Here is a 57,671-nt window from a genome sequence, read left to right as displayed (position 1 = left end):
GCGAAATGGCACTTCTGCTACAAGACGAATTGGATGCCTGCGAAAAAAATCCAGAAGTTCGCGCAATCGTACTCACCGGAAGCGGAAAGGCTTTCTGTGCCGGTCAGGATTTAAAGGAAGTCACTTCACCGGAATTAAACCCCGGTTTCAAAAAAATTCTTGAGGAACACTACAATCCTATTATTTCACGGATTCGAAATATTGAAAAACCAATCATCGGCGCAATCAATGGAGTCGCCGCAGGTGCAGGCGCTAATATTGCTTTGGCTTGTGATGTAGTTGTCGCTTCCGAAAATGCCAGTTTTATACAGGCTTTCAGTAAAATTGGGTTGGTGCCCGATAGCGCCGGGACCTTCTTTTTGCCGCGATTGATTGGGTTCCAAAAAGCTTCGGCGTTGATGATGTTGGGCGATAAGGTTTCTGCCGTGGAAGCTGAAAAACTGGGAATGGTTTACAAAGTAGTTACGCCGGAAAATTTTAAGGAAGAGGTGAACAACATTGCTTCCATTTTGGCAAATATGCCCACCAAAGCATTGGGACTTACAAAACGTTTGCTGAACAATTCAATGCAGAATTCGTTGGAAGAACAACTGAATTTTGAAAGCAAACTTCAAATAGAATCGGCCCAAAGCGAAGATTATGCCGAGGGTGTTGATGCTTTTATAAACAAACGGAAACCGAACTTTAAAGGGAAGTAAATTGTCACCCTGAGCGCTCCCGATAGTTATCGGGACGAGGGGTTTTATATATGAAATAAATAAAATGATCAAAAAAGTTGGAATAATTGGCGGAGGAACTATGGGAAGCGGCATAGCACAAGTAGCCGCCACGGCTGGATGTTCGGTAAAATTGTACGATACCAAAACAGAAGCCTTGGAAAAAGCCAAAGCAGATTTGGAAAAAATAATGGACCGTTTGTTGGAAAAAGGAAAAATCAATTCCGAAGAAAAACAGCGCATCCAAAACAATATAAAATATGTCAATTCTCTAAAAGAACTGAAAGATTCAGATTTGACCATTGAAGCGATAGTTGAAAATCTCGAAATTAAAAAGAATGTGTTTTCGACCCTCGAAAAATTTGTGGGCGACGATTGCATCATTGCCTCAAATACTTCTTCTTTATCGATAGCATCAATCGCTTCCTCCCTTCAGAAACCGGAACGTTGCATCGGGATTCATTTTTTCAATCCAGCGCCTTTAATGAAATTGGTTGAGGTTATTCCCGCAATCCAAACTTCAGAAGAAACCTTGAAGAATTCCGTCGAAATAATTAAAAATTGGAATAAAACTGTCGCAGTTGCAAAGGATACTCCGGGATTCATTGTGAACCGCGTAGCCCGTCCATTTTACGGGGAAGCACTTCGCATTTATGAAGAAGGATTTGCATCATTCGCAGAAATAGATTCTGCAATGAAAGAAATTGGCGGTTTCAGAATGGGTCCCTTTGAACTGATGGATTTTATTGGAAACGACGTAAATTACACCGTAACCGAAACGGTTTTTGAAGCCTTCTATTACGATCCGCGCTACAAACCTTCTTTCACCCAAAAGCGTTTTGCCGAAGCTGGTTATTTGGGAAGAAAGAGCGGAAAGGGGTATTATAATTATTCAGACGGTGTCAGCCTGAGCGCAGGGGAAGGCGATTTTGATTCCGAAAAGGCAGAGCAAATTTTTAATCGAATACTCGTAATGCTAATAAACGAAGCCGCAGACGCCCTGTTTTGGAACATCGCTTCCGCAGAAGATATCGACAACGCAATGACCAAAGGTGTGAACTATCCGAAAGGCTTATTGGCTTGGGCCGATGAAAAGGGAATGGATTGGTGTGTAAAAAAAATGGACGAACTTTACGATGAATATCACGAGGACAGGTATCGTTGTTCGCCGTTGTTAAGAAGGATGAACAAAGGAGGTTTGAGGTTTGGGGTATGAGGTATGAGGCTCCAAAAAAGAATTAGATTTATGAAATCGGAATATCATTTTAGATTTGAGGAATTACAGGTTTACCAAAAAGCGATTGCTTTTGGGGAAATTGTAAATTCCTTGGTCAAGAAATTTCCCAGGGATGAACGATTTGAATTAAAATCCCAATTCAAAAGAGCTTCAGATTCTAATGCACTGAATATTGCGGAAGGGTCATCAGGTACCGATAGACAGTTTTATAATTATTTGGGAAATTCTTGGCACAGTGCGGAAGAATGCGTGGCCTGCGGTACAAAAGCAAGATTGCGTAATTATATTAATTTTGAAGATGATGAAGAAGTGCGAAAAAATATTACCGAGCTTTCCAAAATGATTACAAGTCTAAGGAATACAATTTCAAAAAGAATAAAAAAATAGTCACTATGCCCTCCTCAAACCTCATACCACACCACCTCATACCTGCAAAGATGCTCTCCCTGGATGCTTTCAGCCAATGGCTCGGCATCGAAATATTGGAAGTTGAAAAAGGTAGATGCAAGGTGGCGATGACCGTCCGTAAAGAGATGCTCAACAGTATGAACAAAGCCCACGGCGGCATAAGTTATAGTTTGGCGGATACCGCATTCGGATTTGCAGCGAATACCCACGGAAAATATGCGGTTTCTATTGAAACTTCAATCAATCACATTGAAGCGTTGAACGAGGGCGATTATTTAACAGCAGAATCTGTGATTGAAAAAGTAGGAAACAAATTGGGGTTCAATATTGTTGAAGTAAAGCGTGGCGATGAGCTAGTAGCTCTTTTCAAAGGCGTAGTGTATCGAACCAGTAAAGACTGGGAATAATTTCAACTTCAAAATCAATTAACTAAAACATAGAAATTATGAAATGGCAAGGTAGAAGAAAAAGCGGTAATCTGGACGACCGACGGGGAATGAGCAAAGGCAAACTGGCCGCAGGTGGCGGAATTGTAGTAACAATAATCGTTCTTGCTCTAAATTTTTTCGGTGGCGAAACCGGGCAACAACTTGCCCCTATCGTTGAACAATTAGGAAACAGCCAAACTGTCCAGCAAACCGAACAACGGGAACTTACCGCCCAGGAAAAAGAAATGGGCAATTTTATGGCCACCGTTTTGGCCGATACAGAAGATGTTTGGAACCAGATTTTTACCCAAAATAATATTGGCGATTATAAAGAACCCACAATGGTTTTATTTACAGATGCTGTAAGTACTGCCTGTGGAAATGCAAGCTCAGCTTCAGGCCCGTTTTACTGCCCTGCCGATCAAAAAGTATATATGGACTTGGCATTTTTTGACGAATTGAAAACTCGATTTGGCGCTAAGGGCGGAGATTTCGCCATAGCCTACGTTACCGCCCACGAGATAGGGCATCACGTGCAGACGTTATTAGGAACATCGCAAAAAGTAACCCAATTGCAACGCCAAAACAGAAGTGAAGCCAACAGATTATCGGTGGCTTTGGAACTGCAGGCCGATTTTTACGCGGGGCTTTGGGCACATTACAACCAAGAATATTTGGAAGAAGGTGATATTGAAGAGGCTTTGAGCGCAGCCAACGCGGTGGGTGATGACGCTATTCAAAAAAGAACACGAGGCGATGTGGTGCCCGATAGTTTTACCCACGGAAGCTCAGAACAACGTATGAAATGGTTTATGAAAGGCTATAAAACTGGTGATATAAAGCAAGGCGATACCTTTTCGGAAATTTTAAATTAGAATAAAACTTAGAATGAAAGACGCATATATAATTGACGGAATACGAACACCAATTGGCAGCTACCAAGGCATGCTAAGCACTATAAGAACTGATGATTTGGCGGCATTGGTAATAGCTGAAATAGTAAAAAGAAACCCAAATATTCCAAAAGAAGCATATGATGATGTAATCCTTGGTTGCGCAAACCAAGCTGGGGAAGACAATCGGAATGTAGCACGAATGGCATCTCTTTTAGCGGGATTGCCAGTTACGGTGCCAGGGGAAACCGTAAACCGACTTTGCAGCAGCGGACTTTCGGCAATAATCCACGCTAATCGGGCGATTAAAGCTGGCGACGGCGATCTGTTTATTTCTGGCGGAGTTGAAAATATGACGCGTGGACCATACGTAATTGCAAAACCATCTTCCGCTTTTGGAACTGATGCTAAAATGTACGATTCCAGTTTCGGATGGCGCTTCGTAAACCCAAAAATGGCCGAAATGTACGGCACAGACGGAATGGGAAATACCGCCGAAAATTTGGTTGAAAAACATAACATTTCCCGTGAAGACCAAGATGCATTCGCGTATCATTCACAAATGAAGGCTGCAAAAGCAAAAGAAAATGGTCGTTTGGCAAAAGAAATTGTTTTCGTGGAAATTCCGCAGCGAAAAAAGGACCCGATTATTTTTAAGGATGATGAATTCATCCGACCCGGTACTACTAAAGAAGTATTGGCAAAACTCCGCCCAGCTTTCAAAAAAGATGGAAGTGTTACGGCGGGAAATTCCTCGGGATTGAATGACGGCGCGGCAGCAACCATAATTGCTTCCGAAGATGCCGTAAAAAAATATAACTTGAAACCAATTGCTCGAATAGTAAGTTCAGCAGTAGTAGGAGTTGAACCAAGAATTATGGGTATCGGTCCCGTTGCGGCTTCAAATAAAGCTTTGGAAAAAGCAGGTTTGAAAATGGAAGATATGGACGTGATTGAATTAAACGAAGCCTTCGCATCACAAGCATTGGCGTGCATCCGCGAATGGGGATTGAAAGATGACGACCCACGCATCAACCCAAATGGGGGTTCAATCGCAATTGGCCATCCGCTCGGGGTTACTGGGACGCGAATCGCTTATTCCGCAGCTTTGGAACTTCAACTTCAAAATAAAAAATACGCTTTAATCACCATGTGTGTGGGCGTTGGCCAAGGATATGCGGCTGTCATTGAGCGAGTTTAAAAAATTGTTTTCCGCTTCATTGCGGATTGCTAAAAAATTTAAAAATGAAAAAATTACATAATTACGTCACGGGACAATGGCTTGAAGGAAACGGCGAAGGCGTGCCAATGCACGACGCCATTACTGGTGAAATCATTGCCCTTTCAGATACAGAAGGACTAGATTTTGCTGAAATCCTGCAATACGGAAGAACCACAGGAGGCGAAGTACTTAGAAAGATGACCTTTCAGGAACGCGGAAATATGTTAAAATCCCTGGCCCTCCATTTGGTTAAAAAGAAAGCCGATTTTTATGAAATAAGTTACCGCACTGGCGCAACAAAAGTGGATAGCTGGATTGATATTGAAGGTGGTTTCGGAAATCTTTTTGCCAATGCTTCCCTCAGAAAATTATTTCCAAACCAATCTTATCACGTTGAAGGCGAACCCATCGATTTGTCGCGCGGTGGCCGTTTTATGGCACATCACATTATGGTTCCAAAACGTGGCGTTGCAATTCATATAAACGCGTTCAACTTCCCCGTTTGGGGAATGCTTGAAAAATGTGCTGTCAATTGGATGGCAGGTGTCCCTGCCGTTGTTAAACCAGCCACAAACACTTCTTTTTTAACTGAAGCCGTAGTTCGTGAAATTATTGCTTCAAAAATTTTGCCCGAAGGGGCTTTGCAACTTATTACAGGTTCGGCCAGAACTATTCTCGATAGCGTGGAATCCCAAGATGTGGTTACATTCACCGGGTCTGCAACTACAGGAAGAATGCTGAAAGCGCATAAAAGAATTATAGAGGAGGCGGTGCCATTTACGATGGAAGCAGATAGTTTAAATGCTTCCGTTTTGGGGGAAGATGCCGCTCCGGGAACACCTGAATTCGACCTTTTTATTAAAGAAGTGCGAAATGAAATGACAGTGAAGTGCGGACAAAAATGTACCGCGATCCGTCGGGTGATTGTTCCTGAAAAATTAGTTGAAGATGTGCAAATTGCACTTGGAAATGCTCTTTCAAAAGTAACCATTGGCGATCCGCGTTTGAAGGAAGTCCGAATGGGCTCTTTGGTGAGTTTGGATCAAGTACAGGAGGTGCGGGAACGCGTTCAAGAATTATCCAAAACCGCAAGTATTGTTTACGGCGATTTGGATAAAATAGAAGTGATTGGCGCTGATGCTAAAAAAGGTGCTTTCTTGGCTCCAATTTTACTTCGCGAAGACAATCCGTTTAAAAATTTATCCGTTCACGAAACCGAAGCTTTCGGTCCAGTGAGTACAATCATGCCTTATAAAAATTTAGACGAAGCTATCACGTTGGTACAAATGGGGAAAGGTTCGTTGGTATCTTCCATTGCTACAAACGATGATAAAATTGCCAAAGAATACGTAATAAATGCAGCTTCTCACCACGGAAGGATTTTAGTTCTAAACCGTGAAAGCGCTAAAGAAAGTACAGGTCACGGTTCACCTTTACCAAGTTTGGTCCACGGAGGTCCAGGACGTGCTGGTGGTGGTGAGGAAATGGGCGGTGTGCGTGGTATTAAACATTATATGCAGCGAACAGCAATTCAAGGTTCACCGACAACTTTAACGGAAATCACAGGAATTTATCAAGCAAACGCAAAATATAAAGAGGCGGAACAGCATCCATTTAAATACCATTGGGAAGACATCGAGGCGGGAATGTCATTAAAAACGCATAATCGCACGCTTACCGATACCGATATAATCAATTTCGCCAATTTAACGTGGGATCATTTTTACGCGCATACCGATATTACTTCGCTCGACGGAAGTATTTTCGAAAAGCGTACCGCCCACGGCTACTTTATAATTTCCGCAGCGGCCGGGCTTTTCGTTTATCCAAATAAAGGTCCAGTAGCTGCAAATTACGGTTTGGAGGATTGTCGTTTTCTACGTCCATTATATCATAATGACACCATTTACGTACGATTAACCTGCAAACAAAAGGTAGATAGAGATGTCGCTTCCGCAGAACATCCTAGCGGAATTGTAAAATGGTTTGTCGAGGTTTTTGATACCGAAGATGAATTGGTAGCCGTTGCAACAATTCTCACCATGGTTCAAAAGAAACAGGAAACTTTTGTTGAAATAACCGATGAAAAAATCGAGGAATGCTTGAACAAACTAACCGAAGATACCAAGCCAAAATGGGGCATCATGACGCCCCAGCATATGTTGGAGCACTTGGAGTACACCTATAAAATAGCTTCGGGAAAAATTCAGGATTTTGAGGTTGCAACGCCTGAAAAGATTTTGGAAAAAGTCCATGCGAGTCTTTATAATTATGAAAAATTTCCTCGAAATACAAATTTTCCCCAATTGGAAAAAGATACTTTGGACACATTGAAACATCCCGATTTAGCAACGGCTAAGGAGAAATTTTTAGAGGAAAGGGAAGCATATAAAACCTATTTCAAAGAAAATCCAGACGCTAAATTGAAGAACCTGGTTTTTGGTGAAATGAACCGATACGAATGGTATTTATTGGAACGAAAACATTTAAACCACCATTTCGAGCAATTCGGATTAATTTAAATTTAAAAAATTTTGGAACAACCATACGTAAACATAACAACTGAAAAAGGAATCGCCACCATAGAATTCTTCCATCCGGCACACAATAGCCTGCCGGGAGATTTGTTGGCAAAACTCGCAAATACAATCACCGAAGCTGGAAATAACGATGAGGTGAAAGTAATTATTCTGAAAAGTGGCGGCGACAGAACGTTCTGTGCGGGTGCGAGTTTTAACGAATTGATAAACATAAACGACCCAGAAACGGGAAAGGTTTTTTTCAGTGGGTTTGCAAACGTTATTAACGCAATGCGAAAATGCCCAAAGTTTATAATTGGTAGAATTCAGGGAAAAACTGTTGGCGGTGGCGTGGGCGTTGCTTCGGCGACCGATTTTTGTATGGCTACAAAATTTGCAGCAATTAAGTTAAGTGAATTAAATGTGGGAATCGGCCCCTTTGTAGTGGGTCCAGCAGTTGAGAGAAAATTAGGCTTAAGCGCAATGAGCCAAATAGCTATTGATGCAAATTCATTCTACGAAGCCGAATGGGCGCGTCAAAAAGGTTTGTACAATCAGGTTTTTGATACTTTGGAAGAATTGGATGAAGCCGTTCAAAAATTTGCAGAAAATCTTTGCAATTACAATCCCGAAGCAATGAAAGAAATGAAAAAAGTATTTTGGAGCGGCACGGAGGATTGGGATGAACTTTTGGCCGAAAGAGCAGTGATTTCAGGGAGATTGGTGCTAAGTGATTTTACGAAGGAAATGTTGAAGCGGTTTGAGTGATGAGTGATTAGTGGTGAGTGGTGAGAGCAAAATGCTAGTTTTACTTTGGGTGATGAACGCCATAATTATTATTTTTAAGAATATGAAAAGTAATTATCATTTTAAATTCGAAGATTTACAAGTCTATCAAAAGGCATTGGACTTTGGAGAATTTGTAAATAAACAAGTAGAAAAATTTCCTAACCACGAAATTTATAAATTATCATCTCAATTTATTCGTGCGGCCGATTCTATTGCTTTTAATATTGCAGAAGGTTCAGGCAGCACGGATGCTAACTTTATTCGTTATTTAAAAATGGCCTGGGACAGTTCTCACGAATGTGTGGCTGCTTCTACTAAAGCAAGATTAAGAGAATATATTACTTTTGAAACAGATGAAGAAAATAGAAGAAGGCTAACGGAACTTGGTAAAATGATTTCCTCGTTAAGAAATCATTTAAAAAATAAGTAGATGTCCACTCACAGCGAAGCGCTCTCACCACTCATCGCTCACCACTATAATTATGATTTATTCCTTTAAAGGCCATATCCCAGTAATCCACGAATCCAGTTTCGTCCACCCTTTGGCGGCCGTTACTGGCAATGTGATTATTGGAAAAAATTGTTATATCGGTCCAGGTGCGGCAATTCGTGGCGATTGGGGCGAGATTATTTTGGAAGATGGCGTAAATGTGCAGGAAAACTGTACGGTGCATATGTTTCCGGGGAAAAGTATTGTTTTGAAAGAAAGCGCCCACGTTGGCCACGGAGCAATAATTCACGGTGCTAATTTGGGCAAAAATTGTTTGATAGGAATGAACAGCGTAATTATGGACGATGCCGAAATTGGCGATGAATGTATTGTTGGCGCAATGAGTTTTGTAAAAGCCGAAGAGAAATTTCCAAAACGAAAATTAATTGTGGGCCATCCCGCAAAAGCAATAAAAGATATTTCCGATGAAATGATCGCGTGGAAAACCGCCGGAACCCGATTGTACCAGCAATTACCAACAGATTGCCACGAAAGTTTAAGAGAAGTGGAGCCACTTCGAGAAATTCCGGCAAATCGTCCAAAACAAGAAGATTTTTATAAAACTTTGGAAGAATATAGGAAAAATAAATAAAACTCTGCGTTCTCTGCGCCTCTGCGGTAATTTATACACCGCAAAGCCGCAAAGTTCGCAAGGGAATAAGACAGGATGAATAAAACAGAATTCAAAATGCCCAAAATGGGCGAGAGCATAACCGAAGGAACGATTATCAATTGGTTGGTAAACGAAGGCGATTCTTTTGAAGAAGGCGATATATTGCTGGAAGTTGCGACTGATAAAGTAGATAATGAAGTCCCCGCACCAGCTTCGGGAAAAATGCTTGAGCATATATTTAAGGCAAAAGATGTTGTTCCCGTGGGGGAAGTAATCGCAATTTTGGAGTTTTCTGAAGAGAAAGGAGCTCCAAAATCTACTAGCAAAACTTCAGAAAAAACGGTTTCTAAAACCGAAATTTCCGAAAAACCGAAAGCACAAAAACAAATTTCAAAATCAGCTTCCTTTAAAGTAAACGAAAACGTTTTCATTTCGCCATTGGTTGATAGTATTGCTCGCAAAAATCATATCAGTTACGATGAATTGGCTAGAATTTCCGGAACTGGAAAAGAGGGTCGGCTGCGTAAAAGCGATGTTACGAATTATCTTGAAAATGGGCGTCCGTTCCAGTTTGCGCAAGCCATTCCAGAAGTTTCGGGATTTCAGGTTCCCGATTTGAAATTCGATAAAGGAAAAGGCAAGATCGTGGAAATGGACCGTATGCGCCAAATGATAGCCGACCATATGGTTTTCAGCAAGCACACTTCGCCACATGTAACGGCTTATGTAGAGGCAGATTTGACCGAAATGGTAAATTGGCGCAATAATAATAAAGTCGCTTTTCAGAAAAAATACAACGAAAAACTCACGTTTACTCCATTGTTTATTGAATGTGTGGCGAAAGCGATTACAGATTTTCCCATGATCAATTCCACACTTGATGGAAAAAATATTATTGTAAAAGATGAAATAAATATCGGGATGGCAACCGCACTACCTTCGGGAAATTTGATAGTTCCCGTGGTGAAAAATGCCGATAAAAAGAACTTAAAAGAATTGGCCGAAACCACAAACGAGCTCGTCGGAAAAGCGCGCGACAACAAATTAAAAGCGGACGAAACAAAGGGCAGTACTTTTACAATAAGCAATGTGGGTACTTTTGGAAGTTTGATGGGAACGCCAATAATCAACCAACCCGAAGCCGCAATTCTCGCAACCGGAATCATTAAAAAACGCGCTGAAGTAATAGAGCGAGAAGAAGGTGATGCAATCGAAATACGACAAATGATGTATTTGTCACTTTCCTTTGATCATAGAATTGTAGATGGATATTTGGCGGGATCTTTCCTTAGAAGAATTGCCGATTATATGGAACAGTTTGATACTAACAGAAAAATTTAATAATGTCAGGTCGAGCGCAGTCGAGACCTCGTTAAGAATAAAAAAGTGAATATTTCAAAAGATATATTAAAGAAGGCTTTTAAAAACCTCAGTACCGCAAAGGCGATGACCGAGATATATGAAGAAAACTTCAAGATTGTTTCAAAATACGTACACGCAACTTCGCGTGGGCATGAAGTAATCCAAACCGCCGTGGGAATGCAACTTTTGCCGCAGGATTATGCCTTTCCATATTATCGAGATGATTCTATGCTATTGGCAATCGGGATGAAGCCGTATGAATTGATGCTACAGGTTTTGGCGAAAAAGGACGATCCATTTTCTGGGGGAAGAACCTATTATTCACACCCTAGTTTAAAGGATTATGACAAACCGAAAATCCCACACCAAAGTTCCGCTACTGGAATGCAGGCGATACCCGCAACGGGAGTGGCAATGGGGTTTTGGTATAAAGAATCGTTTAAGGTAGAATTTAAAAATGAAACTTCTGAATCTCCAATTGTAGTTTGCAGTTTAGGAGATGCTTCCGTAACCGAGGGCGAAGTAGCCGAAGCCTTTCAAATGGCGGCTTTAAAGCAATTGCCAATTCTATATTTGGTGCAGGATAATGGTTGGGATATTTCAGCAAATGCGGCGGAAACCCGTGCGCAGAATGCTTTTGAATACGCTGCAGGTTTTCACGGTTTGGAAGCGGTTTCAATAGACGGAACCGATTTTGAGGAAAGTTACAATACAATTCAAGATGTAATTTCAAAAATTAGGGAAGAACGCAGACCGTTTTTGGTGCACGCCAAAGTACCGCTTTTGAACCATCATACTTCTGGAGTCAGAATGGAGTTTTATCGCGATGATCTTGATGAAGCCAGAAGTCGCGATCCCTATCCAAAGTTGAAAAAACTGCTTTTGAAGAATGGTTTTTCTGAAAAGGAGCTTCAAGAAATCGAAATCGAAATCAAAACCGAAATCGAAAAATCACTTGAAAAAGCTTTGAAAGCCGAAGACCCAAAACCGGGAGATTTATTTACCCACGATTTTGCGCCTACAACAATTACCGAGGAAGTAGGCGAACGTTCCCCAAAAGGTGGCGAAAAAGTTGTGATGGTAGATTGCGCGCTTTTCGCAATTGAGGAGTTGATGGCTAAACATCCCGAATGTTTATTGTACGGGCAAGACGTTGGCGGCCGTTTGGGTGGTGTTTTTCGCGAAGCGGCGACGCTAGCTCAGAAGTTTGGCGACAACCGTGTTTTTAATACGCCCATTCAAGAAGCATTTATCGTCGGTTCCACAGTTGGAATGAGCGCCGTGGGATTGAAACCAATTGTTGAGGTTCAGTTTGCAGATTATATTTGGCCGGGACTCAATCAACTTTTTACAGAAGTTTCCCGAAGCTGTTATCTTTCAAATGGAAAATGGCCCGTTTCAATGATTCTTCGAGTCCCCATTGGCGCTTACGGAAGCGGCGGTCCGTACCATTCCTCTTCCGTCGAAAGTGTCGTTACAAATATTCGCGGGTTGAAAATAGCATACCCCAGCAACGGAGCCGATTTAAAAGGTTTGATGAAAGCTGCATATTACGACCCAAACCCCGTTGTAATTTTTGAACACAAAGGGTTGTACTGGAGTAAGGTGAAAGGCACAAAAGGTGCAACCTCGTTAATGCCCGATGCAGATTATATTTTGCCTTTCGGAAAAGCTTGGGTTTTACAGGAAATCTGGAAGCAGGAAGAAGAGGAAACACTTTCGATTGTCACTTACGGAATGGGCGTGCATTGGGCGATGAACGCTTCCGAAGAACTCGGAATGCAGGATAAAATTGAGATTGTCGATCTACGAACACTGCATCCGTTGGATTATGATACCGTTTTCAAAAGCGTAAAAAAATGCGGAAAATGTTTGGTGGTAACCGAAGAACCTTCAGAAAATGGCTTCTCACGCGGTTTGCAAGGAAAAATCCAAGAAGAATGTTTTCAACAATTGGATGCGCCGGTCATGCTCATTGGTTCTGAAAATATGCCCGCGATTCCGCTGAATTCCACATTGGAGGAAACGATGATTCCTTCCACCGAAAAAGTAAAGAAGAAGATTTTGGAAGTTTTGAATTACTGATTTAAATTTACTTATTGTTCTTTTTCTGAATCATTGTTGTCATCGTGAAAAACAAGGGGATGGTCTTTTTCCTCCAATCCCACAATTTTAATCATATTGATTACTGTGTTATAAAGCATCAATATTACAGAAACCATTCCGCCACTAAGCAACGATGAGAGAAATAGTGTAGCCCAATAAATGTTGGAATACCAGGTAGTAGGCAACTCTTCCGATTCGGTGATAGGAATGTTGAATATTTGAAATAGGATAATGGCAATTACAAAAAGAATGGTATCCAGTTTTGCAATTGCCATTACTTGGGTGTAATGTCCTTTTTTCAATTTAGATTTGGATCCAGAACTTATTCCCAGCAGTGTTAGCAAAAGGGCAAGAATAGTGGCCGAAGCCAGCACAATAGTATTACAGAGCATATTTATTCCAGGGAGGGAAGAAGTTATCAATTTTTTTGCCTCATAGCCAGAAATATTTCCCAAAAGAAAAACTCCGGTTCCTGTAATAATAGCTGCAATCAGGCCTCCGTATAATGATCGCTGATTGTATTTTGAAAGTTTTATCATATCCTTCTACTTTTTGAGACTTTATAGGAAGTATTAAATTGTAATACTTCCCATCAAGTTAAAAGTAAAGATACAAACCTGCATTTATATAATGAGTGTCAATTATTAAAGGAACGATTTCTTCGCCATTCCAAATGGTTAAATTATTCTCGTATTCCGGAATGTAGCTAAATATAATTCCCAGAGATTTTTTATCATCCAACGAAAATAAAATACCTGCCTTTGGTACAAAATAAGCGCTTCCTTCCGAACCTTTTACGTTATAATCATCATACGTGCCCTTATAGCGGTCTTGTACAAGGCCTACACCAATTCCGACAAGGGGCTTTATTGAGCCATTTTTGTTGAAATGATATTCAGTGCCCAAACTTGCTCTGTAAGAATTCTTTTTGAAACTTGTGGTAAATGGCGAATTGCTAAAATCTTTATCGCCCGAAAATGCAGCACTTGCTTCCAAAGTGAAGTAAAGGCTTCCTTGTAACGAACCAATAAATCCCGGAGTTGCGGCAACGCCAAAACTCAGTTGGCCCTGTGTTAAATTTTCATAATCATCAAAATTGAAGAAACTAATTCGGTTCAATGAACCACCAATACTTGCAAAGAGTTTATATTCGTCACCCTGAAAATTTGCAGCCTGCTCAATTTCTTTTTCAGTAGGTTCAAAAGTGGTGTAATTACATTTATTATAACTCTCCACGGCCTGTATAAGTTGCCCCTCTGTAACAATTCGTGATTCAAAAACCGATTGTCTCAATTCCTCACAATCCTTAAACAGAACGGCAAGTGTTCCTTGCACGTGCTTATCTTCATTGGGCCGAATGTTAATTTTTTTTAAAGTGCCATCTGTTTTCTTGATTTCATAGATGCCTTCTGAAGTGCGGGTTAGAGTAGCTTTTCCCGTAACCAACTCCTGTGCCTGTATTCCAAAACTGACAAAAAATACTAGCAATAATAATTTAATAGATTTCATACCTTTTCTTTTTTTAAATTTTTAAATCGGATGAGGTCGATTTTTTTACGATAGCTTTAAGTAATAATCTCTTAAAACTATTTTTTCAGAAAAAGGCTTTGTTAATTGAAGGTTTTCTAAAGTTATTTCTTCATCGCTCCGGGCGGATATTCCGCTAAAATTTTAGAAACAATTTCACGGATGCGCTCTTCTTTTCGTTCCATATCACTGGTAACCAAATCTGCGCTACCCATTCCCTGCCAAACCAGATTGTTGGTTTTGGCATCAATTAGGTCAATGTAAAGCGTCCCTTCTGTGGAACGGGCCACGTGGCTGCCGCCGTAATAGCTGCCATAATACCAAGGATTCCAGCCCCAGCCGTAACCGAAACTGTTGTTATAAACGTCAACACGTTCACGTTCTTTGGTAAAAATACTGACCAGCAAATCAGGACTTTCTGATTTGGACATTCCTTTCGCCGAAAGTTCCGCCTCAATAGCGCGAAGAATGCGCTTTTTGTCGAGGTCGCTGATTTCAGCCTTGTCGATGCCCGGTTTGAAAAAAGCGAAGGAGCTGTAGTTGTTGAAATTGGCTTCTTTGTCAAAATCTGTCGCTACCCGAACGGTGGAGCAGGAGCTAAACACAAAAAGCAAGAATAGGGGTAACAATTTAAGTGTTTTCATAGGTAATTTATTTTATTTGAATAACATATCGTCCACGAAATTGGGAAGCGTAACCTTCAATTGCGGATTGTTTTGCATCGCGCGTTTTATTGCGAAAACAGCTTCGTCATTCCGCGCCCAACTGCGTCTGGCTATTCCGTTATTTACATCCCAGAAAAGCATATTTTCAAGTCGCCGTTGTGCATCGCTACTACCATCAAGAACCATTCCGAAACCGCCGTTAATCACTTCTCCCCAACCTACGCCGCCGCCGTTGTGGATGCTCACCCATGTGGCGCCACGGAAGCTATCGCCGATTACGTTTTGGATGGCCATATCGGCTGTAAATCTACTTCCATCATATATATTTGAAGTTTCGCGATACGGCGAATCCGTTCCCGAAACATCGTGATGGTCACGCCCCAAAACTACCGGGCCAATTTTTCCTTCGGAAATTGCTTTGTTGAAAGCCGAAGCAATCTGCACACGCCCGTCTGAATCTGCATAAAGTATGCGTGCCTGCGAACCAACAACCAATTTGTTTTCCTGTGCGCCTTTAATCCAAGTAATGTTATCCTGCATTTGTTGCTGGATTTCCTTTGGCGAATTTTTCATCAATTCCTCCAAAACCCCACAAGCTATTTCATCCGTTTTTTGAAGGTCTTCGGGTTTCCCCGAAGCGCATACCCAACGGAACGGCCCAAAACCGTAATCGAAGCACATGGGGCCCATAATATCCTGCACATAGGAAGGATATTTGAATTCCTTATTTTTTTCTTCAGAAAGCACATCGGCACCTGCGCGCGAGGCTTCCAAAAGAAATGCATTTCCATAGTCGAAAAAATACGTGCCTTTTGCAGTGTGCTTGTTGATGGCTTCCACTTGGCGGCGCAAACTTTTTTGAACTTCCTTTTTGAATTCCTCGGGGTTGTTTGCCATCATTTCGTTGGCTTCCTCATACGTCAAACCAACGGGATAATACCCGCCCGCCCACGGATTGTGAAGCGAAGTTTGGTCACTTCCCAAATCAATTTTAATGTTTTCTTCATCAAACTTTTCCCAAACTTCCACCACATTTCCGTCGTAGGCTATCGAAACGGTTTCATTATTGGCCAATGCTTCTTTTACGCGTTTTGAAAGCATATCCAAATCTGAAATCACTTCATCTACCCAACCTTGACTGTGTCTGGTTTCAGTTGCTTTTTTGTTTACTTCGGCGCAGACCGTTACACAGCCTGCAATATTTCCGGCTTTGGGTTGCGCGCCGCTCATACCGCCGAGACCGGAAGTTACGAACAAGCCGCCCTTTGGCTCTTTTTTAATTTTTCTGAAACCATTCAAAACGGTAATCGTGGTTCCGTGAACAATTCCCTGCGGACCAATGTACATATAACTTCCCGCGGTCATTTGTCCGTATTGGGTTACGCCGAGCGCATTGAATTTTTCCCAATCGTCCGGTTTTGAATAATTCGGAATCATCATACCGTTGGTAACCACCACCCGCGGTGCGTCTTTATGGGAAGGAAACAGCCCCAACGGATGTCCTGAATACATAACCAAAGTCTGCTCGTCGGTCATTTCCGAAAGGTATTTCATCACCAAAAGATACTGCGCCCAGTTTTGGAAAACCGCGCCATTTCCGCCGTAGGTAATCAATTCGTGCGGGTGCTGCGCCACGGCATAATCCAAGTTGTTTTGGATCATCAGCATAATTGCCTTTGCCTGCTCACATTTTCCGGGATATTCCTCAATTGGTCGTGCGTACATTTTATAATCGGGACGAAAACGGTACATATAAATGCGCCCGTATTTTTCCAGCTCCTCGCGAAATTCGGGTAGGAGCGTGGCGTGGTGTTTTGGCTCAAAATAGCGAAGGGCGTTGCGCAGCGCAAGTTCCTTTTCTTCCTTTGAAAGGATTTCCTTTCGCTTTGGCGCGTGGTTTATGGATTGGTCGTAAGGTTTCTTTTCAGGTAAAATTGAAGGGATGCCTTGTTGTATTTGTTCTTTAAAAGTCATTTTTTTTATATTTTTCTTTGCGTTCTCTGCGCCTTCGCGGTGGAGAAAATTAACCGCAGAGACGCAGAGGGCGCAGAGTTATAAATTGTTTACGATTCTTTTGAGTCCATCAATTAATTTTACAGAATTGAAATTTATTAAAAGTCCAAGTTTTACTTCTTTTAACTTTAAATAAGTCAATATTTGGGCAGTATGTATCGGGGCCAATGCGTCAACAGATTTAATTTCGACAATAACTTTATTTTCCACAATCATATCAATTCTATACCCAGCATTCAGTTTAATTTCTTTATAAATAATTGGCAACGGTACCTGTTGCTTCACTTCCAACCCCATCAATTTTAACTCATGCGCTAAACAAACTTCATAGGTGCTCTCCAATAACCCAGGTCCAAGTTGTTTGTGGACTTCAATACCCGCACCGATTATTTTTGAAGATATTTCGTTCTCAGTCATTTTGAATATTTTCTTTGCGTTCTCTGCGCCTTCGCGGTGGAGAAAATTAACCGCAAAGGCACAGAGCACACAGAGTTTATTGATGCTTCCCAGTTTTTTTGTCAAAACCGTACGGGCAATGACGGCAGCCACTTTCGCAGCAATATCCGCGTTTTAAGTGGTACTGTTCCGTAAAACACTTGTAGCCTTCGGGCGTAAGGTAATAATCGCCTTCTTCGAGCTCTATTTTTTTCTTTGGAAAAAGCATGTCACAAAAGTAAGGATTTCAAGGCTGAAAGTTTTAAAATTGAACCAAATCCATTGTTTCGGGATTTAAGCCTTAAATTTGCAATATCAATTCCAAAGAAATGACAAAACACAAGGCCGGATTCGTAAATATTATTGGAAACCCAAACGTGGGCAAAAGCACGTTGATGAACGCTTTTGTGGGCGAGCGCCTTTCCATTATTACTTCCAAGGCGCAGACCACCCGTCACCGCATTTTGGGAATTGTGAACGGCGATGACTTTCAAGTACTTTTGAGCGATACACCCGGAATCATAAAACCTGCGTACCAATTGCAGGAAAGTATGATGGATTTTGTGAAATCTGCCTTTGAGGATGCCGATATTCTGCTGTATTTGGTGGAATTGGGCGAAAAGGAGCTGAAAGATGAGGCGTTTTTCAACAAAATAACAAATTCAAAAATTCCAGTTTTATTGCTGATAAATAAAATTGACAAAGGCAACGAGGAGCTGCTTTCCGAAGCCTTAAAGCTTTGGCAGGAAAAAGTTCCTAATGCTGAAATTTTTGCGATTTCTGCGCTACAAAATTTTGGGGTTCCCGAAGTTTTTAATCGAATTATTGAATTGTTGCCCGAATCGCCGCCCTTTTATCCAAAAGACCAACTCACCGATAAGCCCGAGCGATTTTTCGTAAACGAAGCCATTCGCGAAAAAATATTGATGCACTACAAAAAGGAGATTCCCTATTCCGTTGAAATTGATACCGAGGAATTTTTTGAGGACGAAAATATCATCCGAATCCGCAGTATAATTATGGTTGAGCGCGAAACGCAAAAGGGGATTATCATTGGCCACAAAGGTTCGGCTTTAAAGCGTGTGGGCACTGAAGCCCGAAAGGATTTGGAAAAATTCTTCGGAAAGCAGATTCATTTGGAGCTTTATGTAAAGGTGAATAAAGACTGGCGCAGCAATGAAAAGCAGCTACGAAGATTCGGCTACAATCAATAACGAATTATGATTGAATTGTTTTCAGCATAAAATCATAAAGTTCGCGCATTCCGGGTTTTCCTTTTTTCTTTCCCATGGCTCCGGCGAAATACAGTAAAATCCAAGCCAATACCAAAACAATTGCAATAATGATTTGAATGGTTATCGGGTTTCCCAAATTGTAATTGGAGTACAACCAAGTCAAATCTACCATAAACAGGATTCCAACGGCAACATGCAGAAACATAAACATGGTCCACACAGTTGGATTCGGCCCGAAAAAACCGTGGAGGGAACAGGAGTTTTCATCTTTTTCAGTTATTTCCAAATGCAGTTGCGGCGACCAAAAATGCTGTTCCTTATTTGGAAGTTTTATAAAAATATGGTCGTCCACGCAGGAAATAACAAATCTATTTTGCGATTTTTTTACTTCCGAAAATTTCATAACCAATTGTGAACAGGGTTCTTCAAGTTCCATTTGGAAACGTGGGCGCAATACAATTTCATTGGAAAGCATTCTTTAATTATTTATTTTTAAAGCCGTTAAAATAGTATTTTTTCTGCCAACTAAAAGCTATTTTTGCACCCTAAAATTAAGATTATGAGCATTGTTGCCGTTGTAGGAAGACCAAATGTGGGAAAATCCACTTTTTTCAATAGATTGATTCAGCGCAGGGAAGCCATTGTGGATGCCGTGAGCGGCGTTACGCGCGACCGCCATTACGGAAAAAGTGACTGGAACGGAAAGGAATTTTCATTAATTGATACGGGCGGTTATGTGAAGGGAAGCGACGATATTTTTGAAGCCGAAATTGACAAGCAAGTGGAACTCGCCATTGATGAAGCAGATGCCATAATCTTTATGGTTGATGTGGAAAGCGGCGTTACGGGAATGGACCAAGAGGTGGCGAAACTGCTTCGCCGTTCAAAAAAACCAATCTTTTTGGCAATCAATAAAGTTGATGCTGCTTCAAGAGTTAATGATGCTTTGGAGTTTTATTCGCTTGGGTTTGAAAACCAATACAATATTTCCAGCATTAATGGTAGTGGCACTGGTGAATTGCTCGATGATTTGGTGAAGGCATTGCCGGATAGGGAAGATCCGGATGACAGCGAGCTTCCACGTTTTGCAGTTGTGGGTCGTCCGAATGCAGGAAAATCTTCGTTCATCAATGCGTTGATTGGCAAAGACAGATACATTGTTACCGACATCGCGGGAACTACGCGCGATAGTATTGATACAAAATACGACCGTTTCGGGTTTGAATTCAATTTGGTTGATACTGCCGGAATCCGCAAAAAGAGCAAGGTAAAGGAAGACTTGGAATTTTATTCCGTAATGCGAAGCGTCCGCGCTATAGAGCACTGCGATGTTATCATCCTTATTTTTGACGCTACCCGCGGTTTTGACGGGCAAGTGGAGAACATTTTCTGGCTTGCACAGCGAAACAATAAAGGAATCGTGATACTTGCCAACAAGTGGGATTTAGTGGAAGACAAAGAAAGCAGTAGTGTGAAAGATTACGAAAAATACATCCGTCAGCAAATTGAACCTTTTGTGGACGTGCCTATTGTTTTTGTTTCCGTACTTACAAAGCAACGTATTTATAAAGCCATTGAAACAGCAGTAGAAGTTTACCAAAACCGAAGCAAAAAAGTTAAGACCAGTGAGCTTAACGAAGTGATGCTTCCTATTATCCAAGCGTATCCGCCGCCAGCATACAAAGCGAAATATGTAAAAATAAAATTCTGTACGCAGTTGCCAACTCCGTATCCAAGTTTTGCATTTTTCTGTAATCTTCCGCAGTATGTAAAAGACCCGTACAAACGTTTTATTGAGAATAAACTTCGGGAGAACTTTGATTTTACGGGGGTTCCCATTACGGTTTATTTTAGGAAGAAGTAGATTCATTAAGTGTTAAGCGTTGTGGAAATTTCTTTTATGGCTTCAACTTTAAACGCTATCTTCGATTTCAAAATAAACTTGCTTCATTTATAAATATGAGGAATTACTTTTTAGTGGTCTTCATCCTAATTGCTTCCCTTGGCTTTTCACAGAATTTTCAAGTCTCTGGCACATTGACGGACAAAGAATCCAGCAACCCTCTTGAGGCCGCAACTGTTTTTATGGAAACTGTAAAAGACAGTACCTTGATTACTTATACCATTACAGATAGAAACGGCAAGTTTGTCTTAGAAGGGAAAACTTCGGAAAAAAGTGTGCGTGTGAACATCAGTTTTGTGGGCTACGAAAATTTTCAAAAAGAATTGAATTTGGATAAACCTATCCAGGATTTGGGGATAATTCCTATTTCGGTTTCGGTAGCAAATCTCGATGAAGTAATCGTGAAATCGCGCGCGCCCGTAACTATTAAGAAGGATACCTTGGAATTTAACGTGGCTTCCTTCAAAACAAAAAAAGACGCCAATATCGAGGATTTGCTTAAGGAACTTCCCGGTGTGGAGGTAAGCCCCGACGGAAAGATAAAAGTGAACGGCAAGGAAGTGAGTAATATTATGGTAAACGGAAAACCATTTTTTGGCAACGACCCTACCATTGCCTCCCGAAACCTGACAAAGGATATTGTTGAAAAAGTACAGATTGTTGATACCAAGGGTAAGTCTGAAGCATTTACTGGCGAAAAAGGGAGTCAAGAGAGTAAGACCATCAATCTTACCATAAAGGAAGAGAACAACAAGGGGGTTTTTGGAAGGGTTGCGGCCGGAGGTGGCACTGACGAACGTTTTGAATATGCTGGCATTTTTAATTATTTTGACAACGACAGGCGTTTGAGCGTGCTCGGCGGAGGGAACAATATCAACTCGCCCGGTTTTAGTTTTGGGGAGATTGAAAAAATGTTCGGCAGCCCGCGAAATATGTCCATGAGCAGCTCTGGCAGTTTTACCATCGACGGTCGCAGTTTTGGCTATGGCGATGGGATTGTAAATAGTAGAATCTTAGGCAGCAGTTATGCCGATGTCATCGAAAAAAAGACCGATATTTCGGCAGATTATTTTTATTCCAGCAGCAACTCCTATAGCGATTCCAAAACACAGCGGGAGAATATTTTGCCAGACCGCAGTTATTTCACCGAAAGCAATAGTTCCACCAATAGCGATACAGATAGTCATAACGTAAATCTGGGTTTTGATATAAAGGTAGATTCCACATTTCTCATAAATATCAAGCCGAATATTTCCTATTCCAAACTTTCTGGACACAGAGAGACCGATGCTGCCTCTCTCGATGAAAATAAATTGTTGACCAACAGTTCATCGCTTTTCAATTCAAATGAAATAAGTACCCGACAATTCAAAAACCAGTTGGATTTAACAAAGAAGTATGGTGCTGGCGGTGGTTTCTTTAAAGTCAATTTTACCAATGAATGGAACGCGACCACGGGAGAAGATTATCTTTTAAGCACGAAGCAGATTTTTGGGGATAACCCTTTCGAAGAAAACAGAAATCAGTTTACCAATGTTGAAAAAAAGTACAGCAATTACTACACGCGGCTTACCTATAGGTTGCCGTTGTTGCCCAAAAAACTGTTTTGGGAGCTGAGTTATACCTATGGTTTCAAACAAACGATGAATGCTGAATCGGTGTTTGATTTTAATGAAGTTTCACAAAATTATACACTGTTCAATTCCCTACTAAGCACCGACTATACGTTTAAGGATATTCGCAGTACGCCGCTGGCGTCTTTGGTTTTAAATACGGAAAAAGGCTGGGTCAATTTGGGTGCAGGTTATGTGTTCCGAAAATTGCAGGGAGAGGATGCATTGCGGCCCGAACTGAAAGTTGATAATAATTTTGAGGCTTGGGAGCTTTATATGCGTGGAAATTTTAAATTTTCTTCAAAAGCGCAAATATATACCGGTTATGTTTTGCGGAATGAAGCACCGGCAATTGAGCAGTTGCTCCCCAATACCAATGTAGCCGACCCATTGAACATAATCACCGGAAATCCAAATTTAAAACCCACAAACAATCATTCTTTTTATTTGAATTACAATAATTATGATTTTCAAAAGGGTAGTGGCTTTTATGCTTATGTAAATGTCGATGCATCCGAAAATGCCGTCGTAGCGACAACAAATGTTGATGCAAACAATATAAGAAACACAACCTACGCCAATGTTAACGGCAAATACAGTATTAGGGGAAGTGCCTCAACCAACCGAAAGCACAGCTTGGACAGTTTACGGAGCATTAAAACCGGAATAGGCGTATATGGCAATTTTTCGCAGGACGTGAATTTCAACAATGGACTTGAGTATAAAAGCCACAATTTTACACTTACGCCAAATGCCAATCTTTCGTTTTCTTGGCAAAAGCTTTTTGATATCCGGGTGTATTACTCACTCGGGATTTCAAAAAATAGTTTTGAAAGCAACATTTTTGAAGACCGCAATTATTTGAACCATTCGGTTAAACTTTCAACAAGTCTCTATGTTCCGAAGAATTTTGAATGGAAGAACGAAATTGATTTTGATTATAACCCCGATATTGCTCCCGGTTTTCAGAAAAGTGCTTGGTTCTGGAACAGTACCTTGGCATATTCGCTGCTAAAGGAACAGGGCACGTTAACGTTGAAAGTTTATGACCTGCTGAATCAAAACACGAATGCACGCCGCACATTTTCTGAAAATTTTATACAGGATAACCAAAGCACCGTGCTTCGGCAGTATTTTATGTTGAGCTTCAGCTATAAGTTCAATACCTTGGGAAGCAAGGGCGAGACGGGAAGGGGTTCTATTTATTTCGACTAATTAATGTATAGTTTTTAGCTTTTACTTGTACAAACTTTTAATTTCTAATGAATCTCGTAAACAGAAACTAAGAAATAAGATTGATCTTTTTTTTGAATAAGTTTTTACGTATTTCCGCTGCAAATAAATTTTAGAATCCGAAAATGTAATCCTATCTTTAAGGAGAAAGGAAATTTCTGACAATGTAGCAAACCATGCCTTATCTGGAAAAATCCACATACCGGCCAGACCCCATTTTTCATAATGGGCATATTTCCACCATCTATTCGGGGGTCATCCGGAAATTTGGACCGCCAGATTATGACCGAAAAAAGCTGATATTGCCCGATGCCGATTTTCTGCTGCTGGATTATAAGTTGCAGGATTCACAAAAGGCAGTGATTCTTTGCCACGGGCTTGAGGGGAATTCCAGAAAAAATTACAATAACGTATGCGCCAATTATTTTCTTGAAAAAGGCTATTCGGTTTTCGCGTGGAATAACCGCAGTTGTGGCGGCCAGATGAATTTATTGCCCCAATTGTACCACCACGCCTCCATAGAAGATTTGGAATATGTAGTAAAACATGTGGCGCAAAACGGTTTTACCAAAATTTTCTTAGTTGGTTTTTCTTTGGGAGGTGACCAGATTATGAATTATTTGGGGAAGCGTGAAATTCCAGTGGAAGTAAAGGCCGCGGTAGCCATTTCGGCTCCTTTCCAGTTACGGTCGAGTGCCGAAAAATTGCAAAGCGGGCTCAGTAAAATTTATCAGCGACGGTTTATAGGAAAGGTAAAATCGAAGATAGCCGCAAAAACCATCCAGTTTCCCGATGCCGTTCCTGCAGATGCTGCCAAATACATCAAAAATTTTGATGATGTTGTGACCCGGTTCATCATTCCCGTGCACGGTGGCTACAGCGATTTAGACGATTATTATCTGAATGCTTCTCCGGGAAATTCAGTTGCAGGAATAAAATTGCCGTTGTTAGTAATCAATGCTTGGGACGACCCAATTCTGGGGACAAAAGACCATCCCGTGGAAATGGCCAAGGCCCACGATTATCTGTTTTTGGAAACCCCTGCCCACGGAGGGCATTGCGCCTTTCCGCCTAAATATTCACATCATCCGTATTCGGTAGTACGGGCTTTTGAATTTGTTGAGGAAATGGGTTAACTAAGTTAGATTTACCAACCCCCACTAGCGCCGCCTCCGCCGAAGCCTCCTCCGCCGAAACCGCCGCCAAAGCCTCCTCCGCCGCCAAAACTTCCGCCACCGCCGAAGCTTCCGCCGCCACCGCCAAAACCTCCGCGGCCAAGGCTGCTTAGCACAATAATGTCCAGCAAGCTTCCGCCGCCTCCACCTTTACCGCCGCGCCCTCCTTTTCGCATAAGCGCAATGATGATAATGATAAAGATGAAAATTATGAAAAAGGGGATGGGCGTTCCGTCCTTTTTTCCAAAATCGCGGTCTTCCTTAAATTCTCCTTTCAGCGCCGCAAAGATGGCGTCGCTGCCTTTGTCGAGGCCTTCGTAATAATTTCCTTCCTTAAATTCAGGAATCATAATCCGATTGATGATGCGTTCCGACATTAAATCGGTAATACGGTATTCAATACCGTAGCCGGTGTTTATGTCAACTTTGCGGTCGTCCTTTGCGAGGGTGATTACAATTCCGTTACCTTCTTCTTTTTGCCCAATTCCCCATTTTTGGCCCCATTCAGCACCGAGCATAGAAATGTCCTCGCCGTTTGTTGAACCGATAATAATACAGACGATCTGAGTGGAGGTAGAATCCGCATAGCGAACCAGCTTACTTTCCAACGCACTTTTTTGGGACGGCGTAAGCAGGTCGATATAATCGTAAAGAGAGGTCTGCTTTTCAGGTTTCGGCGGAATTTCATACTGGGCCGAAACATTTTCGGAGAAAAAACCGATTGCTACAAGCAACAGTAAAAAGTAATATTTAAATAAAAAGTTTATAAGTTTATGGGTTTAAAAGTTTATAAGCGAGGGATTTTGTATTTGAAGAAATTATTTCAAAATTCTTTTTTACTGTTTACTGAATACTGCGACTGAATACTGAATCACCCCACGGAAATATCATCCGGCAATTCGTTTTTATCGTCTTTTTTATATGGAAAATGTTTCTTCAACTGTTCGCCAGCTTTTAGGATTCCTTCCACCAGACCTTGCTTCATATCGCCATTTTTAAAATGGTTAATGATGATGTCTTTGGTACTTTCCCAAAAATTCTGGCCCACAATATCGTTGATGCCCTTGTCGCCCATAATTACGAGCGTTCGGTCATCTACGGCAACATAAATTAGCACGCCGTTGCGTTCTGCGGTGTTGTGCATATTCAGCATATCAAAAACTTCCGCGGCGCGATCAAAGGCGTCAATATGTTCGTTTGGTTCTTCTGCGGAAATGGAAGAGGGTTCCAAATGCACGCGTATTTCGCCCGAGGTGTTTTTTTCGGCAGTGCGAATGGCTTCAATAATGGCGCCTTCTTCTTCCGAAGTTAGAAAATCTTCAACTTTAGACATTTTTTTAGATGTTAGATGTTAGACTTGAGACTTGAGACCCAGATCTTTGAGTTTTATATAAAGAATCTCTTTTTCGTCGCTTGTCCCAAATCTCAAATCTTTTTGGGTTTTTTAATCATCTTTTCCCAGGTCATCAAAATTTACTTCCGGGGCTTTTTCGCTGCCGGCATCGGCTTTGAAATATGCTTTTTCGTGGAAGCCCAACATTCCTGCGAAAAGCTTGGTTGGGAATTTATGTATTTCGGTATTGAACAGTCGCGCTTCTTCGTTAAACCTGTTACGCTCCACGTTGATGCGGTTTTCGGTGCGTTCCAGTTCGTTAATCAATTCCTTGAAATTTTCATTCGCCTTTAAATCGGGGTATCTTTCAAAAACGGCCAACAATCGCGAAAGGGCAGAGGTTACGCCTGCCTGCGCTTGTTGATATTGCGCAAGTTGTTCTGGGGTAATATTTGAAGGGTCAATGTTTATGGAAGTGGCTTTGCTTCTGGCCTCGGTAACGGCAACCAAAGTTTCCTGTTCAAACTCGGCATAGCCCTTTGCAGTGCTCACAATGTTTGGAATAAGGTCTGCCCGGCGCTGGTAAGAGCTTTCCACATTGGCCCACTGGGCAGTGGCCTTTTGGTCCAATTCCACGAGTTTGTTGTTAAGGCTGGCCAAATAACCTCCAATAATTAAAATTAGGCCGAGGATAATAATGATGGGTAACCATTTTTTCATGATGCGATTGGTTTTAAAGTTGTTCCTTGATTTTTAAAAGTTCTGCTTTTACCGACTCCAGCTTGCGGATAATCTCAAACCGGTCCAGTGTTTTTTGTTTGTTTTCCTTTAAATGGATTTTTGCGCCTTCCAGCGTAAACCCGCGTTCTTTCACCAAATGGTAGATGAGTTCCAGATTTTTGATGTCCTGCGGGGTAAACTTTCGGTTGCCTTTGGCGTTTTTCTTTGGCTTCAATACATCAAATTCCTTTTCCCAAAAACGTATCAGCGAGGTATTCACGCCGAAAGCTTCGGCTACTTCGCCAATGCCGTAATACAGTTTTTCGGGTAGGTCTATGTGCATTTGTTTTGGTTAAATGTTGAGAGTTAAAGGTTAAGGGTTATCAGTGATTAATTTTAATTTTTTGGAATTTGGTTTTTGTTTTTTGGAATTTAATCTAAAGATTGGTTTTCTTCCTGTGATTTTCTCAAGATTTCTGCAAATTCTTCCGCAGTCAAACTTCCGTAGTAAAAATTAATCGGATTAATGCGTTCGCCATCCTTGAAAACTTCGTAATGGCAGTGCGGGGCCTCGCTTCTTCCGGTGCTTCCCACAAAACCTATAATGTCGCCGCGCTGCACTTTTTGCCCTGGGCGCACATTGTATTTGTACAAATGTCCATACAGACTTTCATAGCCATAGCCGTGGTCAATCACCACGTGGTTTCCGTAGCCCGTCGCAGTATTGTCAGCACGTGTAACTTTGCCGTCTCCGGTGGCATATACAGGTGTTCCTCGGGGTGCTGTAAAATCCATTCCGTAGTGAAACTTTCTAGCCTTTGTAAATGGATCGGTTCTGTAACCATAACCTGATGCCATTCGCGTTAGGTCTTCATTTTTTACTGGCTGAATGGCGGGAATTGCCGCCAAAAGTTTTTCTTTTTCTTCTGCAAGTCTCGCTATTTCGTCTAAAGATTTTGACTGAACAACAATCTGTTTGGTCAAGATATCGAGGTTTCGGGTTGTATTGATAATCAATTTTGAATTATTAAACCCTTCCAAATCCTTGTAGCGGTTTATCCCTCCAAAACCTGCCCTACGCTGTTCCTCCGGAATTGGATTTGATTCAAAATATACACGGTAAAGATTGTTGTCCCGCTCCTCAACCTCGGCAAGCACGGCCTGTGCCTGCTCCATTTTTTTGTTCAAAAGTTCAAACTGAAGCTCCATATTGTTCAGCTCACGCTGCAGCGCCAACTCTTTCGGGGTCTGTACTGAGGGAAGATTTATATAAACCAAGAACCATAAGAAACCACTTAGTAATGTTCCCAAAAGACTCAGGGCGAAAATCTTTAGTTTCCTTCCTTTTTTCTTTTCTATTTTTTGGTACGAAAGCGTTTCACTATCGTAGTAATATTTAACCTTAGACATGCGTTAAAAAATTGCTATTTTTGCGCGGTGTTTGTTCGCGCGAAGTAAAGGTAACGTTTTTACAAAGATAGAAATTGTTTCCTACTGTGCCCAACCTTTAATTTTAGCATAATTTTATAAAAAATGAAGTCCAAGGAAATACGTTCCCAATTTTTAGAATTTTTTAAGTCGAAACAACACGCCATTGTTCCCTCGGCACCTATGGTCGTGAAGAATGATCCAACGCTAATGTTTATAAACAGTGGGATGGCACCATTTAAGGAATATTTCCTCGGAAATGGTAAGCCAAAAAGCAACCGCATAGCCGATACACAAAAATGTCTGCGTGTAAGCGGAAAGCACAACGATCTCGAAGAAGTGGGAATGGACACCTACCACCACACTATGTTTGAAATGTTGGGGAACTGGAGTTTTGGAGACTATTTTAAGAAAGAAGCCATCGAATGGGCGTGGGAGCTTTTGACCGAAGTCTATAAAATTGATAAGGAAATTCTCTACGTAACCATTTTTGAAGGCGATGAAAGTGAAGGCTTGGAGCGCGATACCGAAGCTTATGAACTTTGGAAACAATTCGTGCCCGAAGACCGCATTTTAAACGGAAACAAAAAGGACAATTTTTGGGAAATGGGCGACCAAGGGCCGTGCGGCCCCTGTAGCGAAATTCACGTGGATATCCGTTCTGCGGAAGAGAAGGCTAAAATTTCAGGGAAGGATTTGGTGAATAACGACCACCCGCAAGTAGTGGAAATCTGGAACTTGGTTTTTATGCAATTCAACCGAAAAGCCAACGGCAGCCTTGAAAAATTACCTGCACAGCACGTAGATACCGGGATGGGTTTTGAACGTTTGTGTATGGTTTTGCAAAATAAACAGAGCAACTACGATACCGATGTTTTTACACCGCTCATTCGTGAGATTGAGGCAATTACGAATTCAAAATACGGAAAGGACGAGAAAAAGGACATTGCAACGCGCGTAATCGCAGACCACGTTCGTGCCGTGGCATTTTCAATTGCAGACGGACAATTGCCGAGCAATACGGGCGCCGGTTATGTAATACGAAGGATTTTGAGAAGGGCCATCCGTTACGGGTTTACGTTTTTGGACAAAAAAGAGCCTTTCATTTATAAATTGGTAGAAACGCTCAGCGCGCAAATGGGCGACGCTTTTCCGGAGTTAATTACTGAAAAGAACTTAATCACGAATGTTATTCGCGAAGAGGAACAATCATTTTTGCGAACGCTGGACCAAGGTTTGGTGTTGCTTGAAAACGTAATCGAAACCGCAGATTCAAAGGAAATTTCCGGTAAAAAAGCGTTTGAATTGTACGATACCTTCGGCTTCCCGATAGATTTAACGGCATTGATTCTTCGTGAGCGCGGCTATTCGTTGAACGAAAAGGAATTTGACGCCGAACTTCAGCAACAGAAAGACCGCTCCCGCGCCGCAACAAAAGTGGAAACGGGCGACTGGATTGTTCTGGAAAAAGATGATGTGGAGGAATTTGTGGGCTACGATACCTTGGACACCCAAGTGCGGATTACAAAATACCGCAAGGTAGAGAGCAAAAAGGAGGGCGAAATGTACCAGCTTGTTTTCAACCTAACTCCGTTCTATCCCGAAGGCGGCGGCCAAGTAGGCGATAAAGGCTATTTAAAAGCTGCCGATGGCGGCATTACTTATATCGTTGACACCAAAAAGGAGAACAATCTAATAATCCATTTCACAAAAACGCTTCCGCGAAACTTGGAGGGTACGTTTGTGGCCGTAGTGGACGAAAAACAGCGAAACCGTACCGCGGCCAACCATACCGCAACCCACTTGCTGCACCAAGGCCTGCGCAACATTTTGGGCGAACACGTTACCCAAAAAGGGAGTATGGTCCACAGCCGGAATTTGCGGTTCGACTTTTCACATTTCGCAAAAGTGACCGATGAGGAACTGAAACAGGTTGAGGATTTTGTAAACGCCCGAATTCGCGAGGGAATTGCTTTGGAAGAACGACGAAATATTCCATACCAGCAGGCCATAGACGAAGGTGCCATTGCGCTTTTCGGCGAAAAATACGGCGATAGCGTGCGCGCGATAAAATTTGGAAAATCGATGGAACTTTGCGGGGGAACGCACGTGCCGAATACAAACGATATTTGGCATTTCATCATTACTTCCGAAGGCGCGGTTGCCTCGGGAATCAGAAGGATTGAAGCGATTACGGGCGATGCTGCTAAACAATATTTTATTGATAGAAGTGAATCGTTTGCTTCGCTTCAAAAAGCGTTGAACAACGCACAGAATCCGTTGAAAGCTGTGGAAAGTCTGCAGGAAGAAAACAGTGCCTTGCAAAAACAGATTCAGCAATTGTTGAAGGATAAAGCCAAGAATCTAAAAGGCGAATTAAAAGCTGAAATTGAAGTAATAAACGGAATCAATTTCCTTGCAAAAAAAATAGACCTCGATGCTGGCGGAATGAAGGATTTGGCGTTTGAAATGGGCGGTGAAACCGAGAATCTATTTTTAGTTTTTGGCGCCGATCACGATGGAAAAGCGTTGCTTGCCTGTTATATTTCAAAAGAATTGGCTGCCGATAAAAATCTGGATGCGGGAAAAATCGTCCGCGAACTTGGAAAATACATTCAAGGCGGCGGCGGCGGACAGCCTTTCTTTGCCACTGCGGGAGGGAAGAATCCAGCGGGAATTAAGGAGGCCTTGGAAAAAGCGAAAGATTTTCTTAGGTAACAGTTTCTTTATTCTTTGCCCCCTCTGCGCCTCTGCGGTAAAAATTACACCGCAAAGTTGCAGAGAACGCAGAGATTTTTAAAACTTAATATGAAGCTCCAAACCGAAATATCTTTAAAACCTGAAGAAAATCAAATAGATTATTCCTCCAAAATCCTTTTGATGGGAAGCTGTTTTTCGGAAAATATTGGAGGGAAGTTTGATTTTTATAAATTCCAAAATCTACAAAATCCGTTTGGGGTAATTTTCAATCCTGTATCGATTGAAAAACTGATTGTTCGCGCAATTGATGACGTATCATTTTCGGAAGAAGATATTTTTCAGCACAACGAAGTTTGGAAATGTTTTGACGTGCATTCCGAGCTTTCGGCTTTGGATAAAAACGAATTTTTGGAGAATCTGAATTCAGCATTACAAAACCTTCGCAAAGCTCTCTTTTCTGCAACGCATATCATTTTCACTTTTGGAACTTCGTGGGTTTACAGGACTGTCGACGCTTCGGCTCCGCTCAGCGACCGTGCTTCGGCTCCGCTCAGCGACCGTGCTTCGGCTCCGCTCAGCACAGGCGAAATTGTAGCCAACTGCCATAAACTTCCGAAGCAACATTTTCAAAAGGAATTGCTTTCCATCGAAACCATTTCAAAAAGCCTTCAAACTATTTTCGATAAAATTTCAACAATAAACCTAGCCGCGACAATTATAAACACCGTTTCGCCCGTGCGGCATATTAAAGATGGTTTCGCGGAAAATTCACTCAGCAAAGCACATCTGATTTCCGCGATCCACCACTTCTTAAATCTAAAATCGGCTCCCGATAGCTTTCGGGACGTAAATCGTAAATCCTTTTACTTTCCTGCCTTCGAAATCATGATGGACGAGTTGCGCGATTACCGTTTTTACGCCGAGGATCTGCTTCATCCAAACAGCACCGCCATCGAGCTTATTTGGCAGAAATTTTCACGAGTGTGGATTGCTTCGGAAACCGAAACCCTTCAAAAAGAAATTACGGCTGTTCAAAGTGGTTTAAATCACAGGCCCTTCAACCCAAATAGTGCTGAACACCTTCAGTTTTCGGAAAAACTTCAATTAAAAATTAGGGAGATTCAAAAACGGTTTCCGCACATTCGGTTTTAGAAAACTACAATCTAAAATCTCAATTCGTATATCAGAATACGTCAATTGCCCTATTGTAAAAACTTTCGGTTTGGGTCAATTTTGCTTCAACATTAATCACGTATTCGCCTATAGCGGAATATTAAACCAAACATTATGAAAACATTTAAAAAATCTATTTTAGTATTAATGGCAGTAGTTGCCGTAAGTTTAACTTCTTGTAAAAAAGATGATGATGGAGGCGATGACCCACAAGGCGGTACTGGAACATTTACTGCAAAAGTTGATGGAAACAACTTTTCAGGAATGCAAGGAACAGTAGTGGCTAGGGTGACCAATTCTGGTGCAGGACAAGCGATTGCCATTAGTGGTGGAACAGAACAGTCTGAAAACCTACAAATTATTCTCACGAGTTTTGATGGCGAAGGTAGCTATGATTTGAATTTTGTTAATATTGGCACATATAGTTTTTTACCAGATCCAAGTAACCCAGATCCTAATACAGTAGTTGTTTATTCAACTGTTGGAACCGGACAAGGAAACAATGGTACGCTAAACATTTCTAGTTACGACGGAAATACAATTAAGGGTACGTTTAATTTTACTGGTTATAATTTGAATAACACTAGTGAGAGTGTTTCAGTAACCGACGGCCAGTTCAATATTGAAGTGACCAATCAGTAATAAATATTTAAAGAAAATCTCTATGTTGAGGTTTTTACGTGGGCCGGGGGCGAAACGTGAGTTTTTCCTCCGGTTTTACTTTTCGTGTAATTAAGGCAATTGCCTTATTGTTTGAATCTCTTGCGATTTTAAACTTTGTAAAACTATTTAATTTATAAAACCAAGCTATTATGAAAATAAACTTACTTAAACCAACATTGTACTTGTTATGGTCAATAATGCTTACTGCCACTGTAAACGGCCAGTGGCAACAAAAAGGTGCTGATTTTTTTGGGTCTGAATTTGATTCAACGGGCAGCTCCATTTCTGTTAGCGCCGATGGAAACACGCTGGCCGTAGGAGCATACCAGGCCGATCCCAACGGGTCGTCATCGGGAAATATGCGCGTATTTTCGTGGAACGGGAATCAATGGGCGCAGCGAGGCCAAACCCTTGAGGGAGAGGCTGCCAACTATAAATTTGGATACAGCGCGTCCTTGACGCCCGATGGAAACAGGTTGGCCGTCGGGGCCACGGGTGCTATGGCCGGTGGAAGAGCTTCTGCCGGACACGTAAAGGTTTTTGAGTGGAACGGCACCTCCTGGCAACAACTCGGACCTACCATTGGCGGAGTTCTCAACGATATAAATTCAGGTTGGTCTGTGTCGTTAGACGAAAATGGCAATACCGTGGCCATTAGTGCCCCACTTGCCGGACCTTCGGGAACACAAATTGGGGAAGTGCGGGTCTATACCTTTGATGGTACCGACTGGAACCAAATGGGCAGTGCCATTGAAGGTGAGAATCAATATGATTATATGGGCCATTGCATAAAACTTTCCGCAGATGGAACAAGAGTGGCCATCGGCACGCATATGAACGACGATTTCGCGACGGATGCGGGCAGTGTTGATATCTACGAATGGAACGGCACCCAATGGAACCAGATGGGCAATAGGCTTACCGGTACTGAAGAAACCGATTGGTTTGGAAAATCGTTGGATTTTTCGGCTGATGGCAATCGGCTGGCAATAGGAGCTTGGCACCACGGAGCCGACCGCGGGCAGGTACGCGCATTTGAATGGGACGGAACGCAATGGCAACAGCTGGGCCAAGCCATAGATGGAGAAAATGACAACTATAATTTTGGTCATTCCGTAGCCCTATCGGCAGACGGCACCACCCTTGTCGCTGGGGCAGTACAGCATCCGGGCGGAGGAGATTTGCGTGGCCAAACCCGCGTATATAGGTTGGTTGGCAATACTTGGTACCAAGTAGATAGCGGGATCAACGGTCTGGTTGACGGCGACTTTGGGGGCTACAATACTGCCATTTCTGCCAGCGGCGAAACCGTGGTTATTGGCATGCCCCTTTCTTCTTCCCACGGAACATTCACGGGTGCCGTGCGTGTTTATGAGGGTGGAGTCTTGGGAACTCAGGACCTCCTTGCCGACAAGAAAATACTGGCTTTCCCGAACCCAACCCATGATCGGTTAATGTTGAAACTGCCAAAAACTTCTGAAACTATAATGGTTGCGCAATACAGCTTGCTGGGGCAGGTAGTGGCAAGTAAAAGGTATAATGACATGGCTGAAATTTCATTTGAAATGCAGGGTACGCCCGGCTTGTATTTGGTTTACGTTACGACCCGCTTTGGGGTACAATCATTTCAGATACTGAAAAATTAAACCAACGGTAAAGTAAGGCAATTGCCGTATTGAAACATAGATTTTAAAATGGCAACTTTGTTTTTAAATGTATGATCCAACGAAAAGGAAGGCGGCCACAAAACTTTGTGGGGATAGGGTGTAGGGGCCGTCTGAATTTTCAGGAATTAAGTAGCTAACTAACCTAAAAAACCGCTGATGAAGTGAGGAGCATTGGCAGTTTTTAAAAACCCTTGGGCTACCCCGGGGTTTATTTTTTTTACGGCAGTTACCCTATAAATTTATAAGGAAAGAAAATGTATCTTTAGTTTTTTAAAAGTCTCGGACTATGGGTTTAACAATTATATTCAGCAGCTTGCTCGTTTTTGGTGTCCTCGGGCTCTTGGGGTGGCATTATAAAAGGAAACAGGAGGCCACTGCACAGTTCCGAGGTCGGATGATCCAATTGGAAAATACTTTTAAGTTACACGGAACACAACTTCTTTTTCGGGAACAAGCGCTTTTGAAATATAATTTTCTGAAGTACAACTTATCGGCTGCGCTGCTTGAGCAACCCGAAATCCAATTATAAGTTTTATGCAGAACAATCTCCTCCAGCTTTTGCTGCTTCTGTTGGTTTGGAATCTTCATTCACAGGATATTCAACACCAGAAGGCCAAAATCGATTCCATAAATAAAATCTATGTGCAGGGGCTCAACCTCCCGCAGGATTCCATAGTTGCCATTTTTAAAAAAAACCTAAACGACGCCCGTAAAATAGAATATAAACTGGGCCAGGCTGATGCCCATTCCCAGTTGAGTTTGGTGTATGGATATCAAGGTAATTACGAAGAAAGCACCAAGCAAGCAATTAATGGGATCAAGATTTATGAGAAACTCGGCAAAATGGAGCGTGTGGCAGATTATTATGCGGAATTGGGTTATAGTATGAAATATCGCGATTTGCCCAAGGCCCTTAGCTATATGCAAAAAGGGAAAAATATTGCCGAAGCCAATAATTTTGAGAATGAACTAAAGGATATTTATAATAATTATGGAGTTTTAAAGGAAATAAATAAGGAGCTGGACAGTGCCCTGTTTTATTTTGAAAAGGGCTTGGAGATAAAGCTGAAACGTAACGATACTATTGGCATTCCCTACAGTTGGAGCAATATGGCCGGGGCATATGGTTTACAGGGAAATTTTTCTAAATCGAGGGAATATTTCAACAAATCGCTTCAGCAACGTTTACAGTGGGCAGATTCGTTGGGGATTGCCGAAAACTATACCCAATTGGGAGAAGTTTTTATTGCTGAGGAAAAATGGAGCAATGCAATTCCGCTAGTCCATAAGTCGTTGCCTATTTCAAAAAAGAAACAATATCAAAACCTCACCCAGTATAACTACAAACTGCTTTCTGATATCTATAAAAAATTAAAAAATACAGATTCGGCACTATTTTATTTTGAACAATATGCGGCAGTAAAGGACAGCGTTCACGGATTAAAGGTACAGGAAAGAATTGCGGCCTTGAACGTGGAATTTGAAACCGAAAAAAAACAAAACGAAATCCTACAACAACGCGCCCAGCTGGCAGAAAAGGATTTGGAGGTCCGCAGAAAAAACACTTTTATTTTTGGGAGTCTTGGACTGGCACTGATTCTCGGCCTGCTCGGGTATTTGCTCTACAACCAGCAAAAACTTAGAAACCGTCAACTTCAAAAGGAAAGCGAGTTAAAAACGGCTTTGGCAAAAATTGAAACCCAAAACAAACTGCAGGAACAGCGTTTGCGAATTTCTCGCGATTTGCACGACAATATTGGGGCGCAGCTCACTTTTATAATTTCCAGCATTGACAACCTGAAATTCGGCTTTACGGACATTGGTGAAAAACTTGGCAACAAACTTAGCGGAATCAGTGCCTTTACCTCGCAGACCATTTATGAACTGCGCGACACTATTTGGGCGATGAACAAGGAAAACATAACTTTTGAGGACCTGCAGGCCCGAATCGCCAATTTTATTGAGCACGCCAAAAACACTTCGGAAAAAACCGAATTCTCCTTTAATATTGAAGAGAGTGTTGATGAATCGCATGTATTCTCATCTGTCGAGGGAATGAATATTTACAGAATCATTCAAGAGGCGGTAAACAATTCATTGAAATATGCCGAAGCCGACGAAATCGAGGTGAATATTTCAAAAGGAGATGGGCAGTACCAAATTGAGATTACCGATAACGGAAAAGGATTCGAACCCGAGACTGTCGTTATGGGCAACGGCCTAAACAATATGAAAAAACGCGCTCGGGAGATAGGTGGTACACTTCAACTTAAATCCTCTAAGAAAGGAACTTCTATATTGTTGAGATTGGCGAAACCATTTATGGAGAAATAAACTAATACGGCAAATGCCCTATTTTCCGGTTGTCTTTTTTAAGCTAATTTCAGTATCTTTAAACGACTAACCAAAAAGAAAATGTTGAAACTCGCCATTGTTGACGATAATTCCTTCCTTATCCACGCCGTAAAGGAGAAACTTTCTTTTTTTGAAGATGTTTCGGTGAAGCATACCTCGTTGAACGGTAGTGAGCTGCTTACAAAATTGGAGGAAAACCACAACCTCGATTTAATTTTGATGGATATTGAAATGCCCGTTCTCAACGGCATTGAAACCACGCAAATCGTTAAGCAGAAATATCCGCACATCAAAATAATCATGCTTACGGCTTTTGACAATGACGAACATATTTTCAACGCCATAAAAGCGGGTGCGGACGGGTATTTGCTGAAGGAAATAAACCCAAAAGATTTATACGAAGGCATTTTGGAAACCCTTAATGGCGGTGCGGCGATGAACCCTTCAATAGCAATGAAAACATTGAAGCTGTTAAGAAACCCCATAGATATTCAAAACCTGAAAGACAAGGAGGAAATCTCCCTTTCCACCCGCGAGGTTGAGGTTTTGGAGCAGCTCAGCAAAGGTTTAAGTTATACGGTAATTGCAGATCATCTTTTTCTTTCGCCCAGCACGGTCCGAAAACACATTGAAAATATCTACAAAAAACTACAAGTGCACAGCAAGATTGAAGCGGTGCAAAAGGCGAAAAATCATAATATAATTTAAAGTACCAAAAAATTTAAAATCCAAATTCCAAAAGTCTAGATTTCTCGAAGCTAGGATAAGATTTCAATGGTTTTGACAAGTCTTGATGTTTTTTTGCTTACGATTTCCATAAGCTTTCAGTACTCCCAAATATATCGTAGTTTTAGATTTCATTTTTGAAAAAATCTTTGAAACCTAAAATACTTATTATGCAGAAGTTATCCCTTTACATCTTTCTCCTTTTATTACCATTACTGGGCTTTTCGCAGGAAAAGAACACCGTAATTGAAAACATCCAAAAAGAAGCCTACGAAAATTCACAATTAGAAATACTTGGGCACGAATTGCTGGACGATATCGGTCCGCGATTGGTTGGCACGCCACAAATGCAGCAAGCACACGACTGGGCAGTGGCAAAATATAAAAGCTGGGGTATTTCCGCAGAAAACCAACAATGGGGCGAATGGAAAGGCTGGGAGCGTGGCATAACGCATATCGATATGGTTTCGCCGCGCGTTCAATCTTTAAAGGGAACGCAACTTGCTTGGAGTCCCGGCACGTCGTCAAAAGGCGTAACTGCTGAATTGATTGTACTTCCCGAAATAAAAGATTCAATTTCATTCAGAAAATGGTTGCCAACCGTGAAAGGAAAATTTGTAATGGTTGCTATGAAGCAGCCCACGGGAAGACCGGACGACAATTGGAAAGAATGGGCCACACCCGAATCTTTTGAAAAAATGAAGACGGAAAGAGAAGAAATGACCAAAGCCTGGAACGAAAACATAAAACGCAGCGGCTACGACCGAAGAAGCATTATTCCAGCCTTGGAAGAAGCCGGCGCAATTGGCATTGTTGATTCGTACTGGTCCAAAGCTTTTGGCGCGAATAAAATTTTCGGGGCGCGCACCAAAAAAATTCCTACCGTAGATATTCAATTGGAAGATTACGGTATGCTTTACAGAATGGTGGAACACGGCGACAAACCAAAAATACACGTGGTTGCAGAATCTAAGGATTTGGGGGTAGTGCCTGCTTTTAACACCATCGCAGAAATTAAAGGCACTGAAAAACCTGAAGAATACGTAATCCTTTCAGCACATTTTGATTCGTGGGACGGCGGAACTGGAGCTACAGATAACGGCACTGGAACTTTGGTGATGATGGAAGCCATGCGAATTCTGAAAAAAGTGTACCCCAATCCAAAACGCACAATTTTAGTGGGCCATTGGGGAAGTGAAGAGCAAGGTTTAAACGGATCTTCTTCCTTCGTTTCAGACCATCCCGAAATCGTTAATAATATTCAAGCTGTTTTCAATCAGGACAACGGAACCGGAAGAGTAAAGCGTATTAATGGCGCTGGATTTTTACAGTCTTATGATTATATTTCACGATGGTTGCGTGCTGTGCCAGATACAATTCGCAAAAATATTGAAACCACTTTTCCCGGCTGGCCAGCAAGCGGTGGCTCAGACAATGCCAGTTTTGTGGCGGCCGGTGCACCCGCTTTCAGCTTGAGTTCTTTAAGTTGGGATTATTGGAATTACACTTGGCACACAAACCTTGATACCTATGACAAAATTGTTTTTGACGATGTCCAAAGCAACGTAATCTTAACCGCAATAATGGCCTATATGGCTTCGGAAGACGATTCAAAAACATCGCGGGAGCAAATTATTCTGCCAATTGATGATAAGACAGGAGAACGCCAAACTTGGCCAACGCCAAGGGTTCCCCAAAGAAAAGGAGGAATGTAATTTTTTAAATCACAAAAAAATAAATCCCAAATTCCAAAGAGTACACTTGGAATTTGGGATTTGTGTTTTGGAATTTATTTGGAATTTGGTGTTTGTGATTTGGAATTTAAATTCCAAATGCTTCCTTCACTTTTTCAACATAATCCAACTTCTCCCAAGTGAAAAGCTCCACTTCTTTTGTAATTTGTCCATTGTACGGGCTTTCAAAAGTTTTGGTAATCACTTCAGGATTTCTTCCCATATGTCCATAAGAAGCCGTTTCGGAATAAATAGGGTTTCTCAATTTCAACCTTTTTTCAATTGCGGCAGGACGCATGTTGAATATTTCTGAAACCTTTTTAGCGATTTCGCCGTCAGAAAGTTTTATGTTTTTAGAGTTGTAAGTGTTCACCAAAATTGAAGTTGGTTCTACTACGCCAATTGCGTAACTAACCTGAACTAAAATTTCGTTTGCAACACCTGCAGCAACTAAGTTTTTTGCAATATGTCGCGCTGCATAAGCCGCACTTCTATCAACTTTACTCGGGTCTTTTCCGCTAAAAGCACCGCCACCGTGCGCGCCTTTTCCGCCGTATGTATCAACGATGATTTTTCTTCCCGTTAAGCCGGTATCTCCGTGTGGGCCACCAATTACGAATTTCCCCGTTGGATTTATGTGGTAGGTAATATCGTCATTAAACAATTTTTGAACGTATTCGGGAAGTTGCTCTTTCACTCGCGGCATCAAAATTTCGGTTATATCCTTTTTGATTTTCGAAAGCATTTTTTCGTCTTCATCAAAGTCATCGTGCTGTGTGGAAACAACAATTGCAACAATTTTCTGCGGAATATTATCGTCGCTGTATTCAATGGTTACCTGGCTTTTCGCGTCGGGGCGCAGGTATTTTATTGCCGAATCTTCTCTGCGAAGTGCAGCCAATTCAATTAATATTTTATGCGAAATATCCAAGGCCAACGGCATATAGTTTTCGGTTTCCTTGGTAGCGTAGCCAAACATCATCCCTTGATCGCCAGCGCCTTGTTCTTCTTTATTCGCGCGGTCCACACCTTGGTTAATATCTTGTGATTGTTCGTGAATCAATGAAATAACTCCGCAGCTATCGCCACTAAATTTGTATTCGCCTTTTGTGTAACCAATCTTGTTAATTACATCGCGTGCAATATTTTGCACATCAAGGTAGGTATTGCTTTTCACCTCGCCTGCCAAAACAACTTGTCCGGTGGTGACCAACGTTTCGCAAGCTACCTTACTTTCAGGGTCGAAAGCCAAAAAATTATCTAAAAGCGCATCGCTAATTTGATCCGCAACTTTGTCTGGGTGTCCTTCAGAAACGCTTTCCGAAGTAAATAAATAGGCCATAAAATGGTTTTAAAATTTATAGTTTTCAGAAGATTTGACGAAAGCGCCGAAGGGAAGTTTTCACTGCCTTTAGCATTTTTTATTGAGGTTGCAATCAGTCAAATCTTTCCTCTTAATTTGTCTTGGGCAAAAGTAAAAAAATTAAACGAACCGCAATTTTATTTAAAGTTTTTTGGCGAAATATTTGGTTATTAAATTTTTCCGAACATATATTTGCACTCACAAAGTTCAAATCTTTACTGAAATGTTATCAAGAAAGGCCGAGGGAATAGACCCTATGACGCCTTAGCAACCCTTTCTCCGGAAAGAAGGTGCTACATTCTACAACAATCCTGAAAATTCAGAATTGATGATAGATAACGACAAGACAATTTCTTATCTGAAATTGCTTTTCAATTATTCTTTTTAACATTTTTCTATTAAAGTACGTCGCAAGGCGCATTTTGGCTTTTGTTTTAATTTTTTTATTAACTCAAAAAAACTAGAAAAATGAGTACACAAAACAATTTCGCAACAAAGTTGTTGCACGCAGGACACGATGCAACCGCCAACGGAGGAACCAGAGCGGTGCCAATTTACCAAACTTCCAGCTACGTTTTTAAAAATAGCGACCACGCTGCAAACCTGTTCAATCTTTCCGAACCCGGATTTATTTATTCGCGCCTTAACAATCCAACTTGCGATATTTTGGAAAAACGTTTGGCGACTTTGGAAGGGGGTATCGGCGCGGTTACCACTGCATCGGGCGCATCTGCCATTTCCACAACATTGCTGACACTACTTCGCGCTGGCGACCATATTGTGGCGTCCAGCAGTTTGTACGGCGGCACTTTCAATTTGTTGAACGTTACTTTACCGCGTTTGGGAATTACAACCTCTTTTATCGATGGTTCAAATCCTGAAAACTTTGGAAAAGCCGTAAAAGAAAATACTCGCGCAATTTTCATCGAATCCCTCGGAAATCCGAAGTTGGATGTTTTGGATATCGAAGCGATTGCCGCTGAAGCAAAGGCGAATAAAATTCCACTAATTGTGGATAATACGGTCGCTTCTCCGGCTTTGTTGAACCCTATTGCGCACGGTGCAAATATTGTAATCCATTCCCTCACAAAATACATCAACGGAAACGGGACAACACTGGGTGGTGCAATTATTGACGCAGGAAATTTTGATTGGGCCAACGGAAAATTCCCTGAATTTACCGAACCCTCCGCAGGTTATCACGGTTTAATTTATTCCGAAGTTTTAAAGGAAGCTGCTTTTATCGCAAAAGTACGCCTCGAGGGGCTTCGCGATTTCGGCGCGGCTTTGAGCCCGTTTAGCGCTTTTCAAATTATTCAAGGTTTGGAAACTCTGGAAATTAGAATTAAAAAACACAGCGAAAATGCGCTGAATATTGCCAAATGGCTTCAAAGTAGAGAAGAAGTAGCTTGGGTGAATTATCCCGGTTTGGAGGATAATCCGTATTTCAATTTCGCCCAAAAATACCTTCCCGAAGGGCAAAGTGGCTTGGTTACTTTTGGCGTAAAAGCTGGCTTTGAAGCTGCTAAAAAAGTAGTTGATAATGTGAAGTTATTTTCACTTTTAGCAAATATAGGAGATACCAAATCCTTGATAATTCACCCTGCTAGCACAACGCACCAACAGTTAAACGAAGCAGATCAAACGGCCTCGGGGGTAAGTCAAGATTTAATTAGACTTTCCGTTGGCTTGGAAAATATCGACGATTTAAAGACAGATTTGGAACAAGCTTTCAAGAGCGTTTTTAAAGAACAATTGGTTTAGAAAATCTCAAATCTCACGTCTCAAATCTCACGTCTAATGTCAAATATCTCAAATCTAACAATAGCAGATTGCACCACAAAAAGTGGAGTTAGCCTCAAAAATCTTCCCTTAAGCTACCAAGTTTTTGGGAAGCAATTGGGCACGGCTCCCGTGGTTTTGGTAACGCATGCGCTTACCGGAAACAGCAATGTTTGCGGTGAAAACGGCTGGTGGAAAGGTTTAATTGGCGCTGAGAAATGTGTCAATAGTGAAGCATTTACCATTCTCTCCTTCAACATTCCAGGCAATGGATACGACGGATTTTTAATTGAAAATTATGAAGATATCACCATTTACAATGTTGCCAAATGGTTTTTAACAGGATTGCAACAACTTAAAATATCGAAAGTTTTTGCAGGAATTGGAGGTTCTTTGGGTGGAAGTATTCTTTGGCAAATGGCAGTTTTGGAACCTAAATTATTTCAAAATATAATTCCAATTGCTACGGATTGGAAAGCGACGGATTGGTTAATTGCGCAATGCAGAGTTCAGAAGCAGATTTTATATAATTCTGAAAATCCTGTGCACGATGCGCGAGTTCACGCGATGACTTTCTATAGAACCCCGCAGTCTTTTAAACAGAAATTCAATAGAAGTTTAAACGAAGCGAAGCATATTTTCAATGTTGAAAGCTGGTTGCTGCATCACGGTGAAACCTTACAAAAACGCTTTCAATTGCAAGCCTATAAATTGATGAACCACTTGTTGGTTACCTCAGATTTTAAATCAGAGGAAGCGTTTTTGAGTATGGCATCTAAAATTGAAGGAAACATATATTTGGTGGGCATTGACAGCGACGGATTTTATTTAAGCGAAGAGATAAAAGAGACGTATTCCGCATTAAAACCTTTAAAAGACAACGTGCATTTTGCCGAAATAAATTCCATTCACGGGCACGATGCATTTTTAATTGAATACGAACAATTAACGGGAATTCTGAACCCCATTTTTAATTCAGAAGTAGTTACAAAAACAAAAAATTATGAGCACGCAAGTATTGGATAATCCGGTTTTGCACCGAATTGACCTAAACAGTATAAAAAAGAAGAAAATAAACATCGCCATTTTTGGGCACGGAAATGTGGGCGGCAAATTGGTGGATCAAATAATCTCCTCGAAGGAAGAAATCTCCCGAAGACGCGATTTGGAACTGAATATTTTCGCAATCGCAAATTCAAAAACGGTTTTGCTTCAGCAACAAGGTTTGAACAAAAATTGGTTGGAAGAAAAGCTGGAAACTGGACAGTCTTATAATGTGGAAGAAGTAATTTCCTTCGCAAAATCCAACAACCTTCAAAACCTGATTTTAGTTGATAACACAGCAGATTCTGGCTTCGTTCAAAATTATTCAGCTTTTGTAGAAAACGGTTTCCATTTGGTTTCTTCAAATAAAATTGCCAATACTTTGGATTTGAATTTTTACAAAGAACTTCGTGAAAAGTTGACTTCAAAAAAACGGCAGTATTTATATGAAACCAACGTAGGCGCTGGACTTCCGTTGATAGATACCATTAAACTTTTGCATCTTTCGGGTGAGAATATAACGAGAATCCGCGGGGTGTTTTCCGGTTCGTTGAGTTATATTTTCAATACGTTTTCCGAAGAAGACAGAACGTTCAGCTCGGTTTTAAAATCGGCAATCGACAAAGGATTTACAGAACCCGACCCGCGCGAAGATCTTTGTGGCAATGACGTTGGACGGAAATTGCTTATCTTGGCGCGTGAATTGGATTTACACAACGAGTTTGCCGATATTTCAATTCAAAACTTAATTCCGAAGGATCTGCGCAATGTTTCAAAAGAAGAATTTTTGAAGCGATTAAAAGAGTTAGATATACCGTTTCAAATTAAAAAGAAGAATCAGGCGAAGGATTCGGTTTTTCGTTACGTTGCAGATTTACACGGCGATTTGTCAAAGGAAACCGGTGCAATTTTAACTGTGAATTTAGCTTCTGTTCCCAAAAATAGTATGTTGGGAGCATTGAAAGACAGCGATTCCATTTTTGAAATTTACACCGAAAGTTATGGCGACAATCCAATAGTTATCCAAGGTGCGGGCGCTGGCGCAGCGGTGACGGCCCGTGGCGTTTTTGGTGATATTTTGCGAATAAGCGATAAAGATTGAAAAAGACGTAAGACATAAGACCGCTTCGCTAAAAGACATAAGACTCATGACAAAAAAATCCTGTATAATTTAGTCCTATGTCCTACGTCTTACCGTCCTATGTCATTTCTAATTAAACGATAAACAAAATAAAATATGAAAGTTACCTTAAACAGAATAAACGACAACTATCTTTTTGAAGCAAAAGGCGCTTCCGGAGTTCCAGTTCTAATCGACAACAAAACCGACGAACCTTCCAAAGGCGCAAGCCCAATGGAGCTTTTACTAATGGGTGTTGGCGGTTGTAGTGCGATAGATGTTGTTTCAATTTTGAAAAAACAACGGCAGGAAATCACTTCCTATAAAATGGAGGTGGAAGGCCAGCGAAAAGAAGTACGCGAGGCAAAACCATTTGAAGCAATACACGTAACGCTACATTTGGAAGGCAAGATTGACGAGGCCAAGGCTGTTCGTGCCGCTAAGTTGAGTTTTGAAAAATACTGCTCGGTTTCAATTACGATGGAAGCCTCGGTAAAAATCACGTATAGTATTGAGCTAAACGGAAAATCGTTGGATGTAATAGGAGTTTAAAAACTTTCTCCAAGGTTTCTAAAACGAAAAGCAATGAATAAAATACAAAAAGCACTTCAAAACCGAATCTTAATCCTCGACGGCGCAATGGGCACGATGCTGCAGCGCTATAAATTTTCGGAAGAAGATTTCCGCGGCGAGCGGTTTAAGGATTTTCATAAATCGGTACAAGGGAATAACGATTTACTCTCTATTACGCAGCCACAAGCAATTGCTGATATCCATTCCAAATATTTCTCCGCAGGTGCCGATATTGTGGAAACCAACACATTTTCCAGCACTACCATTGCAATGGCCGATTACGATATGCAGGATTTGGTTTATGAATTGAATTTTGAATCTGCAAAAATCGCGAAAAAAGTTGCAGATGAATTCACTTCGAAAGAACCCAACAAACCACGTTTCGTAGCAGGAGCCATAGGTCCTACAAACAAAACCGCAAGTATGAGCCCTGATGTGAACGATCCCGGTTTTCGAGCCATTTCTTTTGAAGAACTCCGCGTTGCCTATAAGCAACAAGCCGAAGCCTTGATAGATGGTGGCGTGGATTTACTTTTGGTTGAAACCATTTTCGACACTTTGAACGCAAAAGCAGCCCTTTTCGCAATCGATGAAATAAAGGAAGAGCGAAATTTAGACATTCCAATTATGATAAGTGGAACCATAACCGATGCTTCCGGCAGAACACTTTCCGGGCAAACGGCGGAAGCATTTCTGATTTCAATTACGCACATTCCACTTTTGAGCGTAGGTTTCAATTGTGCTTTGGGCGCCAAACAACTCACGCCGCATTTGGAAGTGATTGCAAACCGCACCAATCTTGCCGTGAGCGCCTATCCAAATGCGGGTCTCCCAAACGCCTTTGGGGAATATGACGAAAGTCCCGAGCAAATGGCTTCGCAGATAACGGAATATTTAGACAAACAATTAGTGAACATCATCGGGGGTTGTTGCGGCACCACGCCCGAGCACATTAAAGCCATTGCTGAAATTGCTTTAAAATACAAACCGCGACCTGTTTTTAATTCTGAAAACGCTGCCGTATGATTCCCACTAAACAAGAAGTTGAGGCGGCTTGCGAACGTGTAAAATCATACGTCCACAATACCCCTGTGCTAAAATCTTCTTTTTTGAATGAACTCTCGGGTGCCGAAATTTTCTTCAAATGCGAAAATTTTCAAAAGATGGGTGCCTTTAAAATGCGAGGGGCAACCAATGCCATTTTGCAACTTTCTCATGAACAGAAGAAAGCTGGCGTGGTAACGCATTCCTCTGGAAATTTTGCGCAAGCACTTTCTTTGGCCGCGAAAAATTTAGGCGTAAAAGCATACATCGTTATGCCAGAAAATGCGCCACAAGTAAAAAAAGAAGCCGTTAAAGGTTACGGTGGAATTATCACAGAATCCGAATCAACACCAATCGCAAGGGAAACCGAGGCAGATCGGATTCAAAAAGAAACCGGAGCAACATTTATCCATCCCTCAAACGACAGAAATGTTATTCTCGGCAATGCAACTTCAGCAGCGGAATTACTTCAAACTCATCCCGATCTCGATTATGTTTTCACACCAGTTGGCGGCGGCGGATTGATTGCGGGGACTGCACTTTCTGTGAAATATTTCGGAACTAATTGCAAAACAATCGGTGGTGAACCTTTTGAAGTTGACGATGCCTTTCGAAGTCTAAAAAGTGAAAAAATAGAATTCAACGAAACTACAAATACAATTGCCGACGGGCTTAAAACCTTCCTCGGCGATGTCAATTTCCCGATTATAAAAGAATTGGTTTCAGAAATAATCAGGGTTGAAGAAACCGAAATTATTTCCTCAATGAAACTTATTTGGGAGCGGATGAAAATAATCGTGGAGCCCAGCAGTGCAGTTGCTTTTGCCGCTTTGCTTCGCGAAAGAGAACGATTTAAAAATAAAAAAGTTGGAATTATAATTTCTGGCGGAAATGTGGATTTAAAGAATTTGCCATTCTGAAAAACTTTGCGTCCTCTGCGTCTTTGCGGTATATTTTTTCACCGCAGAGGCGCGAAGAACGCAGAGAGAAAAATGAATAATGAAAGCTAAAAAATATCTAAAATTAAGCGGTCTTGAACCATTGATTATAACCCCCGAAAGCAATTTCATAAATGTGGGAGAACGCACCAATGTGGCAGGTTCAAAGAAATTTCTTCGACTCATAAAAGAACGAAATTTTGAGGAAGCCCTTTCCGTAGCCCGCGAACAGGTGGAAAACGGCGCACAGATCATCGACGTGAATATGGACGACGGACTGATTGATGGCAAAGAGGCGATGGTGAAATTCCTAAATCTCGTTATTGCCGAGCCGGATATTTCGCGAGTGCCGATTATGATAGACAGCAGCAAGTGGGAAATCATTGAGGCCGGATTACAGGTTGTACAAGGAAAATGTGTTGTAAATTCAATAAGTTTAAAGGAAGGCGAAGCAGAATTTATCCATCACGCAAAACTCATAAAACGCTACGGCGCCGCTGTGATCGTGATGGCTTTTGACGAAGTGGGACAGGCCGATAATTATGAACGAAGGATAGAAATAGCCAAACGTTCATACGATATTTTGGTGAACCAAGTAAAATTTGCACCCGAGGACATTATTTTCGATTTAAACATTTTTCCTGTTGCAACGGGAATGGACGAGCATCGCAGAAACGCAATCGATTTTATCGAGGCCACGCGCTGGGTTCGGGAAAATCTGCCGCACGTGAGCGTGAGCGGCGGCGTGAGCAATGTTTCTTTTAGTTTTCGCGGGAATGATCCCGTTCGTGAAGCGATGCATTCCGTGTTTTTGTACCACGCCATTCAAGCGGGAATGAACATCGGGATTGTAAACCCTGCAATGTTGGAAGTTTACGACGATATTCCAAAAGATCTTTTGGAACGCGTTGAAGACGTAATGCTCGACCGGCGCGAAGATGCCACAGAGCGATTATTGGATTTTGCAGAAACCGTAAAAGGAACTACAAAGGAAAGTAAAATTGATCTGTCGTGGCGGGAAGAACCATTGCAAAACCGCATTACCAGAGCGTTGGTAAAAGGTATTGATGAGTTCATTTTAGAGGATATCGAAGAAGCGCGTAAAAATGCCGACAAACCAATTGAAGTAATTGAAGGCAATTTAATGATTGGAATGAACGTAGTGGGTGACCTCTTCGGAAGTGGAAAAATGTTTTTGCCGCAAGTGGTTAAATCTGCTCGTGTAATGAAAAAAGCAGTTGCTTATTTGCTTCCGTATATTGAAGAAGAAAAGCTGAAAAACCCACAAATTGGCGATTCAAAAAACGCTGGAAAAATACTTATGGCCACGGTAAAAGGCGATGTACACGATATCGGAAAAAACATTGTAGGCGTGGTTTTGGCGTGCAATAATTATGAAATAATAGATTTGGGCGTAATGGTTCCACCCGAAAAAATAATCGCCACTGCAAAAGAACAAAACGTGGATGCCATTGGTTTGAGCGGATTGATTACGCCATCGCTGGACGAAATGGTTTTTTTGGCGAAGAAAATGCAGCGGCAAAATTTTAAAGTGCCATTGTTAATTGGCGGCGCGACTACGAGCCGGGCGCATACCGCGGTAAAAATTGATCCCGAGTACGAATGTGCCGTAGTGCATATAAACGATGCTTCACGCGCGGTTACGGTGGTTGGCGATTTGCTAAAAAAGGAAACTTCGGAAGCATATAAAGAAAATATTAAACAGGAATATGACACTTTCCGACAAGATTTTCTGAAGCGTCAAAAGGTAAAAACCTATTTGCCCATTTCCGAAGCGCGGAAAAACAAGTTTCAAATTGATTGGAATTCTTCAGAAATAGTGAAACCCAACAAACTGGGAGTTCACGTTTTAAAGGATTTCGATTTAAATATATTGCTGGATTATTTAGATTGGACGCCCTTTTTCAGAAGTTGGGAGCTGCACGGAAAATATCCAAACATTTTGACCGATGAAATTGTGGGCGAACAAGCTTCGGAATTATTTAAGGATGCAAAAAAAATGCTCCATAAAATTATTTCAGAAAAACTGTTAGAGGCGCGAGCCGTTTTTGGAATTTTTGAAGCAAATACTATTAATGACGATGATATTTCTTTGGAAATCCCAAATCTCAAATCCCAAATCTCAAATCCCGTATTCCGAACCCTTCGTCAACAATCCCAAAAGGCTAAAGGAAAACCAAACCTTGCCTTGGCAGATTTTATCGCGCCAAAGGAAAGCGGAATTCGGGATTATATCGGCTGTTTCTGCGTAAGTGCCGGTTTTGGAACTGCGGAATTGGCCGCAAAATATGTGACGGACCACGACGATTACAACGCAATAATGGTAAAAGCGCTGGCAGACCGCTTGGCAGAAGCGTTTGCGGAATACCTTCACAGAGAAGTGCGCACCAACTATTGGGGCTACGCTTCCGAGGAAAATCTTTCCAACGAAGACCTTATTTCGGAAAAATACAAAGGTATTCGCCCTGCGCCCGGCTATCCCGCCTGTCCCGATCATTTGGAAAAAAGAACCATTTGGGAAGTTTTAAAAGTGAAAGAAAACATTGGCGTTGAACTCACCGAACATTTGGCCATGTGGCCGGCAGCTTCGGTTTCGGGATATTATTTTGCCAATCCCGAAGCGCGCTATTTTGGACTTGGAAAAATCAAAATGGATCAAGTGGAAGATTTCGCAAAGCGGAAGAATATGGATTTGGAGGAAGCGACGGATTGGTTGAAAACCAATATAGCAGAAGCCCCCTAAATCCCCCGAAGGGGGACTTTTTGTGAAAAAATAAATAATAACAATAAATAATAAGATACCCGCCTTCGCGGGTATGGAATATGAAAGTAACAGACCACATAAAAAACGGCAACGGAAAAACACAGTTTTCGTTCGAGATTTTACCTCCTTTAAAAGGTGAAAACATACATTCCATTTTCGAGAATATTGACCCGTTGATGGATTTCAACCCGCCCTATATAAACGTTACCTATCATCGGGAGGAATATGTTTTTAAGGAATTGGACAACGGGTTGATCGAAAAGAAAATCGTGCGAAAGCGCCCCGGAACGGTGGGAATTTGCGCTGCAATCCAAAACCGATATGAGGTAGATGCCGTACCCCACATTCTTTGCGGGGGTTTTTCAAAAGAGGAAACCGAAAATTTTTTAATAGACCTTCAGTTTTTGGGGATAGACAACGTGATGGCCCTGCGTGGCGATGCGGTAAAAAGTGAGACCTATTTCACGCCCGAAAAAAACGGGCACAAATACGCTTGCGATCTTGTTTTGCAAATAAATGCTTTAAATAAAGGAACCTATTTGGATGACGAGCTTCAACATACTTTCCCGACGGATTTTTGTGTGGGCGTGGCCGGATATCCCGAAAAACATATGGAAGCCCCGAGCAGCGAGAGCGATATCCATTTCCTAAAAAAGAAAATAAAAAACGGTGCGGAATACATCGTTACCCAAATGTTTTTCGACAATGAAAAATACTTCAAGTTTGTTGAAAAATGTAGGGCAGAAGGGATTACAGTGCCCATTATTCCGGGTTTGAAACCCATTGCGGTAAAATCGCATCTCAACCTAATTCCCCACAGATTCAAAGTAGATTTGCCCGATGCGCTGGTGATGGAAGTGGTGAAAGCCAGGGATAATAAGGCTGTTCGGCAGATTGGGATTGATTGGTGCGTACAGCAAAGTAAGGAACTTGTAAAAGCCGGCGTGCCCTTTCTTCACTACTATTCAATGGGAAAAAGCAGCAATATTAAGGAAATCGCTTCGCAGATATTTTAAGATTGCTTTATTTTGCGGCGATGTCCCGAATTGCGTTTTTGGTGTTTTTTCTCACAACTCCTTTTGTTTTTTCACAGGAAAAAAACAAGGATTTTTTCGTGGACGCCAATTATTTCTACGGAACCATTCTTCGGCATAACAAGGATATTTCACATTTGGTGAAAGCGCATCCCGATGGTTTTATAATTGGTTTTAACCGAAAAACCCATGGAGCCGAGCGTTGGCAGCAGGAATACAATTACCCTGATTGGGGGTTTTCATTTGTGCACCAAAATGCAAATTATGATGTTTTGGGTGAGAATTATGGGCTGTACGGGCATTTCAATTTTTACTTTTTAAAACGAAATCTTTTCTTCCGAATAGGGCAGGGTATTGCCTATAACACCAATCCGTTCGATTTGGAGACCAATTTCAAAAACAACGCTTACGGCACACGTTTGTTGAGTTCAACCTATTTGATGCTGAATTACAACAAACAAAATCTCTTCAAAAACTTCGGGGTGCAGGCTGGAATTGCTTTGGTGCATTATTCCAACGGAAATTTTAAGGCGCCAAATTCGAGTACGAATGCTTTCACTTTAAATGTGGGCGTGCAATATTCAGTTGCTGATGAAAGGAATTCTGAATACATTACCGATTCCATTCCCAAGAAAATTTCGGAACCTATAAAATACAACTTTGTGCTTCGCGGCGGGTTGAACGAGAGCGATTATTTAAACCTCGGGCAGCATCCGTTTTTTGTGGTTTCGGCCTTTGCGGACAAGCGGTTGAGCTATAAAAGTACGCTTCAGTTGGGTGCGGATTTTTTCTATTTGCCATTTCTGAAAAAGGAAATAGAATACCTTTCCATTGCTTTTCCAAATATGGGCATTAAAGGCGATGAGGATTTTAAACGCGTCGGCATTTTTGCGGGGCACGAACTTCATATCAATAAATTGGCAGTAGTTTCACAAGTTGGCTATTATGTATATTATCCCTACGATTTTGAAGGAAGAACGTATTTTCGGGCAGGTCTGAAATATTATTTAACCGAAAAACTTTTCAGCGCAATTACTCTAAAATCGCACGGTGCGAAAGTGGAAGGCGTGGAGTTTGGCGTGGGAATTAGAATATAGATTATGAAGAAGTTATTTTTTGCTGGCTTGGTTTTTTTGCTGTTTTCGTGCGATTCCGAAAACGGTTGGGATTGTGTGCAAGTGGCAGGAGATTCAATTTCCAAAGAATATTTTGTTTCAGATTTTACAAAAATCAGGATTGAGGACGATGTGACTTTATATTTGAAGCAGGGCGATTCAACAGAAATAATTCTTGAAACCGGCGAAAACCTTATAAGCGATATTTCCGTAAGTGTTGAAGAAAATACTTTGGTGGTGAAAGATAATAATACTTGCAATTTGGTCCGCGATTACGGAATCACGAAAGTTTTTGTAACCGTGCCGAACCTCACCGAAATCAGGAATAGCTCGGCTTTCGATGTGATTGGCGAAGGAATATTGAACTTTCCGCAACTCACTTTGGTTAGTAACACCACGGCCGGCCCGGAAACCATCAGAAAGAGCGGCGATTTTTATTTGAACCTTGTTTGTGAAGATTTCCGCGTTAGTGCCAACGGCCAAAGTGTTTTTTATATTACGGGCACCGCTGATAAAGCCAATCTTAGTTTTGCAGACGAAATGCCGCGGTTTGAAGGAGAAAATTTCGCAATGGATGAACTCACTGTTTTTCAAAGAAGTGCGAACAAAATGATAGTAAATCCGCAGCAAAGTATCGTCGGAAAAATCGTGGCCACGGGCGATATTATCAGCCACAACCGCCCTCCGCTGGTAGATGTAAAAGAATTATTCACGGGCAGGCTATTATTTGAAGATTAGTTTATCTTTACGGGCGTTGAAAAAAATATGAAGCACTTTCTTTCCGTAATTTCAGTCCTATTTATAAGTCTTTCGCTTTTTTCCCAAGAAGAAGAATTGAAACCAATTTCACTGGAGGCAGATTTTTTCTACGGAAGTATTCTGGAGCACAATCCGGATATTGAGCACTTAATTACCGGGCATCCCACAGGTTTTATTCTTTCCTTTAATCGAAAAACTTATGGGTTTAACGAATGGGAACGCCGTTATAATTATCCCGATTGGGGTTTTACACTCGCATATCAAAATATGCACAACGAGTATTTGGGAAATGTAATTGGGGCCTATGGTCATATGAACTGGTATTTTTTAAAAAGACACCTTATGCTGAGCGTGGGGCAGGGAATTGCATATTCTGCAATCCCTTATGATCAGGAAACAAATTACATCAACAATGCTTATGGCACACATTTATTGAGTACAACTATTTTAAAAGGAAATTTTGTGCGTGAAAACATTTGGAAGGGGCTGGGCCTTCACGCAGGTTTTACGGTTATCCACTATAGCAATGCCAATTTTAAAGCTCCGAACAACAGTACTAATTCATTTTTGTTAAATGCAGGGGTAAGTTATCAATTGGATTATAAGGAATTTCCAGAATACATTCATAAAGAAGATTCGCTCAGCAAAACCCACGCAGAAAGGTTTAAATACAACCTTGCTTTTAGAACAGGTATAAATGAAAGCGATGTAGTAGGGTTAGGGCAGGAGCCGTTTTATGTGATTTCAGCTTTTGTGGACAAACGCATTAACTATAAAAGCACCTTTACCGCTGGGGTAGATGTTTTCTTTTCTACTTTTTTAAAGGAATTGATCAACTATCGCTCCATTGCTTACCCCGAAGACGGACTTTCGGGCGATGAAGATTATAAACGCGTTGGGGTTTTTGTGGGCCACGAATGGCGTTTTAATAAAGTTGCGTTTATTTCGCAGTTGGGTTATTATGTATATTGGCCTTATGAATTTGAAAACCGTATTTATAACCGTTTAGGGCTTAAACGATATTTTTTCAACGATAAAATTTTTGCCGCCATAAGCGTTCATGCACATTGGGCAAAAGCGGAAGCAGTTGAGTTTGGTGTAGGTTACAGATTGTAAAAAATTCTGAAAATTTCAGAAAAAGATTATGAAAAACGTATTTTACTGCATATTGGTTTTGATTTTTACGGGCTGTAATTCAGAGTCGAGTTGGGATTGTATTCAGAATGCTGGAACTATCGTACAAAACGAAGTTACAGTGCCGCCCTTTACTAAAATATTGGTTTGGGAGCGTACCAAGGTATTTATTCAACAGGGTGAAGAGCAAAAAGTGGTTATTGAAACAGGAGAAAGCCTTATGAATGATGTAGAAGTTACCGTAACCGATGGTAGACTTGAAATTCACAATAACAACAGTTGCAATTTGGTCCGCGATTACGAAATAACCAAAATATATATTACATCTCCAAATATAACCGAAATACGCAGTAGCACTGGTTATGCCATTGAAAGTATCGGCGTGCTTCGCTACCCGTCATTAACGCTTTTGTCTGAAGATCAGCAAAACGAGGATCAGTATCACATTGACGGCGATTTTAAATTGAATTTGGATGTTCAGAGTTTAAGCGTCGTGGCCAATGGTCTGTCCAAGTTTTATTTAAAGGGAAGTGCGACAAATACCAATTTTGGGCTCTACGCAGGCGATTGCAGGATTTTTGCTGAAAATTTAACCGTACAGAACCTGTATGTTTATCACCGAAGTACAGGCGAAATGGTTGTAAATCCACAATTGGCCATTCGTGGAAAAATTGTGAGTTTGGGCAATGTGATTTCAAAAAATAGGCCCGCAATCGTTGAGGTCGAGGAATTGTATCGTGGAAAACTTATTTTTGAATAGTCAATTCAGAAAACAATTTTTCGAGCGTTGTATTTTTTTGGTGGAGCTGAAGTATTTTTAAGCCATTATCGTGTGCAAAATCGAAGACCTTTCCGCGCATATCCTGTTCGGTTTCAAAGTAAAGCTGATACACAAAACCGATGGAATTTTCAACTTTTTGAATCTTCGGAAGATGTTGTAATGCTACTTCTTCCACGCGATAATCAAATTCCACTTCAATAATCTGTTGCTGATTATTTTTTAAATCTGAAAGTTTTTTATCGAGCACTATTTCACCTTTGTTTATAATTATTACGCGATTGCAAATGGCTTCCACTTCCTGCATGATGTGAGTGGAAAGCAAAACCGTTTTTTCCTTTCCCACGTTTTTTATAAGCTGACGGATTTCAATCAATTGATTTGGGTCCAAACCGGTAGTTGGTTCATCCAAAACCAAGACTTCGGGGTCGTGCAACAGCGCATTTGCAAGCCCAACGCGTTGGCGATACCCTTTTGAAAGTTGGCCTATTTTTTTGTTCGCTTCGGGCGTTAAACCGGTTTTTTCAATAACACTTTCAACTTCCGTTTTGGGAATATTATAAATTCCGGCATTAAAAAGAAGATATTCGCGAACGTACATATCCAAATAAAGCGGGTTGTGTTCCGGCAGATAGCCAACGCTTCTTTTTACGGAAATAGCATCCTTGGTTACTTCAAAACCATTCACGATCGCCACGCCTTCCGAAGCGGGAAGAAAGGTGGTCAAAATTTTCATCATTGTAGATTTTCCGGCGCCGTTCGGGCCCAGAAACCCCACGATTTCTCCTTTTTCAATGGTGAAGGAAACCTTGTTCAGCGCTTTTTGTTCGCCGTAGGTTTTGGTTATATTTTCTACTTGTATCGACATATTTTCAGAATAGCAAAACTACATAAATTTTCTTCTGAAGTGTTTCCACTTCGCGATTTAAAATTTTTCATAAAACGTTTTCCAGCTCACAATTATTGGCTACTTTAGCGGCTATGATTATGAAACCTATTTACAATTTTTCCAAGGCTTGGTGGCATATGTTCCAAAACATTCGCTAATTGGGATTATTGTATTTTAAAATATACTTTTGAAAAGTCCCATATTGGGGCTTTTTTTATGAAATTGACTTTATGGAAAACAAAAAAGAACTGCGCAGTTGGTTAGATGCTTTTGGATTAAACCATCCACTTGTAATTGCGGGGCCTTGCAGTGCCGAAACTGAGGAGCAATTGCTGAAGATAGCGCATCAATTGAAGGATACAGACACCTCGGTGCTACGGTCCGGAATCTGGAAACCGCGAACCCGCCCGGGCAATTTTGAGGGCGTTGGCGCCTTGGGACTAAAATGGCTTCAAAGGGCAAAAGAAGAAACCGGATTGCTCACAACCACTGAAGTTGCAAACGCAAACCATGTGGATTTGGCACTAAAACACGATGTGGATATTTTGTGGATTGGCGCGCGCACAACGGTTTCGCCATTTATTGTACAGGAAATTGCAGATGCGGTAAAGGGAACTGATAAAATTGTGTTGGTGAAGAACCCGGTGAACCCAGATTTGGCGTTGTGGTTGGGTGCTGTGGAACGATTTTATACCGCCGGAATTACCAAGCTTGGGGTAATCCACCGCGGCTTTTCTACTTATGAAAAAACGCGTTATCGCAACAATCCCGAATGGCAGATTCCTATAGACCTTCAAAACACATTTCCAGATTTACCGCTTATTTTGGATCCCTCACACATAGCGGGCAAACGCGATATTATTTTTGACCTTTGCCAAACTGCGCTCGATTTAAATTATGATGGGTTGATGGTGGAAACGCACTTTGACCCTGACAATGCTTGGAGCGATGCGAAACAGCAAATAACGCCCCTGGCTTTGGAAAAAATGACGGTTGATCTAAAAATCCGAAAGGTGGAAGGGGACGAAGCCGAATTCAATAATCAATTAAATACCATGCGCACGCAGATTGATTTAATTGACGATCAAATTATGGACATGTTGGGCAAACGGATGAAAATAGTTGACGGAATTGGCGCTTTGAAAAAGAAGAATAATGTAGCCATTTTACAGGTAAAGCGTTGGAATGAAGTTTTGGGACGTATGATTCTTGAGGGCGAACAGAACAAACTCAGTGAAGAATTTGTATTGAAAATTTACAAAGCCATTCACCAAGAATCCATTAACCATCAGAAAAAGGTTATTAATGAGTAAAAAGTTTTGCAACTTTGCGAGATGAAAGGCATCGTCTATAAATCTACCGGCAGCTGGTATTCCGTGAAAGCAGAAAACGGAACATTTTACGATTGCCGTATAAAGGGGAAATTCCGAATTGGCGGTATTAAAAGCACAAATCCCGTTGCCGTGGGCGACCACGTAGATTTTGATATTGAAAAAAAAGGCGATGAAACCGTTGGGGTGATAAAACATATTGACGAACGTGAAAATTACATCATCCGTAAATCTGTAAACCTTTCCAAACAAACTCACATCATTGCCGCGAATATTGATGTTGCTTTTCTGCTTATAACGTTGAACAACCCGCCCACATTCACCACTTTTATCGATCGTTTTTTGGTAACTGCGGAAGCCTATCACATAAAAGCCGTTTTGCTTTTCAATAAAATTGATACCTACAACGAAGACGAATTATTAGAGATAAAATTCCTTGCAGCGCTTTACCGAAAGATAGGGTACGAGTGCATTGGGATTTCGGCAGTGACAGGGAAAAATATTGACAAGGTAAAAGCCATAATGAAAGACAAGGTAACGATGTTTTCGGGCCACAGCGGCGTGGGGAAATCTACTTTAATCAACGCCATAGAGCCCGGCCTGGATTTAAAAACCTCAAAAATTTCTGAACAACATTTGCAGGGGCAGCACACAACTACTTTTGCTGAGATGTTTGATCTTTCCTTTGGCGGACAAATCATTGATACGCCCGGAATTAAGGGTTTTGGCGTGGTGGAAATGGACAAGGAAGAGTTGGGTGATTATTTTCCCGAGTTTTTTGAGCTGAAGGAAAATTGCAAATTTAACAATTGCCTTCATTTGGAAGAACCCCAATGTGCGGTAAAGGAGGCGTTGGAAAACGAGGAAATAGCGTGGTCCCGCTATAAAAGCTATTTACAGAT

The 57,671-nt window shown here is 41.4% G+C and carries 52 protein-coding genes, 1 pseudogene and 1 riboswitch (2 of these 54 cut by a window edge); of the genes and pseudogenes, 39 read left to right on the top strand and 14 right to left on the bottom strand.

Going from position 1 to position 57,671, the window contains the following annotated elements; translation table 11 throughout:
- The 12 genes from LS48_RS10965 to LS48_RS10910 form a co-directional block, all read left to right on the top strand.
- A protein-coding gene (locus tag LS48_RS10965) for an enoyl-CoA hydratase-related protein (protein ID WP_062622629.1) crosses the window boundary here: on the top strand, positions 1–698 show its 3' portion. The gene continues 82 nt to the left of window position 1, outside the view; 698 of the gene's 780 nt are visible here — the last part of the coding sequence; the start codon falls outside the window, past its left edge; its stop codon occupies positions 696–698.
- A 64-nt stretch (positions 699–762) separates the two neighbouring features.
- Complete coding sequence (locus LS48_RS10960; RefSeq protein WP_062622562.1) at positions 763–1,932, top strand: 3-hydroxyacyl-CoA dehydrogenase NAD-binding domain-containing protein; 1,170 nt, start codon at positions 763–765, stop codon at positions 1,930–1,932.
- A gap of 30 nt (positions 1,933–1,962) precedes the next feature.
- Positions 1,963–2,340: a four helix bundle protein gene (locus LS48_RS10955; RefSeq protein WP_062622628.1), complete on the top strand. Its 378-nt coding sequence runs from the start codon at positions 1,963–1,965 to the stop codon at positions 2,338–2,340.
- A 5-nt stretch (positions 2,341–2,345) separates the two neighbouring features.
- Positions 2,346–2,768, top strand: coding sequence for a PaaI family thioesterase (locus tag LS48_RS10950; protein WP_062622561.1), 423 nt, complete (start codon positions 2,346–2,348; stop codon positions 2,766–2,768).
- 38 nt (positions 2,769–2,806) lie between these two features.
- Positions 2,807–3,664 carry a KPN_02809 family neutral zinc metallopeptidase gene (gene ypfJ, locus LS48_RS10945; protein ID WP_062622560.1) on the top strand — a complete coding sequence of 286 codons (858 nt, stop codon included), beginning with the start codon at positions 2,807–2,809 and terminating at the stop codon, positions 3,662–3,664.
- A gap of 13 nt (positions 3,665–3,677) precedes the next feature.
- Positions 3,678–4,883: a 3-oxoadipyl-CoA thiolase gene (gene pcaF / locus LS48_RS10940; RefSeq protein WP_062622559.1), complete on the top strand. Its 1,206-nt coding sequence runs from the start codon at positions 3,678–3,680 to the stop codon at positions 4,881–4,883.
- A gap of 44 nt (positions 4,884–4,927) precedes the next feature.
- A complete protein-coding gene (paaZ, locus tag LS48_RS10935) occupies positions 4,928–7,426 on the top strand; it encodes a phenylacetic acid degradation bifunctional protein PaaZ (RefSeq protein ID WP_062622558.1) in 2,499 nt (832 codons plus the stop codon).
- A 12-nt stretch (positions 7,427–7,438) separates the two neighbouring features.
- Positions 7,439–8,191, top strand: a complete 753-nt coding sequence (locus tag LS48_RS10930) for an enoyl-CoA hydratase/isomerase family protein (RefSeq protein ID WP_062622557.1) — start codon at positions 7,439–7,441, stop codon at positions 8,189–8,191.
- An 82-nt stretch (positions 8,192–8,273) separates the two neighbouring features.
- Positions 8,274–8,642: a four helix bundle protein gene (locus LS48_RS10925; RefSeq protein WP_062622627.1), complete on the top strand. Its 369-nt coding sequence runs from the start codon at positions 8,274–8,276 to the stop codon at positions 8,640–8,642.
- A gap of 52 nt (positions 8,643–8,694) precedes the next feature.
- Positions 8,695–9,294: an acyltransferase gene (locus LS48_RS10920; protein WP_062622556.1), complete on the top strand. Its 600-nt coding sequence runs from the start codon at positions 8,695–8,697 to the stop codon at positions 9,292–9,294.
- A gap of 75 nt (positions 9,295–9,369) precedes the next feature.
- A complete protein-coding gene (locus tag LS48_RS10915) occupies positions 9,370–10,656 on the top strand; it encodes a dihydrolipoamide acetyltransferase family protein (RefSeq protein WP_062622555.1) in 1,287 nt (428 codons plus the stop codon).
- Positions 10,657–10,761: 105 nt separating this feature from the next.
- Positions 10,762–12,762, top strand: coding sequence for an alpha-ketoacid dehydrogenase subunit alpha/beta (locus LS48_RS10910; RefSeq protein ID WP_438829844.1), 2,001 nt, complete (start codon positions 10,762–10,764; stop codon positions 12,760–12,762).
- 11 nt (positions 12,763–12,773) lie between these two features.
- Here the strand turns inward: LS48_RS10910 and LS48_RS10905 are convergent, their stop codons facing one another.
- From LS48_RS10905 to LS48_RS15340, 6 genes are all read right to left on the bottom strand, one after another.
- Entirely contained in the window at positions 12,774–13,322 is a 549-nt protein-coding gene (locus LS48_RS10905) for a hypothetical protein (RefSeq protein WP_062622553.1), read from the bottom strand.
- 58 nt (positions 13,323–13,380) lie between these two features.
- Positions 13,381–14,292, bottom strand: a complete 912-nt coding sequence (locus LS48_RS10900; protein WP_062622552.1) for a porin family protein — start codon at positions 14,290–14,292, stop codon at positions 13,381–13,383.
- A 122-nt stretch (positions 14,293–14,414) separates the two neighbouring features.
- A complete protein-coding gene (locus tag LS48_RS10895; protein ID WP_062622551.1) occupies positions 14,415–14,954 on the bottom strand; it encodes a DUF4136 domain-containing protein in 540 nt (179 codons plus the stop codon).
- Between the two features lie 12 nt (positions 14,955–14,966).
- Positions 14,967–16,949 (bottom strand): urocanate hydratase, encoded by a 1,983-nt coding sequence (gene hutU, locus LS48_RS10890; RefSeq protein ID WP_062622550.1) that lies wholly within the window; start codon positions 16,947–16,949, stop codon positions 14,967–14,969.
- A 78-nt stretch (positions 16,950–17,027) separates the two neighbouring features.
- Complete coding sequence (locus LS48_RS10885; RefSeq protein WP_317038839.1) at positions 17,028–17,537, bottom strand: GxxExxY protein; 510 nt, start codon at positions 17,535–17,537, stop codon at positions 17,028–17,030.
- Positions 17,482–17,652: a C1orf53 family protein gene (locus tag LS48_RS15340; RefSeq protein ID WP_157881732.1), complete on the bottom strand. Its 171-nt coding sequence runs from the start codon at positions 17,650–17,652 to the stop codon at positions 17,482–17,484. Before LS48_RS15340 ends, LS48_RS10885 begins: the two co-directional genes overlap by 56 nt.
- Positions 17,653–17,752: 100 nt before the next feature.
- Between LS48_RS15340 and era the strand changes: the two genes are divergently transcribed.
- A complete protein-coding gene (gene era, locus LS48_RS10880) occupies positions 17,753–18,637 on the top strand; it encodes a GTPase Era (RefSeq protein WP_062622549.1) in 885 nt (294 codons plus the stop codon).
- Between the two features lie 4 nt (positions 18,638–18,641).
- On the opposite strand, the gene LS48_RS10875 is transcribed toward era, so the two are convergent.
- Positions 18,642–19,133 (bottom strand): hypothetical protein, encoded by a 492-nt coding sequence (locus tag LS48_RS10875; RefSeq protein WP_062622548.1) that lies wholly within the window; start codon positions 19,131–19,133, stop codon positions 18,642–18,644.
- A gap of 81 nt (positions 19,134–19,214) precedes the next feature.
- On the opposite strand from LS48_RS10875, the gene der reads away from it, so the two are divergent.
- The 3 genes from der to LS48_RS10860 all read left to right on the top strand — a co-directional run bounded on the left by der (position 19,215) and on the right by LS48_RS10860 (position 24,543).
- Positions 19,215–20,522, top strand: a complete 1,308-nt coding sequence (gene der, locus LS48_RS10870; RefSeq protein WP_062622625.1) for a ribosome biogenesis GTPase Der — start codon at positions 19,215–19,217, stop codon at positions 20,520–20,522.
- 95 nt (positions 20,523–20,617) lie between these two features.
- Positions 20,618–23,389, top strand: a complete 2,772-nt coding sequence (locus tag LS48_RS10865) for an outer membrane beta-barrel protein (protein WP_062622547.1) — start codon at positions 20,618–20,620, stop codon at positions 23,387–23,389.
- Positions 23,390–23,583: 194 nt separating this feature from the next.
- Positions 23,584–24,543 (top strand): YheT family hydrolase, encoded by a 960-nt coding sequence (locus tag LS48_RS10860; protein WP_062622546.1) that lies wholly within the window; start codon positions 23,584–23,586, stop codon positions 24,541–24,543.
- Between the two features lie 11 nt (positions 24,544–24,554).
- Here the strand turns inward: LS48_RS10860 and LS48_RS10855 are convergent, their stop codons facing one another.
- The 5 genes from LS48_RS10855 to LS48_RS10835 all read right to left on the bottom strand — a co-directional run bounded on the left by LS48_RS10855 (position 24,555) and on the right by LS48_RS10835 (position 28,045).
- Positions 24,555–25,316 carry a TPM domain-containing protein gene (locus LS48_RS10855; protein WP_235811024.1) on the bottom strand — a complete coding sequence of 254 codons (762 nt, stop codon included), beginning with the start codon at positions 25,314–25,316 and terminating at the stop codon, positions 24,555–24,557.
- Positions 25,317–25,453: 137 nt separating this feature from the next.
- Entirely contained in the window at positions 25,454–25,915 is a 462-nt protein-coding gene (locus LS48_RS10850; RefSeq protein ID WP_062622544.1) for a TPM domain-containing protein, read from the bottom strand.
- A 111-nt stretch (positions 25,916–26,026) separates the two neighbouring features.
- The gene (locus tag LS48_RS10845) at positions 26,027–26,635 is read right to left on the bottom strand and encodes a LemA family protein (RefSeq protein ID WP_062622543.1); all 609 of its coding nucleotides are present in this window, start codon (positions 26,633–26,635) and stop codon (positions 26,027–26,029) included.
- A 13-nt stretch (positions 26,636–26,648) separates the two neighbouring features.
- Positions 26,649–26,978, bottom strand: a complete 330-nt coding sequence (locus LS48_RS10840; protein WP_045079168.1) for a MerR family transcriptional regulator — start codon at positions 26,976–26,978, stop codon at positions 26,649–26,651.
- An 89-nt stretch (positions 26,979–27,067) separates the two neighbouring features.
- Positions 27,068–28,045, bottom strand: a complete 978-nt coding sequence (locus LS48_RS10835; protein ID WP_062622542.1) for a M23 family metallopeptidase — start codon at positions 28,043–28,045, stop codon at positions 27,068–27,070.
- 123 nt (positions 28,046–28,168) lie between these two features.
- Here LS48_RS10835 and alaS point away from each other — a divergent pair, with 123 nt between their 5' ends.
- From alaS to LS48_RS10790, 8 genes are all read left to right on the top strand, one after another.
- Complete coding sequence (gene alaS / locus LS48_RS10830; RefSeq protein ID WP_062622541.1) at positions 28,169–30,781, top strand: alanine--tRNA ligase; 2,613 nt, start codon at positions 28,169–28,171, stop codon at positions 30,779–30,781.
- Between the two features lie 90 nt (positions 30,782–30,871).
- Positions 30,872–31,915: a GSCFA domain-containing protein gene (locus LS48_RS10825; RefSeq protein WP_062622540.1), complete on the top strand. Its 1,044-nt coding sequence runs from the start codon at positions 30,872–30,874 to the stop codon at positions 31,913–31,915.
- 135 nt (positions 31,916–32,050) lie between these two features.
- On the top strand, positions 32,051–32,578 hold the full coding sequence (locus tag LS48_RS10820) for a Riean_0653 family protein (protein WP_131807721.1): 528 nt from the start codon (positions 32,051–32,053) through the stop codon (positions 32,576–32,578).
- Positions 32,579–32,748: 170 nt separating this feature from the next.
- Positions 32,749–34,245 (top strand): T9SS type A sorting domain-containing protein, encoded by a 1,497-nt coding sequence (locus LS48_RS10810; protein ID WP_078056420.1) that lies wholly within the window; start codon positions 32,749–32,751, stop codon positions 34,243–34,245.
- A gap of 307 nt (positions 34,246–34,552) precedes the next feature.
- Positions 34,553–34,795, top strand: a complete 243-nt coding sequence (locus LS48_RS10805) for a hypothetical protein (protein WP_045079175.1) — start codon at positions 34,553–34,555, stop codon at positions 34,793–34,795.
- Positions 34,796–34,800: 5 nt separating this feature from the next.
- The gene (locus LS48_RS15600) at positions 34,801–36,600 is read left to right on the top strand and encodes a tetratricopeptide repeat-containing sensor histidine kinase (protein WP_062622537.1); all 1,800 of its coding nucleotides are present in this window, start codon (positions 34,801–34,803) and stop codon (positions 36,598–36,600) included.
- A gap of 81 nt (positions 36,601–36,681) precedes the next feature.
- Positions 36,682–37,329 carry a response regulator gene (locus tag LS48_RS10795; RefSeq protein WP_062622536.1) on the top strand — a complete coding sequence of 216 codons (648 nt, stop codon included), beginning with the start codon at positions 36,682–36,684 and terminating at the stop codon, positions 37,327–37,329.
- Positions 37,330–37,517: 188 nt separating this feature from the next.
- Positions 37,518–39,062 carry a M20/M25/M40 family metallo-hydrolase gene (locus LS48_RS10790; protein ID WP_062622535.1) on the top strand — a complete coding sequence of 515 codons (1,545 nt, stop codon included), beginning with the start codon at positions 37,518–37,520 and terminating at the stop codon, positions 39,060–39,062.
- Positions 39,063–39,168: 106 nt separating this feature from the next.
- Here the strand turns inward: LS48_RS10790 and metK are convergent, their stop codons facing one another.
- Positions 39,169–40,422, bottom strand: a complete 1,254-nt coding sequence (metK, locus tag LS48_RS10785; protein ID WP_062622534.1) for a methionine adenosyltransferase — start codon at positions 40,420–40,422, stop codon at positions 39,169–39,171.
- A 3-nt stretch (positions 40,423–40,425) separates the two neighbouring features.
- Between metK and LS48_RS10780 the strand changes: the two genes are divergently transcribed.
- The 13 genes and pseudogenes from LS48_RS10780 to LS48_RS10720 all read left to right on the top strand — a co-directional run bounded on the left by LS48_RS10780 (position 40,426) and on the right by LS48_RS10720 (position 54,531).
- Positions 40,426–40,617: a hypothetical protein gene (locus LS48_RS10780; protein ID WP_045079179.1), complete on the top strand. Its 192-nt coding sequence runs from the start codon at positions 40,426–40,428 to the stop codon at positions 40,615–40,617.
- Between the two features lie 49 nt (positions 40,618–40,666).
- A riboswitch (SAM riboswitch) is annotated at positions 40,667–40,785 on the top strand.
- Positions 40,786–40,911: 126 nt separating this feature from the next.
- Positions 40,912–42,207, top strand: a complete 1,296-nt coding sequence (locus LS48_RS10775) for an O-acetylhomoserine aminocarboxypropyltransferase/cysteine synthase family protein (protein WP_062622533.1) — start codon at positions 40,912–40,914, stop codon at positions 42,205–42,207.
- 36 nt (positions 42,208–42,243) lie between these two features.
- The gene (locus tag LS48_RS15665) at positions 42,244–43,251 is read left to right on the top strand and encodes an alpha/beta fold hydrolase (RefSeq protein ID WP_062622532.1); all 1,008 of its coding nucleotides are present in this window, start codon (positions 42,244–42,246) and stop codon (positions 43,249–43,251) included.
- Positions 43,252–43,291: 40 nt separating this feature from the next.
- Positions 43,292–44,371, top strand: a pseudogene (locus LS48_RS15660) (homoserine dehydrogenase family protein); the annotation flags it as partial.
- A 135-nt stretch (positions 44,372–44,506) separates the two neighbouring features.
- The gene (locus tag LS48_RS10760; protein WP_045079182.1) at positions 44,507–44,941 is read left to right on the top strand and encodes an OsmC family protein; all 435 of its coding nucleotides are present in this window, start codon (positions 44,507–44,509) and stop codon (positions 44,939–44,941) included.
- Positions 44,942–44,974: 33 nt separating this feature from the next.
- Positions 44,975–45,988, top strand: coding sequence for a homocysteine S-methyltransferase family protein (locus tag LS48_RS10755; protein ID WP_062622530.1), 1,014 nt, complete (start codon positions 44,975–44,977; stop codon positions 45,986–45,988).
- Positions 45,985–46,926, top strand: a complete 942-nt coding sequence (locus LS48_RS10750; protein ID WP_062622529.1) for a threonine ammonia-lyase — start codon at positions 45,985–45,987, stop codon at positions 46,924–46,926. The genes LS48_RS10755 and LS48_RS10750 overlap by 4 nt, the downstream gene beginning before the upstream one ends.
- Before the next feature lie 79 nt (positions 46,927–47,005).
- Positions 47,006–49,708, top strand: a complete 2,703-nt coding sequence (gene metH, locus LS48_RS10745) for a methionine synthase (RefSeq protein ID WP_076692457.1) — start codon at positions 47,006–47,008, stop codon at positions 49,706–49,708.
- A gap of 80 nt (positions 49,709–49,788) precedes the next feature.
- Positions 49,789–50,745: a methylenetetrahydrofolate reductase [NAD(P)H] gene (gene metF, locus LS48_RS10740; protein ID WP_062622528.1), complete on the top strand. Its 957-nt coding sequence runs from the start codon at positions 49,789–49,791 to the stop codon at positions 50,743–50,745.
- Between the two features lie 20 nt (positions 50,746–50,765).
- The gene (locus LS48_RS10735; RefSeq protein ID WP_062622527.1) at positions 50,766–51,860 is read left to right on the top strand and encodes an acyloxyacyl hydrolase; all 1,095 of its coding nucleotides are present in this window, start codon (positions 50,766–50,768) and stop codon (positions 51,858–51,860) included.
- Positions 51,861–51,863: 3 nt separating this feature from the next.
- Entirely contained in the window at positions 51,864–52,616 is a 753-nt protein-coding gene (locus LS48_RS10730; protein WP_062622526.1) for a head GIN domain-containing protein, read from the top strand.
- 27 nt (positions 52,617–52,643) lie between these two features.
- Positions 52,644–53,753 carry an acyloxyacyl hydrolase gene (locus tag LS48_RS10725; protein WP_045079188.1) on the top strand — a complete coding sequence of 370 codons (1,110 nt, stop codon included), beginning with the start codon at positions 52,644–52,646 and terminating at the stop codon, positions 53,751–53,753.
- A 28-nt stretch (positions 53,754–53,781) separates the two neighbouring features.
- Positions 53,782–54,531 (top strand): head GIN domain-containing protein, encoded by a 750-nt coding sequence (locus LS48_RS10720; RefSeq protein WP_062622525.1) that lies wholly within the window; start codon positions 53,782–53,784, stop codon positions 54,529–54,531.
- Here LS48_RS10720 and gldA read toward each other — a convergent pair.
- Positions 54,518–55,417 carry a gliding motility-associated ABC transporter ATP-binding subunit GldA gene (gene gldA / locus LS48_RS10715; protein ID WP_062622524.1) on the bottom strand — a complete coding sequence of 300 codons (900 nt, stop codon included), beginning with the start codon at positions 55,415–55,417 and terminating at the stop codon, positions 54,518–54,520. The genes LS48_RS10720 and gldA overlap by 14 nt on opposite strands.
- A gap of 251 nt (positions 55,418–55,668) precedes the next feature.
- Between gldA and LS48_RS10710 the strand changes: the two genes are divergently transcribed.
- Together LS48_RS10710 and rsgA are read left to right on the top strand one after the other, a co-directional pair.
- Positions 55,669–56,751 (top strand): bifunctional 3-deoxy-7-phosphoheptulonate synthase/chorismate mutase type II, encoded by a 1,083-nt coding sequence (locus tag LS48_RS10710; protein ID WP_062622523.1) that lies wholly within the window; start codon positions 55,669–55,671, stop codon positions 56,749–56,751.
- Positions 56,752–56,772: 21 nt separating this feature from the next.
- A protein-coding gene (gene rsgA, locus LS48_RS10705) for a ribosome small subunit-dependent GTPase A (RefSeq protein WP_062622522.1) crosses the window boundary here: on the top strand, positions 56,773–57,671 show its 5' portion. It continues 52 nt past the right edge of the window; 899 of the gene's 951 nt are visible here — the first part of the coding sequence; its start codon is at positions 56,773–56,775; its stop codon lies beyond the right edge, outside the window.

Origin of the sequence: Aequorivita aquimaris, from assembly GCF_001573155.1 — a bacterium.
Lineage (GTDB): Bacteria > Bacteroidota > Bacteroidia > Flavobacteriales > Flavobacteriaceae > Aequorivita > Aequorivita aquimaris.
The sequence above is the reverse complement of the archived record's forward strand: the minus strand, read 5'-3'. Positions and strand labels throughout refer to the sequence as shown.

Coding starts and splice junctions, on each gene's coding strand:
- LS48_RS10805 (WP_045079175.1), top strand. CDS start 34,553: ATGGGTTTAACAATTATATTCAGCAGCTTGCTCGTTTTTGGTGTCCTC.
- paaZ (WP_062622558.1), top strand. CDS start 4,928: ATGAAAAAATTACATAATTACGTCACGGGACAATGGCTTGAAGGAAAC.
- LS48_RS10820 (WP_131807721.1), top strand. CDS start 32,051: ATGAAAACATTTAAAAAATCTATTTTAGTATTAATGGCAGTAGTTGCC.
- LS48_RS10795 (WP_062622536.1), top strand. CDS start 36,682: ATGTTGAAACTCGCCATTGTTGACGATAATTCCTTCCTTATCCACGCC.
- metF (WP_062622528.1), top strand. CDS start 49,789: ATGAAAGTAACAGACCACATAAAAAACGGCAACGGAAAAACACAGTTT.
- LS48_RS10865 (WP_062622547.1), top strand. CDS start 20,618: ATGAGGAATTACTTTTTAGTGGTCTTCATCCTAATTGCTTCCCTTGGC.
- hutU (WP_062622550.1), bottom strand. CDS start 16,949: ATGACTTTTAAAGAACAAATACAACAAGGCATCCCTTCAATTTTACCT.
- LS48_RS10825 (WP_062622540.1), top strand. CDS start 30,872: ATGAAGCTCCAAACCGAAATATCTTTAAAACCTGAAGAAAATCAAATA.
- LS48_RS10835 (WP_062622542.1), bottom strand. CDS start 28,045: ATGTCTAAGGTTAAATATTACTACGATAGTGAAACGCTTTCGTACCAA.
- LS48_RS10755 (WP_062622530.1), top strand. CDS start 44,975: ATGAATAAAATACAAAAAGCACTTCAAAACCGAATCTTAATCCTCGAC.
- LS48_RS10790 (WP_062622535.1), top strand. CDS start 37,518: ATGCAGAAGTTATCCCTTTACATCTTTCTCCTTTTATTACCATTACTG.
- metK (WP_062622534.1), bottom strand. CDS start 40,422: ATGGCCTATTTATTTACTTCGGAAAGCGTTTCTGAAGGACACCCAGAC.
- LS48_RS10725 (WP_045079188.1), top strand. CDS start 52,644: ATGAAGCACTTTCTTTCCGTAATTTCAGTCCTATTTATAAGTCTTTCG.
- LS48_RS10900 (WP_062622552.1), bottom strand. CDS start 14,292: ATGAAATCTATTAAATTATTATTGCTAGTATTTTTTGTCAGTTTTGGA.
- LS48_RS10710 (WP_062622523.1), top strand. CDS start 55,669: ATGGAAAACAAAAAAGAACTGCGCAGTTGGTTAGATGCTTTTGGATTA.
- LS48_RS10720 (WP_062622525.1), top strand. CDS start 53,782: ATGAAAAACGTATTTTACTGCATATTGGTTTTGATTTTTACGGGCTGT.
- era (WP_062622549.1), top strand. CDS start 17,753: ATGACAAAACACAAGGCCGGATTCGTAAATATTATTGGAAACCCAAAC.
- LS48_RS10905 (WP_062622553.1), bottom strand. CDS start 13,322: ATGATAAAACTTTCAAAATACAATCAGCGATCATTATACGGAGGCCTG.
- LS48_RS15600 (WP_062622537.1), top strand. CDS start 34,801: ATGCAGAACAATCTCCTCCAGCTTTTGCTGCTTCTGTTGGTTTGGAAT.
- LS48_RS10810 (WP_078056420.1), top strand. CDS start 32,749: ATGAAAATAAACTTACTTAAACCAACATTGTACTTGTTATGGTCAATA.
- LS48_RS10850 (WP_062622544.1), bottom strand. CDS start 25,915: ATGTCTAAAGTTGAAGATTTTCTAACTTCGGAAGAAGAAGGCGCCATT.
- LS48_RS10750 (WP_062622529.1), top strand. CDS start 45,985: ATGATTCCCACTAAACAAGAAGTTGAGGCGGCTTGCGAACGTGTAAAA.
- LS48_RS15340 (WP_157881732.1), bottom strand. CDS start 17,652: ATGCTTTTTCCAAAGAAAAAAATAGAGCTCGAAGAAGGCGATTATTAC.
- LS48_RS15665 (WP_062622532.1), top strand. CDS start 42,244: ATGTCAAATATCTCAAATCTAACAATAGCAGATTGCACCACAAAAAGT.
- LS48_RS10860 (WP_062622546.1), top strand. CDS start 23,584: ATGCCTTATCTGGAAAAATCCACATACCGGCCAGACCCCATTTTTCAT.
- LS48_RS10915 (WP_062622555.1), top strand. CDS start 9,370: ATGAATAAAACAGAATTCAAAATGCCCAAAATGGGCGAGAGCATAACC.
- LS48_RS10780 (WP_045079179.1), top strand. CDS start 40,426: ATGGTTTTAAAATTTATAGTTTTCAGAAGATTTGACGAAAGCGCCGAA.
- LS48_RS10950 (WP_062622561.1), top strand. CDS start 2,346: ATGCCCTCCTCAAACCTCATACCACACCACCTCATACCTGCAAAGATG.
- alaS (WP_062622541.1), top strand. CDS start 28,169: ATGAAGTCCAAGGAAATACGTTCCCAATTTTTAGAATTTTTTAAGTCG.
- gldA (WP_062622524.1), bottom strand. CDS start 55,417: ATGTCGATACAAGTAGAAAATATAACCAAAACCTACGGCGAACAAAAA.
- LS48_RS10960 (WP_062622562.1), top strand. CDS start 763: ATGATCAAAAAAGTTGGAATAATTGGCGGAGGAACTATGGGAAGCGGC.
- LS48_RS10760 (WP_045079182.1), top strand. CDS start 44,507: ATGAAAGTTACCTTAAACAGAATAAACGACAACTATCTTTTTGAAGCA.
- metH (WP_076692457.1), top strand. CDS start 47,006: ATGAAAGCTAAAAAATATCTAAAATTAAGCGGTCTTGAACCATTGATT.
- LS48_RS10895 (WP_062622551.1), bottom strand. CDS start 14,954: ATGAAAACACTTAAATTGTTACCCCTATTCTTGCTTTTTGTGTTTAGC.
- LS48_RS10925 (WP_062622627.1), top strand. CDS start 8,274: ATGAAAAGTAATTATCATTTTAAATTCGAAGATTTACAAGTCTATCAA.
- LS48_RS10775 (WP_062622533.1), top strand. CDS start 40,912: ATGAGTACACAAAACAATTTCGCAACAAAGTTGTTGCACGCAGGACAC.
- LS48_RS10840 (WP_045079168.1), bottom strand. CDS start 26,978: ATGCACATAGACCTACCCGAAAAACTGTATTACGGCATTGGCGAAGTA.
- LS48_RS10845 (WP_062622543.1), bottom strand. CDS start 26,635: ATGAAAAAATGGTTACCCATCATTATTATCCTCGGCCTAATTTTAATT.
- LS48_RS10910 (WP_438829844.1), top strand. CDS start 10,762: ATGACCGAGATATATGAAGAAAACTTCAAGATTGTTTCAAAATACGTA.
- ypfJ (WP_062622560.1), top strand. CDS start 2,807: ATGAAATGGCAAGGTAGAAGAAAAAGCGGTAATCTGGACGACCGACGG.
- LS48_RS10730 (WP_062622526.1), top strand. CDS start 51,864: ATGAAGAAGTTATTTTTTGCTGGCTTGGTTTTTTTGCTGTTTTCGTGC.
- LS48_RS10735 (WP_062622527.1), top strand. CDS start 50,766: ATGTCCCGAATTGCGTTTTTGGTGTTTTTTCTCACAACTCCTTTTGTT.
- LS48_RS10875 (WP_062622548.1), bottom strand. CDS start 19,133: ATGCTTTCCAATGAAATTGTATTGCGCCCACGTTTCCAAATGGAACTT.
- LS48_RS10920 (WP_062622556.1), top strand. CDS start 8,695: ATGATTTATTCCTTTAAAGGCCATATCCCAGTAATCCACGAATCCAGT.
- LS48_RS10955 (WP_062622628.1), top strand. CDS start 1,963: ATGAAATCGGAATATCATTTTAGATTTGAGGAATTACAGGTTTACCAA.
- pcaF (WP_062622559.1), top strand. CDS start 3,678: ATGAAAGACGCATATATAATTGACGGAATACGAACACCAATTGGCAGC.